47 protein-coding genes and 1 pseudogene (1 of these 48 running past the window's edge) are annotated in these 57,671 nt (G+C 42.5%); 25 read left to right on the top strand and 23 right to left on the bottom strand.

Annotated elements, in window-relative coordinates; genetic code table 11:
* The 5 genes from AC1HJP_RS17700 to AC1HJP_RS17680 form a co-directional block, all read left to right on the top strand.
* Positions 1–240, top strand: the 3' portion of a protein-coding gene (locus AC1HJP_RS17700) for a DUF6841 family protein (protein WP_480362896.1). The gene continues 261 nt to the left of window position 1, outside the view; only the last 240 of its 501 coding nucleotides appear in the window; its start codon lies beyond the left edge, outside the window; the stop codon is at positions 238–240.
* A gap of 164 nt (positions 241–404) precedes the next feature.
* Complete coding sequence (locus AC1HJP_RS17695; RefSeq protein WP_480362895.1) at positions 405–1,244, top strand: LysR family transcriptional regulator; 840 nt, start codon at positions 405–407, stop codon at positions 1,242–1,244.
* Between the two features lie 160 nt (positions 1,245–1,404).
* Positions 1,405–2,547 (top strand): alpha/beta hydrolase-fold protein, encoded by a 1,143-nt coding sequence (locus AC1HJP_RS17690; RefSeq protein WP_480362934.1) that lies wholly within the window; start codon positions 1,405–1,407, stop codon positions 2,545–2,547.
* A 75-nt stretch (positions 2,548–2,622) separates the two neighbouring features.
* Entirely contained in the window at positions 2,623–3,393 is a 771-nt protein-coding gene (locus tag AC1HJP_RS17685) for a substrate-binding periplasmic protein (RefSeq protein ID WP_480362894.1), read from the top strand.
* Between the two features lie 81 nt (positions 3,394–3,474).
* The gene (locus AC1HJP_RS17680; RefSeq protein ID WP_480362893.1) at positions 3,475–3,693 is read left to right on the top strand and encodes a TIGR02450 family Trp-rich protein; all 219 of its coding nucleotides are present in this window, start codon (positions 3,475–3,477) and stop codon (positions 3,691–3,693) included.
* 65 nt (positions 3,694–3,758) lie between these two features.
* Here AC1HJP_RS17680 and AC1HJP_RS17675 read toward each other — a convergent pair whose 3' ends face one another.
* The 3 genes from AC1HJP_RS17675 to AC1HJP_RS17665 all read right to left on the bottom strand — a co-directional run bounded on the left by AC1HJP_RS17675 (position 3,759) and on the right by AC1HJP_RS17665 (position 4,883).
* Positions 3,759–3,989: a helix-turn-helix domain-containing protein gene (locus AC1HJP_RS17675; protein ID WP_404392244.1), complete on the bottom strand. Its 231-nt coding sequence runs from the start codon at positions 3,987–3,989 to the stop codon at positions 3,759–3,761.
* A complete protein-coding gene (locus AC1HJP_RS17670; RefSeq protein ID WP_480362892.1) occupies positions 3,986–4,108 on the bottom strand; it encodes a hypothetical protein in 123 nt (40 codons plus the stop codon). Before AC1HJP_RS17670 ends, AC1HJP_RS17675 begins: the two co-directional genes overlap by 4 nt.
* Before the next feature lie 172 nt (positions 4,109–4,280).
* Positions 4,281–4,883: a PKD domain-containing protein gene (locus tag AC1HJP_RS17665; RefSeq protein WP_480362891.1), complete on the bottom strand. Its 603-nt coding sequence runs from the start codon at positions 4,881–4,883 to the stop codon at positions 4,281–4,283.
* A 184-nt stretch (positions 4,884–5,067) separates the two neighbouring features.
* On the opposite strand from AC1HJP_RS17665, the gene AC1HJP_RS17660 reads away from it, so the two are divergent.
* On the top strand, positions 5,068–7,800 hold the full coding sequence (locus AC1HJP_RS17660) for a M4 family metallopeptidase (protein ID WP_480362890.1): 2,733 nt from the start codon (positions 5,068–5,070) through the stop codon (positions 7,798–7,800).
* Between the two features lie 57 nt (positions 7,801–7,857).
* On the opposite strand, the gene AC1HJP_RS17655 is transcribed toward AC1HJP_RS17660, so the two are convergent.
* Together AC1HJP_RS17655 and AC1HJP_RS17650 are read right to left on the bottom strand one after the other, a co-directional pair.
* Positions 7,858–9,978 carry a methyl-accepting chemotaxis protein gene (locus tag AC1HJP_RS17655; protein WP_480362889.1) on the bottom strand — a complete coding sequence of 707 codons (2,121 nt, stop codon included), beginning with the start codon at positions 9,976–9,978 and terminating at the stop codon, positions 7,858–7,860.
* A gap of 140 nt (positions 9,979–10,118) precedes the next feature.
* On the bottom strand, positions 10,119–11,825 hold the full coding sequence (locus AC1HJP_RS17650; protein ID WP_480362888.1) for an alkaline phosphatase D family protein: 1,707 nt from the start codon (positions 11,823–11,825) through the stop codon (positions 10,119–10,121).
* 464 nt (positions 11,826–12,289) lie between these two features.
* Between AC1HJP_RS17650 and AC1HJP_RS17645 the strand changes: the two genes are divergently transcribed.
* A complete protein-coding gene (locus AC1HJP_RS17645) occupies positions 12,290–13,204 on the top strand; it encodes a diguanylate cyclase (RefSeq protein WP_480362887.1) in 915 nt (304 codons plus the stop codon).
* Here AC1HJP_RS17645 and AC1HJP_RS17640 read toward each other — a convergent pair.
* Entirely contained in the window at positions 13,201–13,599 is a 399-nt protein-coding gene (locus tag AC1HJP_RS17640; RefSeq protein ID WP_480362886.1) for a YbaN family protein, read from the bottom strand. The genes AC1HJP_RS17645 and AC1HJP_RS17640 overlap by 4 nt on opposite strands.
* Before the next feature lie 185 nt (positions 13,600–13,784).
* Here AC1HJP_RS17640 and AC1HJP_RS17635 point away from each other — a divergent pair, with 185 nt between their 5' ends.
* The 3 genes from AC1HJP_RS17635 (at position 13,785) to AC1HJP_RS17625 (ending at position 18,014) form a co-directional block, all read left to right on the top strand.
* A complete protein-coding gene (locus AC1HJP_RS17635) occupies positions 13,785–14,636 on the top strand; it encodes a D-hexose-6-phosphate mutarotase (protein ID WP_480362885.1) in 852 nt (283 codons plus the stop codon).
* 134 nt (positions 14,637–14,770) lie between these two features.
* On the top strand, positions 14,771–15,025 hold the full coding sequence (locus AC1HJP_RS17630) for a hypothetical protein (protein ID WP_349284882.1): 255 nt from the start codon (positions 14,771–14,773) through the stop codon (positions 15,023–15,025).
* Between the two features lie 115 nt (positions 15,026–15,140).
* Positions 15,141–18,014 carry a TolB family protein gene (locus AC1HJP_RS17625; protein ID WP_480362884.1) on the top strand — a complete coding sequence of 958 codons (2,874 nt, stop codon included), beginning with the start codon at positions 15,141–15,143 and terminating at the stop codon, positions 18,012–18,014.
* Positions 18,015–18,515: 501 nt separating this feature from the next.
* Here the strand turns inward: AC1HJP_RS17625 and AC1HJP_RS17620 are convergent.
* A complete protein-coding gene (locus AC1HJP_RS17620; RefSeq protein ID WP_480362883.1) occupies positions 18,516–19,679 on the bottom strand; it encodes a tetratricopeptide repeat protein in 1,164 nt (387 codons plus the stop codon).
* A gap of 199 nt (positions 19,680–19,878) precedes the next feature.
* Between AC1HJP_RS17620 and AC1HJP_RS17615 the strand changes: the two genes are divergently transcribed.
* A complete protein-coding gene (locus AC1HJP_RS17615; RefSeq protein ID WP_480362882.1) occupies positions 19,879–20,490 on the top strand; it encodes a hypothetical protein in 612 nt (203 codons plus the stop codon).
* Between the two features lie 310 nt (positions 20,491–20,800).
* Positions 20,801–21,088, top strand: coding sequence for a hypothetical protein (locus AC1HJP_RS17610; RefSeq protein ID WP_480362881.1), 288 nt, complete (start codon positions 20,801–20,803; stop codon positions 21,086–21,088).
* 91 nt (positions 21,089–21,179) lie between these two features.
* Here the strand turns inward: AC1HJP_RS17610 and AC1HJP_RS17605 are convergent, their stop codons facing one another.
* A complete protein-coding gene (locus AC1HJP_RS17605) occupies positions 21,180–23,696 on the bottom strand; it encodes a zinc-dependent metalloprotease (protein WP_480362880.1) in 2,517 nt (838 codons plus the stop codon).
* Positions 23,697–23,977: 281 nt separating this feature from the next.
* On the opposite strand from AC1HJP_RS17605, the gene AC1HJP_RS17600 reads away from it, so the two are divergent.
* The 5 genes from AC1HJP_RS17600 to AC1HJP_RS17580 all read left to right on the top strand — a co-directional run bounded on the left by AC1HJP_RS17600 (position 23,978) and on the right by AC1HJP_RS17580 (position 31,649).
* A complete protein-coding gene (locus AC1HJP_RS17600) occupies positions 23,978–25,138 on the top strand; it encodes an efflux RND transporter periplasmic adaptor subunit (protein ID WP_480362879.1) in 1,161 nt (386 codons plus the stop codon).
* Positions 25,139–25,148: 10 nt separating this feature from the next.
* Positions 25,149–28,298 (top strand): efflux RND transporter permease subunit, encoded by a 3,150-nt coding sequence (locus AC1HJP_RS17595; protein ID WP_480362878.1) that lies wholly within the window; start codon positions 25,149–25,151, stop codon positions 28,296–28,298.
* A 164-nt stretch (positions 28,299–28,462) separates the two neighbouring features.
* The gene (locus AC1HJP_RS17590) at positions 28,463–29,014 is read left to right on the top strand and encodes a hypothetical protein (RefSeq protein WP_480362877.1); all 552 of its coding nucleotides are present in this window, start codon (positions 28,463–28,465) and stop codon (positions 29,012–29,014) included.
* A gap of 75 nt (positions 29,015–29,089) precedes the next feature.
* Positions 29,090–31,153 carry a S9 family peptidase gene (locus AC1HJP_RS17585; RefSeq protein ID WP_480362876.1) on the top strand — a complete coding sequence of 688 codons (2,064 nt, stop codon included), beginning with the start codon at positions 29,090–29,092 and terminating at the stop codon, positions 31,151–31,153.
* Between the two features lie 70 nt (positions 31,154–31,223).
* Positions 31,224–31,649, top strand: coding sequence for a hypothetical protein (locus tag AC1HJP_RS17580; protein WP_480362875.1), 426 nt, complete (start codon positions 31,224–31,226; stop codon positions 31,647–31,649).
* On the opposite strand, the gene AC1HJP_RS17575 is transcribed toward AC1HJP_RS17580, so the two are convergent.
* Entirely contained in the window at positions 31,617–32,090 is a 474-nt protein-coding gene (locus AC1HJP_RS17575; protein WP_390446248.1) for a Dps family protein, read from the bottom strand. The two genes, AC1HJP_RS17580 and AC1HJP_RS17575, sit on opposite strands and share 33 nt — an antisense overlap.
* Positions 32,091–32,387: 297 nt before the next feature.
* Here AC1HJP_RS17575 and AC1HJP_RS17570 point away from each other — a divergent pair, with 297 nt between their 5' ends.
* Complete coding sequence (locus AC1HJP_RS17570; RefSeq protein WP_138477677.1) at positions 32,388–32,597, top strand: hypothetical protein; 210 nt, start codon at positions 32,388–32,390, stop codon at positions 32,595–32,597.
* 13 nt (positions 32,598–32,610) lie between these two features.
* Here the strand turns inward: AC1HJP_RS17570 and AC1HJP_RS17565 are convergent, their stop codons facing one another.
* Positions 32,611–33,216 carry an esterase/lipase family protein gene (locus tag AC1HJP_RS17565; protein WP_480362874.1) on the bottom strand — a complete coding sequence of 202 codons (606 nt, stop codon included), beginning with the start codon at positions 33,214–33,216 and terminating at the stop codon, positions 32,611–32,613.
* Between the two features lie 118 nt (positions 33,217–33,334).
* Positions 33,335–33,871, bottom strand: a complete 537-nt coding sequence (locus tag AC1HJP_RS17560) for a YaeQ family protein (RefSeq protein ID WP_480362873.1) — start codon at positions 33,869–33,871, stop codon at positions 33,335–33,337.
* A gap of 152 nt (positions 33,872–34,023) precedes the next feature.
* Between AC1HJP_RS17560 and ylqF the strand changes: the two genes are divergently transcribed.
* The 5 genes from ylqF (at position 34,024) to AC1HJP_RS17535 (ending at position 41,193) form a co-directional block, all read left to right on the top strand.
* Positions 34,024–34,968 carry a ribosome biogenesis GTPase YlqF gene (ylqF, locus tag AC1HJP_RS17555; RefSeq protein WP_480362872.1) on the top strand — a complete coding sequence of 315 codons (945 nt, stop codon included), beginning with the start codon at positions 34,024–34,026 and terminating at the stop codon, positions 34,966–34,968.
* Positions 34,969–36,152: 1,184 nt separating this feature from the next.
* Entirely contained in the window at positions 36,153–37,454 is a 1,302-nt protein-coding gene (locus tag AC1HJP_RS17550; protein WP_480362871.1) for a GntP family permease, read from the top strand.
* An 88-nt stretch (positions 37,455–37,542) separates the two neighbouring features.
* The gene (locus AC1HJP_RS17545) at positions 37,543–38,331 is read left to right on the top strand and encodes a TIGR00266 family protein (RefSeq protein WP_480362870.1); all 789 of its coding nucleotides are present in this window, start codon (positions 37,543–37,545) and stop codon (positions 38,329–38,331) included.
* Positions 38,332–38,524: 193 nt separating this feature from the next.
* Positions 38,525–40,612 (top strand): elongation factor G, encoded by a 2,088-nt coding sequence (gene fusA, locus AC1HJP_RS17540; RefSeq protein WP_480362869.1) that lies wholly within the window; start codon positions 38,525–38,527, stop codon positions 40,610–40,612.
* 188 nt (positions 40,613–40,800) lie between these two features.
* Positions 40,801–41,193 (top strand): hypothetical protein, encoded by a 393-nt coding sequence (locus AC1HJP_RS17535; protein ID WP_480362868.1) that lies wholly within the window; start codon positions 40,801–40,803, stop codon positions 41,191–41,193.
* Positions 41,194–41,245: 52 nt separating this feature from the next.
* Here AC1HJP_RS17535 and AC1HJP_RS17530 read toward each other — a convergent pair whose 3' ends face one another.
* The 12 genes from AC1HJP_RS17530 to AC1HJP_RS17475 form a co-directional block, all read right to left on the bottom strand.
* Positions 41,246–44,230 (bottom strand): ExeM/NucH family extracellular endonuclease, encoded by a 2,985-nt coding sequence (locus tag AC1HJP_RS17530; protein ID WP_480362867.1) that lies wholly within the window; start codon positions 44,228–44,230, stop codon positions 41,246–41,248.
* Between the two features lie 145 nt (positions 44,231–44,375).
* Positions 44,376–45,386: a porphobilinogen synthase gene (gene hemB / locus AC1HJP_RS17525; protein WP_480362866.1), complete on the bottom strand. Its 1,011-nt coding sequence runs from the start codon at positions 45,384–45,386 to the stop codon at positions 44,376–44,378.
* 9 nt (positions 45,387–45,395) lie between these two features.
* Positions 45,396–47,231 carry a sensor domain-containing diguanylate cyclase gene (locus AC1HJP_RS17520; protein ID WP_480362865.1) on the bottom strand — a complete coding sequence of 612 codons (1,836 nt, stop codon included), beginning with the start codon at positions 47,229–47,231 and terminating at the stop codon, positions 45,396–45,398.
* A gap of 1 nt (position 47,232) precedes the next feature.
* Entirely contained in the window at positions 47,233–48,021 is a 789-nt protein-coding gene (locus tag AC1HJP_RS17515) for a TatD family hydrolase (protein WP_480362864.1), read from the bottom strand.
* Complete coding sequence (locus AC1HJP_RS17510; protein WP_480362863.1) at positions 48,021–48,515, bottom strand: hypothetical protein; 495 nt, start codon at positions 48,513–48,515, stop codon at positions 48,021–48,023. Before AC1HJP_RS17510 ends, AC1HJP_RS17515 begins: the two co-directional genes overlap by 1 nt.
* Positions 48,512–49,258 (bottom strand): twin-arginine translocase subunit TatC, encoded by a 747-nt coding sequence (gene tatC / locus AC1HJP_RS17505; RefSeq protein WP_138477699.1) that lies wholly within the window; start codon positions 49,256–49,258, stop codon positions 48,512–48,514. The genes AC1HJP_RS17510 and tatC overlap by 4 nt, the downstream gene beginning before the upstream one ends.
* 12 nt (positions 49,259–49,270) lie before the next feature.
* Entirely contained in the window at positions 49,271–49,603 is a 333-nt protein-coding gene (gene tatB, locus AC1HJP_RS17500) for a Sec-independent protein translocase protein TatB (RefSeq protein ID WP_349284853.1), read from the bottom strand.
* 5 nt (positions 49,604–49,608) lie between these two features.
* Entirely contained in the window at positions 49,609–49,839 is a 231-nt protein-coding gene (tatA, locus tag AC1HJP_RS17495; protein ID WP_138477702.1) for a Sec-independent protein translocase subunit TatA, read from the bottom strand.
* A gap of 57 nt (positions 49,840–49,896) precedes the next feature.
* On the bottom strand, positions 49,897–51,498 hold the full coding sequence (gene ubiB, locus AC1HJP_RS17490; protein ID WP_480362862.1) for a ubiquinone biosynthesis regulatory protein kinase UbiB: 1,602 nt from the start codon (positions 51,496–51,498) through the stop codon (positions 49,897–49,899).
* Between the two features lie 10 nt (positions 51,499–51,508).
* Entirely contained in the window at positions 51,509–52,111 is a 603-nt protein-coding gene (locus AC1HJP_RS17485; protein WP_480362861.1) for a ubiquinone biosynthesis accessory factor UbiJ, read from the bottom strand.
* Positions 52,112–52,124: 13 nt separating this feature from the next.
* Positions 52,125–52,880 carry a bifunctional demethylmenaquinone methyltransferase/2-methoxy-6-polyprenyl-1,4-benzoquinol methylase UbiE gene (gene ubiE / locus AC1HJP_RS17480; protein ID WP_480362860.1) on the bottom strand — a complete coding sequence of 252 codons (756 nt, stop codon included), beginning with the start codon at positions 52,878–52,880 and terminating at the stop codon, positions 52,125–52,127.
* A 121-nt stretch (positions 52,881–53,001) separates the two neighbouring features.
* Positions 53,002–53,985, bottom strand: a complete 984-nt coding sequence (locus AC1HJP_RS17475) for a GGDEF domain-containing protein (RefSeq protein ID WP_480362933.1) — start codon at positions 53,983–53,985, stop codon at positions 53,002–53,004.
* A gap of 319 nt (positions 53,986–54,304) precedes the next feature.
* On the opposite strand from AC1HJP_RS17475, the gene AC1HJP_RS17470 reads away from it, so the two are divergent.
* Both AC1HJP_RS17470 and AC1HJP_RS17465 read left to right on the top strand, forming a co-directional pair.
* The gene (locus tag AC1HJP_RS17470) at positions 54,305–56,074 is read left to right on the top strand and encodes a DUF885 domain-containing protein (protein ID WP_480362859.1); all 1,770 of its coding nucleotides are present in this window, start codon (positions 54,305–54,307) and stop codon (positions 56,072–56,074) included.
* Between the two features lie 359 nt (positions 56,075–56,433).
* Positions 56,434–57,671 (top strand): annotated as a pseudogene (locus tag AC1HJP_RS17465) (S9 family peptidase); the annotation flags it as partial.

Below are 57,671 nucleotides of genomic sequence, written 5' to 3'. Positions count from 1 at the left end.
TCACTGAAAAAGCGCGGTGTAAGCAAAGTGAATTGGCAAAAAGTCGACATTCATTTATTAAGTAACAATATGGCGCTTGCCAGCAATGTGGCGATTCGGTACAACAAACAAGGTGAAGTGGTCGATAGAGTGGGCGCGAGCTATACCTTATCAAAACAAGATAAAGGGTGGCGCATTGCGGCATTTGCGGTACATCCGGTCGATAATGCTTTTGTATTTAATACCAATACTCTTAATTAAGCGAGCTATTTTGAGGCAAGGAAAACTTGTCGATAACAAGGCGGAAATTTTGCTATTTAGTTGTTCTAAAAGAGAAATTTTCAACGAAGTTAGCGTCAGTTTTAGTCCCTCAAAAAGATTGAGTATTATTGTGGATTGGTATTACCCTCTAGTGGCGAGAGAAGATGGAAAACTGGGACGATTATCGACTGCTGCTAGCGGTGCAGCAAAGCAATAGTATACGCGCTGCGGGTGAGCGTTTAGGAGTTAATCACAGCACTGTGTCTCGGCGCATGCACAGCATCAATCAAAGTCACCCATTTAAGGTGTTCGAAACAACGGTATCTGGGATAAAAATCACGGAATATGGCGCAGTTTTGCTGCAAACCGCGCATAAAATGCAGGACCTGATGGTTGAGCAGGCACGTACCTTGGCGAGCCAAGACTTTTCGCAAGGTGGCGCGGTGAGCTTGTCTTTACCACCTGCGATTTTGCAGTTTTTACTACTCGATGACCTTGCACTATTTCAGCAACAGCACCCCGATATTCGCCTTACCGTATTTACTTCTTATGACTTTGCCAACCTCGACAGTGGTGAGGCCGATGTGGTTATTCGGGTATCGAACGACCCCGGTGATGAGCTGGTAGGTCATCGGGTTTTCTCTATTCAAGTCGGTTACTTTGCGTCGCGAGAGTATTTGGCAAATACAAAGCCTGAGCAGCGGGTTTGGATCACTGGGGCGAATAGCGATTGGGTGAGCAATACACCTTTTGCTGAGTTACCCGTGCGTTATCAGGTTGAAGATTTAGTGACTCGGCACACCATGGCGGCAAAGGGCTTGGGCATGATCCGCGGGGCCTGCTATATTGCCGAGCAGTACCCAGAGCTGGTGCCTGTGACTGATGAATTTACGCCATTTCAAGATCTATGGGTGCTTACCCACCCTGAGCTACGCGATACACCACGTATTAAAACGGTGATGCAGTTTTTGTTAGGGGTTTTGCGTAAAAAAACGGTTAGATAAATACACTTTTGTATATAAAGTCTATTTTTGAGCATAAATTGTTCCTTTATTAAACCCGATATTCCTGTTAAGTTGGATTTGTAACTTACTTATTTTTAAAGGATTATTCGTGCATTTACTTAAACCTTTGGCGCTTTCTCTTAGCTTAGCCCTGTCTGCAATGGTTGTTTCTCCGCTAGCGCTTTCTCAACCATCAGCAACCGAAGAACAAGCTGATTACACCCAATTTACCCATGTGTTTAAATCGAACATTTTAAACGAAGAGCGCACAGTCGTTGTTCAATTACCAAAGAGTTATAAAGCTGAGCCTGATAAATTCTATCCGGTCATTTATCGTTTAGATGGTGCGGGTAATTTGCCATTGATCACCTCAGTGCTTGAGCGTTTACAAAACGACAATGCCGCTCCAGAAGCCATCATAGTGGCAATAGAAAATACCGACAGAATGAGAGATCTATTTCCGACCGTAAATGAAGAGCCACAAGGTCCTGTTGGGTTAGGGGGCGGAAGTAAAAAGTTTTTAGACTTTTTTGAAAAGGAGCTGATCCCGCTTATCGATGAAAAATATCGCACTCATGATTATAAAGTCATTGGTGGCGCATCGGCTGCGGGGGTATTTGCACTTTATACGATGACCGAAAAACCAACCCTGTTTCAAGCACATTTAGCTTATAGTCCGGCGGTTTGGTGGAACTATGGGGCAGCAGTGACGCGCACAAAAGAGTTTTTAAAGAAAAACAAAACCCTAGATACATATCTTTATATGAACATTGGTGAAGAAGCGGGTGTCATGCGTGAGCGTTATGACGATTTACAGCAGTTTATTCAAAACAATAAACCGTTCAAATTGTCTTACGTGAGTGATGCACTCGATGGTGTTTCTCACAATCTAACGTCTGCGGCAGGCGCCTTTAGTGCTTACCATAATTTGTTTATGGCTAAGCAAATGCCGTTGAAGAAGCTAACGTACGACATGACCTCTATTGATGCGTATTATAAAAAGCTTTCTGAGCAATGGGGTGAGCAGATAACACCACCAGAGAGTGCAGTTAGGCAGTTAGGCAATCAGCTCATCGGCATGCGCAATTATGACAAGGCCATTCAGGTCTTCGCGCACAATGCCAAGCTGCATCCCGACTCTATCAATGCGTGGTGGGGGTTGTCTTATGGCTATGAACAAAAAGAAGATAACAAAAAGGCGTTAGAGTTTTTAGAAAAGGCCGTCAAGCTCGCCGATAATTCATATCCTTATTACGATATGCTGATGGATGCACAAACTAGGCTTAAAGCAGCTAACTTTTAGCTTTGAAGGCGGTCGTAACAAAGCAAAATTTCGATTGCTGGTTATACTTAAAGGATGAAAGGGGTTAGCAAGTAAATGATGAAACTGAGTTTGTTTTTTTGTTGCTGTTTTATTGCTTTCTCGTCATGGGCCGAGCGACCTCGCTTATATGTGGTATTTGAACACAACCCACCGTTTCAAACCATTGATGCAAATAATAAAGGTGAGGGCCCTATTATTGATTTTGCGAAGTTATTAATTACTGTCGCGAAAGAAAATACAGATTTTAAAGTTGAGTTTAATGGTAAGCCTTGGGCTCGTATTATGGAAAGAGATGCTTACCATCCAAATATTCTTATTCTTTCTATTTCTAAAACCCCACAGCGAGAACCGCATTTTACTTGGTTAACGCAAGTTTATACCGGTCAACAATATATCTGGAAAGTGAAAGGACGAGTTGATCCAGAAGATAGGCAATTACAGGTTGCCGTTGAGCGAAACGCCCATAAAATGATGAGTATTAAGCATCACTTCGGTGAAGATAATATACACAAATCACTTAATTCAGCTCAAGCATTACATGCGCTGTTGAAAGGGCGTGTCGATCGCTTTGTAGGTACTGTATTCGCTGTTTCTGGTAAGTTGCAGTCGCTTGGACATAGCATGAATGAGTTACAGCGAATAGCTAAATTTGATGACTCAGGATTTGCGAGTCAGGGCTTATCGTTTGCACTCACACTCGATACAGATGAATACTTAGAATCGGCACTTCGCAAAGCGCTGAAAGACCCTAAAGTTGAGCAAGCAAGAGCCAAATTACAGCAGCAGTTTGAAGCCTCAGAGCGCCACCTAATGGCGGGATATTAAGACCTTATCGCCGCAGGCTGATCAGTTTGGTAATTTAATGCGTAAATACACTCATATTCTAGAAAAGCACACCGTAAACTTATGCAACATATGCTAACCCCGCGCAAACTATTAAACAGCAAATGGACCGCCGTTCACCCGCAATCAAAAGAAAAACACTTTATGGTGACCAGTGTTGAGTTTGATGAAGAAGGTCGCGTGATTGAATGCATTATCGAAGCTGTGATGACGAAACGCGAAATCGAGATTAATTGGCGCGATCTCAAAAATCCTGAAGTGTGGAAAATGGGTTGGCAATGAGTGAGCAAAAAAATAGCGAGTAATCGTCGACTCGCTATTTTACCTAACGTTTGGAGGAGTTAGGGTTAGACGGTTTGCTGGGCGAGCCGAGAGTCAATGCTGGCGATATTGGCCATGAGTTGCTCTTTCACCCTTTGCAGGTGTTGCTGTCGCTGTTCAGGGGCTTGTTTGGCAAAGCGAAGCGCGCTGTAAAGACTGCGTTTCGAAACTTGATACTTGTTGGCGGCTTGCGACAGGCTGGTTTCACCTATCATCACGCTTAACATGGCTTCGTGTAAATCAATTTGCTTACTCATTTCGCTTGCTCCTTGGTACTTTTCGTTGCGTGCTTTTCTTCATGAACTGGCCACACACTGACATTTGAGTACCAGTCTAAGTGCCAAATTAACTGCATGGTTTGAATCAAGTTGTGCATATGAAAACCCCTGTAATAACTGCTTTGCTCCCTATATAAAGAAAGAGTTATGCCAGACTTTCAACTTGTTGATTTATAGAGCTTTGTGTTTTTTTGTTTAGGGCGGATGCACTACTTCTGTGAAGTTAAAGATGGGTTTGCACTAAAAAGGGCCAAAGGCCCTGTAAAAAGCTCACTGTGAGTTTCTCCTTCTGAAAGCAACTAAGAACATGCTAGGTAAGAACCAAATCAACGAACCACCACCTCCCGATTGTGGCGAGTCGCTTTTGGGAGTTTCGGTGCTAGAGTCTGCACTTATCGTGTAAGAGACTTGTTCACTGATAACCTCTCGACCATCAAAAAGACCACTGACACTCAGATTAAAGGTACCGGCTTCAGTTGCTTTAAACTCATACGCTTCGCCCCTGAAATCTGTGCCATCATGAGTTTTCCAGACATAAGAAAGCTGCAGTGGTTGGGACGTTTTTAGCTGAGGTGTTAATGTGACTCGCTCTCCAACTTTCGCCTCAGTTTTACCGGATACACTGAATGACTCAATCACAGGTGAGACGGCATCGACAAGATGCTGCTTGCTATAGCTTAATTCATCATTGACGAAAGCTTTCAAAGTTACTTGATAAAAGCCCGGCTGTTTATATTCATGGTCTGGTTTGGCAGCGGTGCTACTATTGCCATCACCAAAATCCCAATGATAAGCGGTAATGTCTGAGCTATTAGCGAGCGTTGAAAAGGCAAACAGAGCTGCATACCCTAGTACCTGTTTTATGCTAAACATTCTATATTCTGTCCTTAAATTAGAGAATTCCATACACTAGAAATAACAGATTCATAATGATTATGCTAGGTGTTAACTCTCTGATTAATATATTTGTAATTTACTTTTGTGCTCATAAGGGGTAATTTGGCTTGGTGGATTATTGTCCACCAAATACTATTTTATTCTCAATAAGGACTTTGCTTTGAAGGATTATTTAAAGCCTAGCTTGTTCGCTTCTTTATTTGTACTCGCTATGCCTGCCACAGCCAATGAGGCTTCTTATCACGCGGTGCCTGCCATGATGGGTAATGCTAAAATGGGGTTGCTGTGCGCGCAGGCGCCAGAATTTGCGAGTCGTGATTGTCAAACCGCTGTGATACCCGATCATCCTCGAGCCAGAGCGCTGTTTCCCTATATTCCTGAGCAATACAACTTGCTGTATCGAGATGAGAATAGCCAGTTGTTTTCTAAATACAAAGGTTACCCGTTTGTTGTCAAGCATGAAAATGGTGTTTGCTCTTTAGAAAGCGCCGCCGTCATTACCCGCCAGAATACAGTTGATTACCCGGTTTATAGTTACGCCTGTAATGGTGAGGCGATAGAGAGTGCAAACCTTTCTGGGGTTTTATTTGACTATATAGGGCGTGGTGCTTTTCAAGCTGAAAATGATGCACATTTTTATGCGGGTATTACCATGGACATACTGCGTCAGCAATTTGCCCAAATGTACCCAGATTCAGCAGAAGCGTGTTCAGCGAGTGCTGATTATTGCCTGGAGCAACTTAGTGTAATAGTCGGGGGTGACAGGACGTATCTTACGAGTAGTTGGGATGGTAAGCATGTTTTATTGGATGATGGGCTCGCAAACGCTGGTCAGTTTTCTCACAGCACCTCATTAGATATCATCGCCCATGAAACAGGTCATGCTTTGTTGACATGGAATTCGAAAATAGTCCATAGCGCTGGTGATAGCTCGGTCATCGGAGAGGCGTTTTCCGACCTTACTGCACTGTTTGTTCGCAGTGAGTTTTATAAAAGGCTACGAGCGGGTGGCGAACAAAACTTTATAGAGTCTGATGCGCATCAACAGTTATCCTCTGATGGTAATTTTTATTATGCCGTGGCCTGGGACAAATTTGTTCATAATAGGGCGTTACGCTATTTATACTCACCGATGACAGATGGTAAGAGTATTGATGATTGGCGTGATATCGAAACGAAAACGCCTGGCCCACATTATCAAGCAGGTATTTTTAATCGTTTCTTTTATCGTTTGTCGATTTCAGATGGGTGGGGTATTGCAAAAACATTTCGCTTAACTATGAAGGCGGCGCAGACGTGTTTTGTAGAAAACACCACGATTGAACATGCGGCATTTTGTTTGATAGATGCGGCTGAAGAACAAGACAAAGCAAGGGTGTCAGTTAAGTTGCAAGAGGTCGGCTTAATTCCTACTAATAGCTTAGTGAATAACCTCGATTTTTCTATTGAACGTTTATATACCTCGATCAATTATGCCTTAGCTGAGCCTGAGCAAGCCGAGTTAAGTGCCGTGAATATAAGCCTTAATGAGCAACCTTTGTATCAGTGGCAGTCGAATTTTAATACTCAGTCACAATTTAATGCCATTAAACAAGCGCAACTTAATTTAGAATCAGGCGAACACATACTTTCTATTGAAACGACAAACACGCAAGGTGAGACCAAAACAGGCCATAGGCTTTTGAGTATTTTTGCAGACCCTTGGTGTCAGCCAGAAACGAGTAATCTATTATCGAATCAACTAAGCATAAATGGTGAAGACTTTGTTTTGGAGCAAGGTTATACGTTCTTGGTGCCACAGAACGCATGGTATCAGCAGGCATTAGGGGAATTTCAATTACACAACATGCCCACGGATAAAGTAGTATCGATATTTTATGATTTGAATAGAGATCGTCAGTTTTCAGACGATGAAAAGGTACTAAATACGACTGAGTACAATTCTGCGATTAAGTTACCCAATGTTGATGCTCTACCTGGCGATATGTTGGTGAGATTTCGCATTGATGATTTAGCAGTAAGTGCATGTACAGCAAATGAGTTAAGTCAGTCTGTTGACCTGAAAGTACATATTGAAGCAGGTACACCTAGTACGCCAATAGAGTTTAGCTACAAGCAAGTTGAGCAAACATTACATCTTGCTGTTTTGCCGGGCTATGGCGAGCAAGCTATGTTTCGTTGGATTTTACCTGAACAAATTATTGAGCAAACAGACAGTCAATTAAGGCAAGACATGAATGCACAAGGTGCATATGCTGTATCGCTTGAACATGTTGAGAATGACCGCGTACTTAGCCGAGCTGAAAAGCAGATTGAACTGATTGCCGATCCTAACTTAGTTATTGAATGTCAGGCACAAAATACTAAATGTGTACTGCTGGCAAGCCATGCAGAGTTAGCAGCTCCTTTTGAGTATCAGTGGGTAATTAACAACGAGTCATTTAAAAAGGAGAGCAATGTTCCTTTTGAATATGACTTTGCAGAATACGGCGAGTTTGACGTCTCTTTAGTAATGTCAAAAGTTGATGGTACAGCTGAGTTTTCAACAAGCAAAAAAGTTTCTTTAAGTCAGCCTTTGCCTCATGAAAATATCACAATTATGGCGCGACAACATAATGATAACGTGTCTCTTTCTATCGCTAATGTAGATCGTTTCGGTGAGGAGTATGAAATAATTTGGTGGCTCGACGGTGAAAAGTTCACCACGAGGCAGATAGAAAAACAGCTCGCTCAGTTGGGAAGTGACTACGAGGTCAAACTACAAATCAGGTTAGCAGGCAAAGTAGTAAAAGAAGTGTCACGCCGCGTTTATATGCATGCTGATATAGGTTTAGACTTCAAGTGGACTAATGACTCATCTAAGCCCTTATTATTTTCGTTTCAGAGTTTATAAAAGCAGAAATAGTAAGACTAAAGGGGCCATTCGGCCCCTTCAAAGGTGTAAATGAGCCTAGGTTCTTAATAAACCCAGTTGTGTGTTTTTGTGTTCGACCAGTTTCATCAAATCTTGTGCGGCATCTTCAATGGTGTCAGCCAATTGCGCGAGTTCGGCTGCCGCATCTGAAATCCCTGTCATATTTGCACTTAAGTCTTCAGTTACCGCACTTTGCTGCTCGGCAGCGGTCGCTATTTGGGTAACTTCATTTGAGATATCATCAAGTGCTTGCACCATTTCACTCATTTGTGCCGCGGCGCTGCCACAATGGGTCATGGCATCACTGGCTTGTACAACTGAGCGTTCAATGATGTCTTCAGACGTTTTTACCTCATTTTGAAGGTTATCAATAAGCTGGCTGATCTCATTGGTTGAGTCTTGGGTTTTTGAAGCTAAAGACCTGACTTCATCGGCAACGACGGCAAAGCCGCGACCTTGTTCACCTGCGCGTGCCGCTTCGATGGCCGCATTTAAAGCCAGTAGGTTGGTTTGCTCTGCGATTGAGCGAATTACATCAAGAATTTGTGTAATGTCGCTACTACGAATGGCAACCGCATTGATAGATTCTTTGGCACTGGCAATTTGATCAGACATCACCTGTACAGAGTCGGATGCGGCAGAAATACCACGCTCACTCTCTTTTACCTTTTCGTTGGTGGCATTGGTTGAAGCTGCGGCATTTTCTGATGAGCGAGCCACTTCGCTAGCAGTGGCACTGAGCTCATTGATGGCGGTTACCACGCTGTCGATTTCCATATGCTGCATGTTTACTTTGGCTTTAATGTCCTCTGCGGCCTGCGAGGTTTTGGTTGATTGCTGATAAGAGTTGTTGGCGAGCCCTTTTAAGTCATTGACCATATTTCGCAGTTTCTGTGTGAATAGGTTAAAGCCTGTCGCTATGGCAATGAGCTCTTCATGTTGTGTGACGTCAAGTTGTACGGTCAAATCGCCATCGTTACTTGCAAGATTCTCTACTCTGTCTTTGATGTCTGTTAGTGGGTCGATAATGGTCTTTAAAATAGCCACAGAAAGGGCCAATGCGATAACCGATGTGATCACCCCAATAAAGATCATGCTGGAGCCGACGGTCGCGGTATCTTCTGCTTGCTGCTCTGCTAACTCTTGTGCGCGCGCAAGCGCCAGATCTTTCGGTAATTCAATGACCAAGCTCCAAGTTGTATTGGCGACCTTAATTTCAATAGGCATAGTGAAAACGAGGTTACTGCCAATTTCGAGTTGAGTTTGTTGTTTACGGTTGTCCATAATGGTTTTGCCCGCGTTACCCGGCAGAGATTCTGTTAAGGGGCGCGCCAGCTTGTCGTAGTGGCTTGAGCCGACGATTAACCCTATATCGCTGAGAATACTGACTTTGGCTTGACCGTTATAAAGCGATTTCGATACTTCTTCGGTGAGGGTCTGAAAACGTGGCAGATTTATATCAACCCCGACCAAACCAATAAAGCGACCATTGGCAATCACAGGTACGGTGAGAGAGGTCATTAACTCAGAATTACCGGGTGTGATTTCATACAAGTACGGCTCCATAATGCAGGGCTTAAGGTTATCTTTGGCGCACAGATACCATTCACTTTCTCTAAAGCCAAACTCATTGCGGGCATTAAGGTATTTTTCGCCCGGATCTTCTATTTGGTGTTGCGTGAATTTACCCGGTGCATCACGGGTAATATACACCTCTAAGGAGCCCGCTCCAGGGACTGAGTGGGTTTGGCCAGAATTGCTAAATTGACTGTCTTTACCATCATAGCCGTTGGCTTCGAATTGTGCATAGATTGACGACACCCCTTGGTTTTTTTCGAGTGCACCCAACACCATTAAATATAGGCTTTGTCTTGAAATCGGGCTTTGTTCTGCTGTTTTAGCAATACCGCCAGATAGGCTATAAGGAATTTGATACTCCTTGTTGATATAACCGCTGACTTGCTCGGCATACAGCTTTGCTTTTGCGGTTAACCGAGCATTAATTTCATCTAACACAACACTTTGTACACGCTCACTTTGCACCTGATTATTATTGTTGAGCTGAACCCAACTTATCGTGACTAGTGAGGCGACAAGCAACACGAGTGTGATGGAAATAAAAGCGATTAGCTTAATCTTAATAGAGAGCTGATTCATATTCCTACCGTTTAATTATGAGATATTCGCTGCAATTACGAGGTATAACTAAATATAGACAATTTATGACTTTTTGCTGGCAGGAGTGAGCCAACTGAAGGAGGAAGATTAGCTAAGTGCCTAATCTTCCTTGTTGAGAGTTATAGCGTCTTCTGGATTAGGTTTTTATTCTCAACCCCGAATACTTGGCTATGTACGTCGCTGATGAAGTGCCATTGACTGTCAACATTATCAGGTGTAAATGTCAGTGTCATAAAGCCGCGCTGGTGGATGTTGGCAAATTCTAGGTCATCAACAAGTAACTCGAGTACTTTTGCAAATTCGCTGGCTTGCGATTCAGGTAGTTGTAAATAGTACTCTAGCCCCGGAGAGCTCACCGAAGGCGTAGCAAACTCATAACCACATACATCGCCTTGTGCGGTACATAACTTACCAGACCACGCATTGTGGGTGTCACCGGCAATGGTGACGAGGTTTTTGTTTGCAGTTTTAGCTGTTTGTAACAACATTTCACGTTCAACAGGGTAGCCATCCCAAGCGTCTAAGTTATAGGGGGCGGTAAATCCAATGCGCATCTTGTCTTGTTCTGTTAGCGTTGGATCAGATGCCTGAGCGCGTGCCTTTAACTGCGCTAATTCAGTCATTTGTGAAGCAATTGCTGCACTTGGGTTAGCCATAGCAACCAGTAGTTCTGCAGGTAACATCATTTTGGTCATTAGCACTTGTTGGCCAAGTACTTGCCATTTGGCATCTGAGGTTTTGATATTGTCAGTCAGCCAAGTTAGCTGCTGAGTTCCAATTAGTTGTTGATCGGGAGAAACCAGATCTGCTTGGAAACTTGCAGTATCTAACTGACCAGATGTTGGGTCAAAGTAGTTCTGATAATCAAGCGGCTTAACGCGTGCTTCATGACGTGTGTCGAGCATGTAAAGGGACACCAAAGAGCCAAAATCAAATTTTCGATATAGGCTTTCGGTTTGACCTGTAACATATGGTCGAATAGGCATCCATTCATAATAGGCCTTTAGCGCGGCCATTTTTCGGTCGGCAAACATGCCTTCATCGTCATTATGGTTCTCAGCCCCATCTAGATAGGCGTCGTTACAAACTTCGTGGTCGTCCCATACTGCAATGAACGGCGCTTTTGCATGCAAGGCTTGCAGGCCAGTATCTGTTCTGTAAAGCGCATAACGTTTTCGGTAATCAGTCAGAGAGATGAGTTCGCCTTGGTTATCTTCAGGTAGCATTCGGCCAAGTTCCGTCGCTTTGTCAGTGGCGTATCCGCCCATGCCATATTCATAAATATAGTCGCCCAAATGTAGCACAGCATCTAGGTCTTGCATTTTTGCTGCTTCAGCATAGGCGTGAAAATAACCCGCAGGGTAATTTGCGCATGACATAACCGCCAATTTCACTTGCGAGACATCTGTTTCAGGTAAAGTTTTAGTTTCGCCCATAGGTGACGGGCTCTCGTTGGCTTTGAAACGGTAATAGTAGCGGGTATTGGCTTTCAGCCCTGTCAGATCGACTTTTACTGTGTAATCGTTTTTCGCTAATGCAGAAAGTGATTCTGTAAATTCTATGTTTTCAAATGTCTTCTCTAGAGAGACTTCTAAGCTGACATTGACAGTATTAGGTGTACCTTCAGGGGTAACTCGGGTCCACAAGATAACTCTATCAGTTAAAGGGTCGCCACTTGCCACACCATGATTAAACGCAACGGCAAAGTCGTTATAAGATGGACTTGAGTCATTGTGCCCACATCCAGTTAAAGATAAAGATACCGTGGCAGCGCCGACACCAGCTAATGCACTTTTAATAAAATTGCGACGTGAAAGCCCTTTCATGAGTTGTACCTCTTTATTGTTCTATTTAAGAAAAGAGGCGATGTTAGAGAAGAGTTATGACATTTTTACGACTGGTCTTACCTTGTAATAAGTTATTCATGCTAGTGTCATATTTTCTCAGCCTATAATTATTAATATATTGATTTATATGATTTTAAATCAGCGATTTTAAGGGCTTGGTTGGGCAAAAGCTGTCAGGAAGAATCAGTATAAATCATCCTAGCCGAGCAAAAATAGTTTCCTGAACTAGTATAGTTAGGCTTTGTGTCTGATTTTAGATGTTTAAGTTGTTGTAATCTTGGTCGATAAAGGTATTTAATGGTGACACGCTAAGTTGTTATATCTATCACTGTTAATTAAGTAATTTATTTTGAGAATTGGTATTCGTATCAGCACTTGTTCAGATCGATTAAGTTAAAAGCTGCAAGGTATACTCCCAGAATTATAAATGGAAAAGTTGAGTTATGTTTAAAGATGTCAGTGACCTTGCAAGTTGCGAAGTGCTTATTGTTGATGATTCTGAATTAATGCGCCGATTGTTGGTGGGGTGTTTGAAGGACACTTGCAAAGTAGTCACCGTTGAATCTGCAGAGCAGGCCATTGCTTATTGCCAAGAAGAAACCCCCGATTTGGTGTTGATGGATTGGGTATTAGAGGGCATGTCGGGTCTCGAAGCTTGCCAAACCATGCAGGCAACACCGGCACTATCTGAGATCCCAATTATTTTTGTAACCTCTAACGCCAATGAAGAGAGTCAGTTACAGTGTTGGGAAGCGGGCGCTGTAGACTTTGTGCCTAAACCTATCGTACCGAAAACGCTGCAAAACCGTGTAAAGACGCACCTTAAATATAAACTTCAAGCAGATATTTTACGTAACTATTCTTTTATTGATGGCTTAACAGGTATTTATAACCGCCGTTTCTTTGATACCGAAGTAGAAAGATTACTAAAGCAGCGTCATCGTGCAGCTCACTCACTTTCTATGATCATGATCGACATCGATTTCTTCAAAAAATATAACGACCATTATGGGCATTTGGCGGGTGACGATGTACTTAAACAAGTGGCTGATAAGCTAAAAGAAATCGTTAGAAGACCGCTTGATTCTGTGTGTCGTTATGGCGGCGAAGAGTTCGTGGTGCTGTTGCCTGACACCCCTTTACAAGGTGCGAAGATAATAGCCAAAACCTTGGTACGTGCAATTGCTGGTATGGAACTAGAACATTGTCAATCTGAGCATAGCGTTGTGACCATTAGTGCGGGCGTTGCATCTGCCACCAAAGCATGTGCCTCTGTTGAGTCATTGATGCAAACTGCAGATGAGGCGCTATATCAAGCAAAAGACGCTGGGCGCAATACCTATAAGTGCGCTGACTAAATACTGACAGGCGGTGCAGATGGTTTAGACAGAATATAAACCATCACCGCCACTTCAATACTTGCAACCAGTATTAACACCCATAGTGCGGGTTGGCTATACAGCAAAATCATATACCCAAGTAGCATCCCCAAACCTGCTCCCCATTTTCCTTTGATAGGAATAACTTGATGATCATGCCAAAGTCTTAACGGCTCACCAAATTTAGGGTGCGAGAGTAGCCAGTTGGCGAATTTAGGTGATGAGCGGGTAAAACAGGCGAGGGCGAGAATAAAAAAGATGGTGGTTGGCATCACAGGTAAGGCCATACCCACAAAGCCAAGACCGACAAAAATGATCCCAGCGGCATGTAGCCAAAAGCATTTATTAAAGAGTTTAAGACTACTTTTGCTCATTAATTAATCTCGCCAACATGTAATATTTTAAGCTTATCACAGAGTTATTAGTTTGCGAGTTTTTCAGCAACATTGATGTATGACGTTTGAGTGAAGATGCTTCATTTGGACGTTTATATGTTTACTCTGAGTAGGGTTATTCGGTAATGTAGTCGAGATATCAAAATTTTGAAGTTAGGTGAATTATGGAACTTTCAGCATCAGTTTCTATCCAGCGCACGGAGTCTGGACTCGAGTATTTAAATGTCGACGGTCCGCGTTGTAGTGCCAAAATCTTTTTACAAGGTGCACAACTGACAGAGTTCACGCCTGTTGGCAGAGGCAATTTAATCTGGGTGTCAGAAGATGAAGACTATCTAGAGGGCAAAGCCGTTCGTGGTGGTATTCCTATTTGCTGGCCATGGTTTGGTGTGCACAGCGACCCTGATTGGCCAATTCATGGTGTGGCACGAAAATTAATGTGGCGTGCTGAAGAAGTACATGAAAGCGATGAAGCCATTGTGATTAAGCTTTCATTACCTATGACTTTGGTTGATGAAACCTACTGGCCGCATAAATCTAAGCTTGAAGTTGAATTTCATTTAACAGAACAGTTAAAAGTGAGCCTCACTAATATTAACCTGGGTGATACTGCATTTACTTTAACTCAAGCACTTCATACTTATTTCCCGACACCAAATATTGAAGCGACGACTGTGGATGGCTTACAGGGCTCAAAGTTTATTGAATTTGGTGAAGGCCCATTTGATCAAAATGAAGTTGTTGGTTTCGCTCGTGAAACAGACATGGTGTATACCCAAGCAGCACCAGTGCAAATTATTCGAACGCCAGACGGAAACATTGAAGTGGGTCGTGAAAGCTCTACTTCTTGCGTGCTTTGGAACCCGTGGATTGAAAAGTCTAAGCGTTTAAGCAACTTTAGAGATGACGAATATAAAACCATGCTGTGTCTAGAAGCGGCAAATGTAATGGATGACGCTGCTACCGTTGAACCGGGGCAAAGTCATACGCTGACAACGACATTGCGCTGGGTATAAAGCCTTTTCATTCATTTTAAAAAGCTGCATTGCATGATGTGGCTTTTTTTACAAATCAAACTTGATAATGATTCTTATTTGCATATAATCGGTTTTAAGGATGGTGTCTGACACAGTAAAAATAAGGAAGGGTAATGATCTTTGTTTTAAGTTTAGCTGTTGTTGTATTAATGATAATGGCTTTGGTCAATATTAGAGCGTACACACCGCTATTTAAATATCTGCATCATATTGCGACTTGGTTAGCTGCGGCAATCATTGCCAGTGCTATGTTTTATATGGGACTAAGTATGCTGTTGGCGGTGACTATGTTTGTGGTAGCTGGTGGTATTTTGGCGTTATTTATCACTTTGGCAAAGCCTGAGCAGGGCGAGAATAGCTTCTTCTGAATCAGCTAAGCTTTTGGCTACATAACACCATGTTACAATTTCATACGGCTTGCCTACATTCTTAACAATGTGATTCCCTTATGCTTTACGCATATTTGAGAAAGGATCACGTAACATGCATTCAGTTATGAAAAAAGTCGCCCTTGGCTCACTCATGTCTTTGTCGAGTATGAGTTATGCCGCGCCGATGTGGCAAACCATAGAAACCGAACACTTCAATGTGCATTACACGCAAGGACATAAGCGCTGGGCAGAATCTGCCGCACACGAGCTTGAGTTAGTTCGCAATAAAGTACTTGAGCAGCAAAATCGCAGCCTAGGAACCAAAGCCGATGTAGTGGTCTTTGACCCTTACCATGGTGCAAACGGCTTCGCGATACCAAGTACTGATCAACCTCTAATGGCGTTATTTACCACGCCACCGCAATCAGACACCGTGATCTCTAACAGCAGTGGTTGGCAGCAACTATTGATTTTGCATGAGTACATTCATTTGGTGCATTTATCTCAACCTAATCGCAGTACATGGCGACAAACACTTCGCGATGTATGGGATCCATACGATATCGCGCTTGCGATCATGCCGCGTTGGGTGGCAGAAGGATATGCCACCTTGATGGAGTCGAAAATGACAGGCCGAGGTCGTTTATTTGATAACTACACTGAAGCCCTCCTCACAGAATTCGCTCGCCAAGGCGCATTATTACCTTATTCTGCGCTCAATAATGGTAACGATAGTTATTTGAGTGGTTCGATGGCATATTTAATCGGTGTGCGATACTTGGCATGGCTTGAAAAGAACTATGGTGAGCAGACTTTAGACGCTGTTTGGACTCGTATGCAAGCAGTGGAGTCTCGTGATTTTGACGAGGCGTTTAAGGGCGTATTTGGCGATCATCCTGCAAAATTATATAAGCGCTTTGTCGCGGAATACACTTATCTGAGCATGGCTTCTGCGCAAGATTTGCCCGAGTTGGATACTAAGTTATGGCATGACTTTAAGTTTGACGCTAAAAACCTGCGTTTATCACCGAGCGGTGAATTCATTGCCGTGACTGAGCGTGATAGCAAAGGTCGTACTGAGCTTAATATCTATGCGACCAAAGACAATGAAAAGGCTGAAAAAGACTTTAATGAAAAGCAAAAAGCCTTACTCGCGGCAGATCCTAAAGATGTAGCTGATAATGCCCCAGAGACCTTTGGCAGAATAAAAAAGCACACCCTGACGCCAAGTAACTTTTCAGGCATTCGCTATGCGCGTTGGAAAGATGAAAATACCTTGTATTTCGTGGCATCGATGCAAAAACCAAATGATCAGCATGCGGTGCAAGGTGAGCTATTTCAGTGGACACTCGATGATAACCAAGTCACACAGTTAACTGATGATGCGGGCATTCGCCGTTTTGCGATAGATAAAAACAACAATGCGATTGTGGCTGAGAAAGTACGCTATGGTTATTCACACTTAGTGAATTTAGAGCTTGGTAATGGGTCTGAAACCATACTCTCAAGCAATCAACTGGGCGATACATATGACTATCCTGAGATCTCTGAAAACGGTAATAAACTGGCCTACTTAAAATCAGGGCTGAATCAAAACTGGCAGCTGTATGTGCGAGATATGCAAACACAAAACAGCTTTCAAGTACCTACTCCTAAAGGTTATCAATTCTTAACTCAGCCCAGTTGGTCCAAAGACGGCAATACCTTGTTCTACGTAGCCGGTGTAGAGGGGGCGATTAATCTATATGCTTATGACTTTAGCACGCAGCAGTTGTTGCAGTTAAGCCAAGGCCAGCATGTGGTGAGTTTTCCACAGCAGTTAAACGACAGTGAAATGCTGTATCTAGGTGTTTCGTCAGAAGGCCCTGATGCTTACACACTGGACATGAATAATACTGCCAGCTTGGTCACTGATTTGAGTGACACTAAGCAAGCCCCTAAACTTTCAAATGCAGCTGTGCAACTTGATGATGCCCAAATTTATCAGCAGCCATTGCAAAGTAAACCCTATGATAAATGGGATCATAGTGCATCCATGACCTTGGGCTCGCAGTATTACAGTGCCAGTACGGAAGTGTTGCATCTGGGAGTAAAAGGGTCTGATTTCTTGGAAGAAGTAAGCTGGTATGTTGGGCTAAGCAAAAGCTTGGGCGACAGCACCCTAGTTGGTGGTTTTGCCGATGTAAAAATGCAACAAGGCAACACCGAGTGGCAGGCAAAGGCGTTTTCATTTGAACTAGATACTGCAGCGCAAAGTCGTGGGGCAGAGATCGCTACAATGGCACCGCATACACTGCAACAAACAGGGCTTAGCGCACAGGTTAGCCATAGCTATCGCCAAAATATGCTGTCATTGACAGGCCACGCTGCCGTACATGCGAGTGAACTAGACACAGGCTTAGGAAACCAAGACGAACGCTGGTTGCGCCTTGGACTAGAGCAAAGTTGGCAATATGACAAACAGGCATTTGCGATTGGCCAGCAAATTAAAGCCCAGTGGCTAGACGGCAAATCAGGTGAGACGGACTGGCAGGGCTATAACCTTGCTGCGACGATATTTGGTAAAGCGTTCCATATGCCTTTGTATATACAAGTAGAGCAAGCGAAGCGAGAAGATACGTTGTTGAATTTAGGTGGCTTTAGAACGAGCCTCATAGATCAAAACGTCATGGCAAATACTATCTATAAACCAGATTTACCTTTCTTTGCCGGCGTTGCTGAGCGTTATCAAGGTTATGGTGGTGGTGTGGCAATGTCAGAAGATGCGCCTTGGCTTTACTACCAACAGCACCAATTAGATAACCAGGTATTTGGGCAAAGCTATGGAGTCAAATGGACCACCTGGTTTAATGGTCGTGATTGGAGTGCAAAATTCGCCCCAGCGGGGATCAGTGATCTACGTATCGACATAGGCTTAAGCCGCGTTGAAAGTGAGCGTTTTGAAAACGAAAACCGTGCATGGCTTGGGCTGTGGTTTGACTTGTAACTAACCAAGGCTCAGTTTAATTAATTTCGTAAGTAGGTCTATTTATTTTTTGCATAAATAGACCTACTTATTACGCTAACTTTTTAGTAAAGCTTAATTCTTAAACCAATAATGCAAAATATTACCGACGGCGGCTGTCATAACCCCTAGTAAAATTTTTAGTTCGTCCATCAAAGAATTTTCACCTTTAAGCATATTCATACTATCACTTACCTCTAACCAAAATATATCGCCTTAAATTGCGAAATAATAAAGTAAGAAAAGTAACGTGATGATAATTCTCACATACAGAAATTTTGATTCAGCGTGTTCAGGTGGCGCTGCTTTTGTATTTGGGTTGCTGGCAAAGGCACTTGTTGTAGAGAATTCATTTTTTGTTCTTAAATGTTTATTGTAAATATATAGTTAGACCCGATTAGTGAAAAGGTCGGAAGGGAAGTTTTGGCCTAATTACATCAGACTTGGTAAGTTGCCCTGTGAAGAACAGGGCTATGAGGTTTTTTATAGGGTGAGCTCAAGAGACTTAAGCTTCGCTTCATACATGCCGGTTTTTTCTTGAGAATCAGACATTTTGATGGCTTCTTCTAATGCGATTTTGGCTAAGTCATGACGGTTCTGTAAGTAGTGAACTTTAGCTAATTCAAAGTGCGGTTCTGGCAGGTAAGGATAGTGTTTAATGACAGCGTTGAGGAGCCGTTTCGCCTTGCTAAATTGCGCCTTATTTGTTGCTTTTATCGCGATTTGTAAAAAATCAAATGGGGTTTTTGCGGTTTTTTCTAGCTCAGCTTCAAGCTTATCTACCAAGACAGCATCGCCAAGCTGGTTGGCTAAAAAGCGATAAGAAGCAATAAGGTTACTGCTTGCCAGTTTATGTTCTATAGCAAATTCAAATAGTTTCTTCGCCGTATCTGTATCTCCAGCACGGCGATGCAGAATGGCTAGCAGATTAATTAGCTCCGGGTTATGAGGGGTAAACGTAAAAGCTTCACTAGCAAGAGAGTAACTTAAATCAAAGTTGCCTTTTATTAGTGCTTCAGAAGCTAAGTTTGCATAAAATTTTGCAACAAGGCTCGGGTACTTTGCATTACCTACGTAAAAAGTGTTTTGCTGTGGAAAGTAATCAACAACGGTGCCAGCCCTTATAATTTCAATCCAACTCTCATCTTTTGGCTCTCCTTTGGGCGCGAATAATTTGGTGTTGAAGTGTGAGGATACCAGCAATAAATCTTGTTCTTTTTTAAAGATAGGATAAGTCGAAACCTCACGAAAGCTTGTTTCTATACCTGCTAAATTAGCATAGGCTTGAGTTAAAATAGCGAGACTGACACAGTTTCCTGTTTGTTTACTTAAAGCACCTGCCGCGGTAAGCGTTTCACCGTCGTAAGTGAACCCGTCAATAGAGCTTTCTAAATACTGTGAAATGGCAGTATCTGCTCTGACCCCTTTGAGTATTAGCTGATTATATTTTTCTAAAAACTTCGCTTGCTCAGCTTTTGGTAAAGAGAAGATTTCTTTCTCATTGGGAACGGGCTCTAACTTAAATAAGGCGTGATTTGCTAATGAAATAGGTGAAGGAATGACAGCTTTTTCTTCTGGTTTAGACTGTGTCGAATTACAACCAGTCAGTAAAAAAGTGATGAAAAGAAACATAATTAAATAACGCAAAATACAGCTCCTTGTTATCTGTCAATCTAGCTTTGCACTGCTCAATTTCTATTCTTACCTTGTATGCTTGTATTTGTAAAGTTATTCACTACAATGCGCGCCTTCTTTCAATTATCTATAAAAATCAGTGTTTTACATCGTGTTTTATTGATGGTTACGCCTTTTTTACTTGTTCACAATATCGTTACAGGAGCCTGTGTTGTTCGACTACTTGCCGATCGTCTCATCCATTATTTTAGTCTTTAGCTTTTGGCCTTTAATTAATAAAGTGCGCCGTAATCGCAGTGTATCAGGGCTGTCACTGATGATGATGAGCTTTGGTGTGGCACAGAGTAGTTACTTTATTGCTTACAATTTGTTTTTTGATCGCTTATTTATGGTGTTGCCATTTGTGGTGACCGGCGCCTTGAGTGCGCTGATCTTATATTACTTTGTGCGTTATAACTCAGATGAAAAGCAACGTAGGCAGTTGGCGATAATGCTACTGTGCTCGGTACTGCCTTTTGGGCTGTTATTATTACCAAATACCGATGCGGCAAGTTTGTTAAATGGCCTAACCTATGTGGGTTTAGTGATGAGCTCAGTCAGAGTTATGCCACAAACTTATAAAACGATTAAAAGTGGGGATGTGTCGAACTTGAGTGCCCGTTACTTTTCGCTGCAATTTATTGCTGGTTTAACCGGATTGAGTGCAGAGTTACATATGACGCAAGTAAGTGTGGCGCACGTACTCACGTTTGTGATGATTTTGCTCACCAATGCTGCACAGCTGGCGTGTATTCATTACTACCGCCGTCCGGCACTGGCCTAAACTTGCGTACAATAAAGGTCAAAGTGGCAAGCATTGTCACTTTTGCACCGTCTTGGTGGTTATTCAAAGTGGGTTTGTTAAAAAGCTAAGATGCAAGAGTAATAAAGCTTTAATTTCTTATTTTACCTCTTCATGGCTGAGTTCAGTGCGGCAACGAATAGCAAGGCCTATTTAAATGCATAAAACCTTTTGATAATGATTCATATAGTCATACCTTGTTGCATTTTTTTACGATTTTAATTTTCTAAAATTGGGACTGATGGGTATATTGCATAATAGACAAAGGTGACTAAGGCTGAAGGAAATGTTTGTGTTGATTAAGACCTTACTTTTTAAATTGTTTAAACAGCAGGCCAGCAAAAAAGTGGCGGGCATTGTAGTTGAAAAAGCGATGCAACAAGGCATGGCATATATGGCGAAACGCGGCGAGCAGACAGAAGATGACACCATTTTACTTGCTGCGGCGTTAAACAGTTTGGCCAACAAAGGGCTAGAAGACGGCGTTTATCCACTTGAGTGTGGGCAAAAGCATTTTAATGTGACCATTCGAAATCAAGGTATTGTGGCCATTCAGCCGATCGAAGCCAGTAAAATGTAGTTGATCAAGTTTCATCTTAATTAGAACAGATAAATAAAAAGGCCAGCATAAACTTCGCTGGCCTTTTAACATCACAATGCAAACTGGATGATTAAGCGTCTAATGCTTTCTCGATTAGGCGCTTAATGTAAGCATGATGTGCTTTAGTCGCTGTGTCAGCGCCCCAAGGTGCACTCATGTCATTAATTTGTTGTAACTGGTATAACGCTGCTGCTTTAGCAAGATTGTCATATCGGCTTGGTTTACCAAGGCCTGCAGCTTTGATTAAGCGATTTACATATTCAACCTGTAGGTTTTGGCTGAATGTGCTTACTTCTTTGCTCTTCACAAAAATGCCAGCGGTTAAATCAGTCATAAAGTCGTTTAACGCGTACTCATTACCGTATAGTGCCGTATCAGATAAACGCTGTAACACATTTGGGTGTAACAGTTGGTTCAGCACTGACTTCTGCATGCCTAATACCATTTTGTGCGCTTTCGGATCTTCGTTCTTACCATAGTGGTTGAAGCCACGACGCTGTTGCTGCATGTAGTTATACAGAGGCTGCATATTCGCTAGTACGTTTGGTGCAAACACTTTATCAGCAAGTGCTTGCATCGCTTCTTTTTGGCGCGCTAGAGGTACCGGTGTGAATGGTTTTACATCATCAGCTGTGCCTACTACGTTACGTTCTACATATACGCCACCAATTTGACGAGAGATCACGTCAGCTTGGCGCTTATATTGGCCGAATAGTACATTTGCAGAAGTTAACAGTTGCTGGTGTGATTCACCTTGAACGCGAGCAGTATCAGTTAGCTTGCCTAGGAGACTGTCGATAAGCTCCATGCGGTCAACACCGTAGGCTACTGGGTTCGACGATAAATCACCGATCATCACACGAGGGTCAATATGACGACCTGGTGCACGCATATCGTCTGCATCATTACCGAATGTTAGTTTTGGATCGTTTGAGCGAGATAGAATTGCTTCAAGGCGTTTTTCTTCTGCATCAGTTGTGCTTGCTGCAACGCTGTAGCCGTATTCAATTGCCCAATCATCGTAAGGACCCGGACGAGTTTGGAAGATATCACCTTGTTTTTTACCAAGTGGCGCAATGTTCGCAGGTGCATAATCCATCACTGAACCGGTCACGATACCTTGTGTTAGGTTCTTATCGTGTACTTCGTTTTCATCCCAGATGATAGACGACTTCATGTTGTGGTTAAGACCTAGTGTGTGACCTACTTCGTGTAAGATAAGTTGCACAAGGGCTTGGCGAAGCATTTCTTTACGTTCGATGTCGCTGCCTGTTGATAGGCTGGCAGTCATCATTTCGCCTTGTAGCTCATGACCTAATGAACAGTTCATCGCATCATGTTCACCTAAATCGGCATTGCTGTGGCTCATTGCACCTTGGCTGTAAAGTGTGTCGTAGATCCAACGGTTCTTCATAAACACATACTCAAGCATGATGTCTGAACCTAAAATCTCACCCGTTAATGGGTGCGCAAGTGCAGGACCGTAACCGCCGAAAGGAGGGCGAGGTGACGATGTCCAACGTAGCACGTTGTAGTTAATGTCGCCTGCATCCCACTCTGCATCATCAGGTTGTACTTTTACAACCAATGCGTTTTTGAAACCGATTTTCTCGAATGCACTGTTCCAAGCCAATACGCCGTCACGCACTGTGTCACGCCATTCAACAGGCGTGGTGTTTTCAATCCACCATACAATTGGCTCTACAGGCTCAGATAAATCAGCACTTGGATCTTTTTTCACTAAGTCCCAACGCTTGATTACGTCATTGTAAGGTGTCCAATCAGGTGATGTCATCACGTCGAATTGGTTTGTGAAGTAACCAATGCGCGCGTCGTCTTTACGAGGCTGGTAATCGTTTTTAGGTAGTGCCACAAAACTGTGCTGAACTTTGACTGACACAGAGCGTGGATCTGTTACTGCGGCAGAACCACGCACACTTGGGTTCGGGTTACTAAATACATAATCAACAACAATGTCTAAGTTGTTTGAATATGGGCGCTGTTTGATGATGCGAGATTTCTTGCTATCAAGCTTGCCCACGTTGAAGCGTTTGCTGGCATTTTTGTCACCAGCGCGCTTCCAAGGTGATACTTTATGTAGTGATTCACTTAAGAAGATTTTGTCAGCTTTAAAAGCAATTTTACCATCTTCTTGTTTTTCAATTTTTACACTCGCCAGTACCGCTTCACTGATGTTTGCTTCGCTTGCACGTGCTAGTGCAGTGTTTTCTTCAAACTGGTAGCGTGGTGTTTTGCTGATGATATCGATGCGGTTGAAATGCTGTCTAAATTCAATCAGTTTAGTTTCGCGGTAGCTACCACGAACATGACCAGCATCAGTTACACCGTCAACGGTATGTGCAAAATACACAAAAGGGGTGTTTAATTGGCTTTCTTCTAAAACCAATAAGTGCTCACCTGTTTTCTTATCTTGGTAAAGCTCAAATACGCCTTTGAATGCGGTTTTGTTTTCAATCAGACTGGCAATGGTCTTTTCTTTTTTATCTTCTTTTTTCTTATCGGCAGCAATGGCTGCTTGGCTAGCAAAAGTCAGTGCTAGCGCAATTGAAAGGGCAGTTTTTTTCATAAGTACGCTTGTTAATTTTTCTTTGGATTTTTTAGTGTACCGAATATGACTTATAAAGCCATATTGATGCGATTGATGACATAGTTGGGTCAGTTTGAATGTTGTTAAGGTTATGATTTTTATGGCTTTTGATTTTGTAACATTGTATGTAAAACCAAACGCCTGCTATTCATCGTATTAGCTGTAACAGATTCTTACAAATGTCACATTTTTCTTGGTATTAATCTTGTTAGTATAGAAAGTAGAGAAGGCTAGAAAATTTTTTAATAGGTGAAATCGTTATGCAAACGAAGGTACTAAAATGGATATTCCCTGTCGCAGCTATTGTTGTTGGGATGATGGGCGCACAGGGCATCAATGCTTTGGCAAATGAGCCGGATGCAAAGGAGCAGGTAGATACTAGACCTGTTGTTGCTGTAGAAGCGGTTTCAGCACTTGACCATCAAGTTGTCATTAACAGCTATGGTGAAGTTCAACCTTTTGAAAGTACTAGGCTTTCAGCTCAGGTTTCAGGCGAAGTAGTCGCTTGGCACGACAACTTCGTAACCGGTGGCATTGTCGCCAAAGACGAAGTGTTACTGAGTATTGAAAAAGACAATTATGAAGCGGCTGTCTTACAAGCAGAGGCAGAAGTAACACGCGCAGAAGCTAAACTGATTGAAGAACAAGCGCTTGCAGATGTGGCAGCCGATGAAGCAAAACGTTTCCCAAGTAAAAAACACACCGACTTATTCCTTCGTAAACCGCAGCTTCTAAGTGCCCAAGCCGCTTTAAAGTCAGCTAAAGCAGCACTTAAACGTGCACAACGAGATTTAGACAACTGTGATGTAGTTGCGCCGTACGATGCGTTAATTGTTTCTCGTGATGTGGGTTTAGGTCAGTTTGTCAGCATGGGTAGCAGTATCGCGCAGCTAAATAATATTGAGCATGCGGAAGTGATCATTCCGGTTGCAGGGTTTGATAGTGCCTTTTTACCAGAGCGTATTGAGGGCTTAGATGCAACTATCACTCAGACGGGCTTAAACGGTTTTACCCGCTCTGCAAAAATTCACCGTGATTTAGGTGTGGTTGATAAAGCAACGCGCATGGTAAATCTGGTTGTTAGAATTGCAGATCCATATGGGTTACAGACGCAGCAGCCACAAGTGAAATTTGGCTCATACGTACAAGTAAACTTCTCTGGCAAAACGTTAAATAGCATCTATCGCTTGCCGCAAGATTTGGTCAATAACAACACGGTATGGTTGTTAAATAGCGAAGGCCAACTTGAGTCTCGCAAGGTGCAGGTGATCCGTGAAGAAGGTGAATACTTCTACGTGAGCACAGGTCTAAAAGACAACGAAAAACTGGTAACTACTTTGCCTGAATACCCGCAAACAGGGATGTCAGTAAAAGTTGCTGGTTCAGATTCATCTAAAGCTGAAACCACAGACAAGCTTTAAGGAGTAGCAGATGAGTCAAACTGAACTTGAAAAGCAAACCGGTTTAATTGCTTGGTTTGCGAAAAACTCGGTGGCGGCCAACTTATTGATGGTTTTCATCATCATTATTGGTTTGTACACCTATAACACCATTCAAAGGCAGATGTTTCCTAATGTAGAGATTAACTACATTACGGTTGCGGCAAACTACCCGGGTGCTTCACCGCAGGAAATCGAAGAAAGTATTCTGATGAAGATTGAAGAGGCATTGAAAGATGTCACTGAAATCAAAGAAGGTGTGTACCGCGCAAACCGAAATGGCGGTAGCGCGACATTAGAAATCGATCCAGACGTTGAACTAACTGACGTGTTAGACAAGGTAAAATTGCGTGTCGATGGCATTGCGACTTTCCCAGCAGCGATGGAACCGGTCACCATTAATCAGATTGAATTCCAGCAGCAAGTCATAGAAATGACCTTGTCAGCAGATTTACCACTGACCGAATTAAAACCGATGGCAAAGCGCATTGAGGATGAGTTATTGCAACTCAACAATGTGTCATTGGTGGACGTGAGTGTCCCTTTAGATGAAATCGCCATTGAGATTAAACCGGATATGCTGCGCCAATATGGTTTAACTATTAACGACGTGGCAAGCACCATTCGCAACTACTCTGCTAACTTCTCTGCAGGTCAGCTACGTACTGACTCTGGCATCATCTCGGTGCGTATTGAAAACCAGTCTTATAATGGTGACGAGTTCCGTCAGCTACCGGTAAAAGTAGGTGCGCATGGCGGTAAAGTACTACTACGAGATATTGCAGAAATCAAAGATGAATTCACTGAAGGTGAGCGTTACTTCAAGCTTAATGGTAAGAACGCAGTATTTATTTCTGTAAAGGCAACCAAAGAGCAAAACATGGTGCCGGTTGCTGAGTCGGTTAAGAAATTCATTGAGTTGAAGAATCAAGAGCTACCAGCGGGAGTTGAGCTTAAATCATTGGTTGATATGACTTATTACTTAAATGGTCGTTTAACCATGATGAAGAGCAACTTATTACAAGGTATGTTCTTAGTGGCCTTAATGCTGTTCTTGTTTTTACGATTCAAGCTAGCAATGTGGGTAACCATCGGTATTCCAGTATGTTTCTTGGGTGCGGTAATGTTAATGCCAGTACTGGGTATTACCATTAATGTGACCTCATTGTTTGCCTTTATCATGGTACTGGGTATCGTCGTTGACGATGCGATTGTAATCGGTGAGAGCGCCTACACTGAGGTAGAGAAAAAAGGCCCAGGTGTGCATAACGTGATTGTAGGTGCAAAACGTGTTGCTACGCCAGCAACCTTTGGTGTACTGACAACTATGGCTGTATTTGCGCCACTCATGTTCTCGACAGGTCCTGAGAGTGCCAACTTCATTAATATCGCTGGTGTAGTATTACTATGTCTTTTCTTCAGCTTGATTGAATCTAAACTGATCTTGCCAGCGCATATCGCTGCGATTAAGTTTAAGCCACTAAAAGAAGACAGCTGGCGTCATAAGTTTAATACTAAGTTCTTTGGTTTTGTGAATGGGCCTTATCGTCGTTTTGTGAAACTCTGTGTAGAGTGGCGCTGGACTGTGTTATGTGCTTTTGTTGGTATGTTCATCGCGAGTATTGCTTTGAGCAGCAGTGGTATGTTGCGTACCTTGTTCTTACCAAAGATCCCACATGACTTCCCAAGTATTAATATCACCATGAATGACAATGTGTCTGATGAACAGACAATTGAGGCGATTAGAAAACTTGAGGCTGTAGTGCTGAATGTAGATAAGCAAATTCAGCAAGAGTATGGCGCAACTATGTTACGTGATGTCATGGTATTTAACCAAGGTCGTACTGAAGGCCGTCTACTAGCACCACTCGTTGATGAAGAAGACCGTCCGTTTAATACATTTGAGTTAACGCGTCGTTGGCGTGAACAACTTCCTGAAATTGCAGGCATGAAGTCAATCCAAATTGACGATGAAGTGATAAACATGGGTGGTAATGGTGACTTCGGTTACTTATTGTTTGGCTCTGACATAGATACGCTGAATGCAGCCGGTCGCCAATTGATCAGTATGCTACAAACTGAAAAAGGCATCTTTGATGTGAGTTCAACCATTGACCCTGCAAGTAAAGAGATCCAGCTAGCGCTGAAACCTGTTGCTTATGAGTTGGGCCTAACTTTACGAGATATTGGTTCTCAAGTAGGTGCAAGCTTCTACGGTGGTGAAGCACAGCGTGTGATCCGTAACGGTGAAGAAGTACGTGTTATGGTGCGCTATCCAAAGCTGACTCGTGAAGCGTATTCTTCATTAAAACACACCGTGATCAAAACGCCGCAAGGTCGAGAGGTGATGCTAGGTGATGTGGTTGAGATCTCTGAAAAACCGGGTATCAGTTATATTCGTCGTGAAGACGGTTACCGCACTGTGTATGTGTACGGTAATATCGATGAAGAGGTTGTAGAACCTAATGCTGTTACTAAACGCATTGATGATGAAATATTACCTGAGCTTATTAAGGCGTTCCCATCTGTTAAAACTAAGCTAGGTGGTGCGATTGAAGAGCAGCAAGCGCAAACGAATGAGCAAATCGTATTCTTCATTATTGGTATGCTATTAGTGTATATCTTATTGGCAATTCCGCTTAAGAGTTACTCTCAGCCACTGATTGTTATGTCAGTTATTCCGTTTAGCTTGGTCGGTGCGTTATGGGGTCACTTAGCATTTGGCTTAGATTTAAGTCTGATGTCACTTTACGGGATCATTGCCGCAGCGGGGGTTGTTATCAATGACTCGCTGGTAATGACGGATTTTGTAAACCAATCTCGTAAAGCGGGTCATTCATTAAAAGAAGCGGTGATTGAAGCTGGTTGTGCAAGATTCCGTGCGATCACGCTTACATCAATTACAACCTTTGTGGGCGTATTGCCGATCATGTTTGAAACCAGCTTACAGGCAATGTTTGTAATTCCAATGGCCGTGTCTCTGGGCTTTGCCGTTGTATTTGCGACCTTAATCACACTATTACTGGTACCGTGTTTGTACATCATATTGACTGATATTGGTAATATATTCGGTAAGGGTGGAAGCTTGATTAAGCGCGCTGGTAATGCGATTAAGCCTAAAGGTAAAGTACAAAATGTCTAATACCTTATTTTAGAGAATATCTAGGCCAGCATATGCTGGCCTTTTTTATGTAGAACATGAATAAAAATACAAAAGTAGTAATTAATATTTTTTTTATAGTAAAAAGGTTGAGATTGAGGTGTCTCTCGTTATAATTTAACTTCGTTCTTTATTTTGAGATAGTTATGCTTAGGCGCCCATTGATACTTGATGAATGGCAACAGATATCAGTATTAAAACAGAATCGTCACCTGTATGTCGGTGATGCTGTCACTGCGCATTTTTTCACGGCAAAAGGTGAAGTAGAAGCGTTGCAGCTCACTTTAAACATTGCTTATAACGCAATGCAAACATCACAATATTGGACGCGTGAACTGGCAAATCTCATTAACTTTCATCTGCCTCTCGTGAAGGTGGGAAAAAAAGCTTTATTGGGCTGGGAAGTGGGCTACGGAGAGTTACCTGTCTTTAGCCACCCAAGTAGTGGCATTACTCAGTTCGAACTCAGCTATCAATGTACGGCTAAGCCGAAAGTGCGAAGTGATGAAGCGCACGCTCAAAATATCTACCCTCAGCAACCGCAAAACTATCAGCCAGGTACCAAAGTTTGGCACCAAGGTACGGGACGTTATTATAAGTGCAAAGCTTGGCCATTTAGTGAATATTGTCGTGATACCAGCGGTGACTTTGAACCTGGAATTGGTGCTTTGTGGGAAATGGCTTGGGAGGTGTGCTGAGCTATATGGTATTCCCTTTTCAGGTCGTTTGACTATGGTACACTGCTGCTAATTAACTTATTTAAGGAAAGGCAAGTGAGTCAGTCTATTTCAGCCCCAATCGCAAAAAAAATCCCCCATGTTTTAGAGACGCATGCAGAGCAACGCGTCGATAACTACTATTGGATGCGTGATGATAATCGCCAAGACCCAGAAATACTGGCGCATTTAGAGGCTGAAAACGACTATCTAAAAGCGGTCATGGCCCCCCACGATGCTCTAAAAGATCAACTGTTTGAAGAAATGAAAGGGCGTATTGTAAAAGACGACAGTTCAGTGCCAGTAAAAGATGGTAAATACTGGTATATGAGTGAAGTGGCGGGTGACAACGAATACGCGTTTCACTACCGAGCAGATAATGCTGAAATGCAAAACAAGCAACTGCTACTGGATGTCAATGAACTTGCCGCACCTTACGAGTATTATGATATTGGCGACATGGCGGTCAGCCAAAACGATGAGCTGATGGCCTATAGCGAAGATACTGATGGCCGACGTATTTACAAAGTAAAGTTTATCAATCTAGAAAGCGGCGAATATTTATCTGATGAGTTAGAAAATACCGAAGGCCAAGTAGTATGGGCCAATGACAATCGTACGGTTTTTTATGTAAAAAAAGACCTACAAACTCTACTTGGTTTTCAAGTGTTCAGACATGTACTGGGCACTCCTCAATCAGATGACGTAATGGTTTATGAAGAGCAAGATCGTCAGTTTTATATGGGCTTAGGAAAAAGTCGTGATGATAGCCAGATCTATATTTATCTAGCTGCAACCGAAACATCAGAACAATGGGCGCTCGATGCTAATAATCCTGAGCAGGCATTTGAGTTATTGTGCCCGCGTTTAGAAGGCCATGAGTTTGGTATTGATAAGTTTGCAGAGCAGTACTTCATTGTCTCTAACTACCAAGCAAAAAACTTTAAGCTCTGTACAGCAAAGCTAGAAGATATCGCTGATATTGCAAAGTGGCAGACACAGATTGCACACAGAGAAGACGTACTGATTGAAGGGTTAGAGCTTTTCAATAGCCATTATATTGTGACTGAACGTTGTTTAGGACAAACACGTTTTGTCGTACATGACTATCAGGGCGGTAGCCATACATTGGCATTTAATGATGTGTGTTATAGCGCGCATATGGGCAATAATCCTGAGCCAGAATCAACTGCCGTGCGCATTCATTATTCAAGTCTGACTACGCCGAGTAGCGTGTATGAATGCGACCTAGCCACAGGTGAAAAGCAGTGCTTAAAGCAGCAGCAAGTACTCGGAGGTTTTTCAGCGGATGACTATGCCTCTGAGCGCCTACACATTACGGCGCGAGATGGCGTAAAAGTGCCTGTTTCTTTGGTATATAAAAAGTCATTATTCAATAAAGATGGCTCTAATCCTATGCTGCAGTATGGCTATGGCGCTTATGGCATCACCATAGATCCAAACTTCTCGAGTAATACTCTGAGTTTATTAGACAGAGGGTTTGTTTATGCCATAGCGCATATTCGCGGCTCTGAAATGTTAGGTCGAGAATGGTATGAGCAAGGCAAAAAAGCCCATAAGCAGAACTCATTTAATGACTTTGAAGATGTGACCCGTAGCCTTGTTGAACAAGGTTATGCCGATCTGCATAAAGTCTTTGCTTCTGGTGGTAGTGCGGGAGGCCTACTAATGGGGGCAGTGGTAAACCAAGCGCCACAATTGTATTTAGGGGTGGGATGTCATGTGCCATTTTTAGACGTTCTGACAACCATGCTTGATGAGTCAATCCCGCTGACAACGAATGAGTATGACGAGTGGGGTAATCCAAATAACGAAGCTGATTATCAAACCATAAAAGCATATTCGCCTTATGACAATTTGCTGCCACAAGCTTATCCACATATTTTGGTTACGACAGGTCTGCATGATTCACAAGTGCAGTATTGGGAGCCGATGAAGTGGGTGGCGAAATTACGTGAAACTAAAACAACAGACTCTTTATTGTTATTCAGAACGGATATGGGGGCGGGTCATGGCGGCGCAAGCGGTCGTTTTAAGCGCCTTGAGGAAATTGCCCTAGAGCAGGCATTTTTTATTAGCCTGCTTGAACAGGCGTCTTGATAAGACGCTATACTTTTAAATGTCTAAGACGGGCTGTGACTTTAACAGTCCTGTTTTAATAGGGGTAAAGATGAAGTTTAAAGCACACGGTTTATGGCGTGTTCATATTGAAAATGCGACGATTTATATTGCGTTGAAAGGCGGGTTCAATCGCGAAGGGGTGATTGATTTTCAAAATGATATGATTAAGCGTGTTATGTCAGAGCCAATACCTTGTGACAGTGCTGTACTGAATTTATCTGAATTTGAAATGAGTACCTCGGATAGCTTAGAGGCAACTAAAGAATATTTCGAAGGGGTAAAGCAACGAGGATATAAATGGGTCGATTATATTGGTGTGAATCCAATCGCTGAGCATTTATTGAAGCAGTTGTGGCAAGGGGCAAAAACAGAGATCTGTTTTTACCCCGATGAGAAGGCTTATATGAGTGCTAAGCCTGAGCATATTAAGCCTTTATCAGAACTATCCCAAATAAGCTTTGAGCATCCACACTAGCTTTTCTTGTTCTTTAATATAGTCGCTCATTAAAGCGGCTGTACCCTCATCTTCAGCGTCACTTGCCACACCTAAAATTTCGCGTTGCTGTTTTAGTAATAGCGTGAAACCATTCAGTAGTGTTGTCACCGCTTCATTACCCTCTGTGATGTTTTTCGCTTCTTGAATTTCAGCACGCTCAAGATAATCGCTAAATGCATGCAGTGGCTGGCCACCTATGGTTAAGATACGTTCCGCTAGCTCATCTACTTTTAACAATAATTGGTCATAAATCTCTTCAAACTTTAGGTGCAGTTCAAAAAAGTTTTTGCCTTTGATATTCCAATGAAAACCACGCGCATTCATGTATTGAATTTGATAATTACTTAATAAGCCATTTAGTTTTACTGCTAGGTCTTCACTTGCTTGTGTTGATAAACCGATATCGCTGAACTGTGTCATGTTATTTACTCCCGTTGTTTGCATGGGAGTAAGTATGGGGTATGTGCTTTGATTGGTCTAACGGGATAAAACAATAACTGCAATTCAAAAAAGCGATTGATTAGGTGTTATTAATCTATGGAATAAAGCTTGCCAACATTAGCTGGTTTGTTTGCTTTTTGACCTGAAAATTGATCTATAACAAGTTGGTGATAGGGGGTATAAATACCAGAAATAGAACTTGATTTAGGTCAATAGTTGCACAGGCATGACGCGCATAATGACTCTGTAAACAGACAAAAATCAATGGGTGTCATCATGGAACTAAAAACACAATCTCAACATAAAGCAGAAATCACCGTTGTCGTTATCGCGCTACTGGCATTTGTCGTCGGTCTTGTTGGTCATTTAGCAGGTGCGAGTTTCGCAAACTCAGATGCATTTGGGTATATTGCAGCACCAATCCCACTGATCACAGGTATTATCGCATTTGTGGCTTATAAAATTGCAGAAAAAGGCGATCACTAAGCAAGTACTTAAGTCATTCAGAATCAGTTAGAAGTGACAGTACATAGTCGGTGACTTTGCGTGAATAAATCATACTGGTATGGCTAACATGAAATACTTTGTGTTCTGCCATACCCTGTAGTTTTGTTTCTTCCAATAATACTGTGCCATCAGAGCTACTGCCTTTTTGTAAGATAGGCATCAGTCCCAAAGGTAAATCACCAGCAATGCTGTAAAGCCTTGCCTTGTAAGGCCAATCTTCGTTGTCTGAGACCAAAAACTCCACACTGTTTTTTAAAAAAACATCGAGCCCTTTTTCATGCATCTGTTTGGCAAACATGCTGCCTTTGTGGGGGGTGCCTAACGTGATGACTTTCTCAACCTGCTCACTGGTTGCTGAGTGGTTATCTAAATAGGCGCGCGCGATTAATCCGCCCATTGAGTGGCAAACTAGCGCAGCGCTATCATTGCCAATAAAGTCATCGATTTGAGAGAAGATCTCTGATTTATCAGGGCTTAGGGTATTGTAAGTAAGATTTAAAATTTCAAATTGGTGTTTCTTAAGCTTATTGCACAATGGCTGCATCACGAAGCCAGACATATAAAGCCCATGCAAAACGATGATTTTATGTATTGCCATTGTGCCTCCAATTTAAGCCTTCCCTGTTTCGTTGAGATTACTCTAACAAGTGAAACTGAGCCAGCGCTTAATTAATCGTTGAAAACCAATAAAGTTTAAGTTTTACCAATGATGATCACTATTTCCAGATGGTAGGGATAATGTGCACACTTTGTTCTTCATCGCTTACCCAAATTTCACCATCTTGCACTGTCACGGTCAAATTCATGCCACGTTTTGCCATCGTCGCAAGTTGTGAGGTTGCTTCATACGGTAAACTGATAACCGATAAATTATCGTGGCCATATAGCTTAGGCTGACTCTTTTGCCACCAAATCTCTTGGTTGTTTTCGCCATAACAATATAGCACCACATCTTTTGCACGATTACAGGCTTTCTTAACGCGCTTTTCATCTGGTAGACCTAGCTCTATCCAAAGCTCAATCTCTTCATTATAGTTTTTTAACCAAACTTCAGGCTCATCATCAGCACATAGACCTTTGGTGAATTCCAAGCGTTCTTGGTAATGAAGCGCAAATGCCAAAATGCGGATCATCAAGCGCTGTTCATTTTCAGATGGGTGTTGCGCCACCGTTAGAGAGAGAGTTTCGTATACGTGTTTATCCATATCGCTCAAAGCGAGTTGCGCTTTGATGATGGTCGATTTTAAAGCCATTATCTTCGTTCATGCTAATAAGAATGGCAGCAGTATACATGAGCAAGTGCGTTTAAATACGATTTTATCAACGAGGTTGTTTAGTGTTTTTGCTGATTTTTGCGTAAAATAGCGCAATCAATTTTTGTCGAACACAATTTAGGAGCGCAAGTATGGCCATTCAGTGGTTTCCTGGGCATATGAACAAGGCTCGCAATGAGATTAAAGAGATCATGCCGCAGATGGATGTGATTATCGAAGTTTTAGATGCGAGGATCCCGTATAGCAGTGAAAACCCAATGGTGTCTGCGCTTCGAGGTGATAAGCCGGTCATCAAAATTATGAACAAAGCAGACTTGGCTGACCCTGAGCTTACCAAGCAATGGATGGACTATTTTGAACAAGAAAGTGGTGTAAAAGCCATTGCGTTTGGTCATGATAAAGGTGCCGAAGTTGCTAAGGTAAACGAACTTTGTAAAAAGCTTGCCCCACATAAAGTGGGTTCAGATAAGCAGTTAAAAGCCATGATCATGGGTATCCCTAATGTAGGCAAGTCAACTTTAATTAACCACCTTGCGGGTCGTATCGTGGCGAAAACTGGTAATGAACCTGCGGTGACCAAATCTCAACAGCGTATTCGTCTAGAAGATGGCATCATGCTGTATGACACACCTGGCATGCTATGGCCGAAAGTTGAAAATGAAAATTCGGGTTATCGTCTAGCGGCGACTGGTGCAGTAAAAGACACGGCGATGAACTACGAAGAAGTCGCCAGCTTTACCGCTGAATACTTGTTAACTGCTTACCCTGAGTTATTAAAGTCACGTTATAAAATTGATGAATTACCCGAGCAAGATTGGGAGTTCGTCGAAATGGCGGGCCGTAAGCGTGGTTGTATCCGCGGTGGCAACCAAGTTGATACCCATAAGATGTCTGAAATCTTAATCAATGAATTGCGCGATGCCATTATTGGTCGCATCACCATGGAAACACCTGCGATGCGTGATGAAGAAGAAATCATGGTTGCTGAGCTGCGCGCTGCAGCGGAAGCGAAAAAAGCCGCAAAAGAAGAAGAGAAAAAACTACGCAGAGCAAGAGCGCGTAAGAACCGTCGCTAAAGTCCCTTCATATATTGCAGACATAAAAAAAGCCCGTTCTGGGCTTTTTGTGTTTCATATCTACCGTCACCGATATGAGCAATGTAGCAAGTAAAATGTGCTTGGTGAAAAGTGAAGATATCGCGAGGGGCGTTGCGATATCTCACTCCCTACCATGGCTTTAACGTGGCAACACGTGTTTCGGGTCGAGAAACAAATTAGAGTAAAGTTCACCAATCTTAATAAATGCTCGATCATTCTTGCGAGCTAAATACTGTTCTAACTTCGTCGAAAACTTTTTATATAGAATAACTATATTGCAAATTTTTCTTCTTGTTATTACAGCATTCCCCAAAAATGGTTAGCAAGCGCAATAACCGCTCTGGCATTTATGCGATTGGTTTAACAAAGTAAGCCGTCAATCTCGCTTTGTTGAGATTGATTATCAGTTAGATTTGCAGGTGTGTCAATAGTCTTTTTGAAAATAGTTCTCATTTATTTTTGGGTGGCTAAATTCGGGAATTGCAGGCATAAAAAAAGCCCAGTTAAGGGCTTTTTGACTTTTCATATCTACCGTCACCGATATGAGCAATGTAGCAAGTAAAATGGGTTTGGCCGCCAACACTGGATAACAAGGGGCGCGTTAAAAAGTGTTATTGGCCAATGCTGTTAACGTGTGTGCATCACGAATTCTGGGTCGAGAAACAAGATTCAGTAGCGTGTCTTGTTGAGATTGATTATTAGTTAGATTTATACGTGTGTCAATAATTATTTGAAAATAATTCTCATTTAGATCTTATCTAATGGAAACATAAAATTTAGGCATAAAAAAAGCCCTATTAAGGGCTTTTTGACTTTTCATATCTACCGTCACCGATATGAGCAATGTAGCAAGTAAAATAAGTTTGGCCGCCAACTCAGCAAAAACAGGGGCGTGTTAATTTGAGTTCTTGGCCTGCAATTTTAGCGTGTATGCATCACGTATTCTGGGTCGAGAAACAAGATTGTGTAGCGTGCTGTCGTCTTGTTGAGATTGATTATCAGTTAGATTTAAAAAAGAGTCAATGTTTATTTGAAAATAATTCTCATTTAGTTTTGTGCGAGATTGAGAATACGCTTCACTTACTGTGTTGTGTACTTTTTCGACTAAATCTCCTAACTTGTAGTTATCTGTAGAATAAAAATAAAAATGAACAGGTGACACTATGTTGAGTTCAATGGGTCTAGCACTTGCCCTTATTACTTTAATTGTATTGACGCTCAGGGGCGTTAACTTATTTATTTCTGCCCCTTTGTGCGCTGTGGTTGTGGCGCTCTCGAGCGGCATACCTTTATTCCAAATAGGTGATCAGGCAAGCTTTGTATCGGGCTACATGAGTGGTTTTGCAGGCTTTGTACAAGCTTGGTTTTTGATGTTCTTGCTGGGCTCTTTGTTTGGTAAATTGATGGAAGACAGTGGCGCGGCAGATGCCGTTGCTCGCTATATTGTTAACAAGCTAGGTATGAAGTATGCGGTGCTGGCCGTTGTACTTGCTTGTGCTTTGCTCACGTATGGTGGAGTGAGTGTTTTCATTGTGGCATTTTCGGTTTACCCCATGGCACTCAGCCTATTTAAAGATGCAAACTTGCCACGTCGCTTTATTCCTGCAGCATTGGCGTTTGGCTCAGTTACTTTTACCATGACATCGGCAGGTTCTCCTGAGATTCAAAATTGGATCCCGATTAAATATCTAGGCACTTCTCCTTACGCAGCGTGGCAAGAGAGTTTGATCATTGCCATATTCATGGCTGGGCTCGGGTATGTATTACTGCAGTATATGATTAAACGTGCCGTGACAAACGGGGAACAGTTTGAAGCGCGAGAGAATGACCCTGAAGCAACACGGTGTAAGTTGCCAAGCCCAATCACTGGCGTGATCCCTTTGTTGGTCGTTCTGGCGCTGTCTTTTACCTTACATGAAACACTACAGCAAAATGCCTTAATTGTGGCTTTACTTGGTGGGGTGATCAGCCTGCTTATTATTAACTTTAAATACTTTATTAATATTGAAGCTGCGGTGAATCAAGCAACAACAGGCGCTTTAGTTGCAATAGGTAATACGGCAGCTGTTGTTGGCTTTGGCGCAGTGGCTAAGCTGACTCCTGCATTTCAAGATGCTGTGGTTATGATGACCCAGATCCCTGGGCATGAACTGATTGGTGCTGCGATTGCGGTGAGTGTGATTGCGGGTTTAACCGGCTCTGCATCTGGTGGGCAGGCCATCGCTTTACCTTTGGTGGCACCGCATTATATGGACTTAGGGGTAGAAGCTGACGAATTACACCGAGTAGTGGCAATAAGCTCAGGTGCCATAGATACCTTGCCACACAATGGCTATGTGGTGACAACCATACGTGCGATTTGTGGAGAAAAGCACCAAGACGCTTACTGGCCTTTAGCTATGCTTACTGTGGTTGTGCCGTTAATTGGCTTGGCGTTGATCTTAGGGTTATTCATTGTTTTTTAACTTTGCTTACAATTTTAGACTGTTAAAAGCGATCTCTTTAGGCGCAAGATAACAGTCACAATCATGTTCAATATAGAAGGATTACATAATGCGATGTCATGAAATTGATTATGAAATAATCGGCGAGTCAATGCAGATGGTCGAAGTCGAATTAGACCCAAATGAGACTGTGATTGCCGAAGCCGGCGCAATGAATTATATGGAAAGCGACATTGAGTTTGAAGCCAAAATGGGAGACGGCTCAGAGCCAGAACAGGGTTTTATGAGTAAGCTATTCAGTGCTGGTAAGCGGATGATCAGTGGTGAATCTCTGTTTATGACGCACTTTACGAATAGTGGACATGGCAAAAAGCGTGTCGCATTTGCAGCGCCTTTCCCAGGTTCCATCATACCTTTAGATATGGCTGAGCTTGGCGGCTCTGTTTATTTGCAAAAAGACTCTTTTCTGTGTGCAGCTTTAGGCACCAAAGTCGACATCGCATTTCAACGTAAACTTGGCGCAGGTTTTTTTGGTGGCGAAGGCTTCATTCTTGAGCATTTACAAGGTGATGGCATGGCATTCGCGCATGCAGGCGGTACGGTCATCAAAAAACAACTTAATAATGACACATTGAAATTAGATACAGGTTGTGTGGTCGGTTTTAGTGAAGGGATTGAGTTTGATATTGAGCGCGTCAGTGGTCTAAAAAGTATGTTCTTTGGTGGTGAAGGGCTATTTTTAGCCACTTTATCGGGCACTGGCACCGTCTGGATCCAGAGTTTACCTTTCTCTAGATTGGCTGACAGAGTGATCCAACATGCACCAAGCCAAGGTGGTAGCCGTCAAGGTGAAGGCTCAGTACTTGGTTCAATTGGCGACATAATTGATGGCGACTAACCTTAGAAACCCTTTTATTTAAGCGCTTTTCGGCCTCATTCGATTTAAATGTATTGAGTGAGGCATAATTCTTTTCAAGAAAAATCAATTTTTAGCAAATTGTCTGCATTTTAGACGATATCTAGGATGATGTTCACCGAAAGAGGTGATATACTCCCGCCGAATAATTTTCTACTTTAAATAGAGTAAAACAATGGCAGATTTATCGAAATACAGAAACATTGGTATTTTCGCGCACGTTGATGCGGGTAAAACTACCACCACTGAGCGTATCCTAAAGCTTACTGGTAAAATTCACAAAACTGGTGAGGTTCACGACGGTGAGTCAACTACTGACTTCATGGAACAGGAAGCTGAGCGTGGTATTACAATCCAATCAGCAGCTGTAACTTGTGAGTGGAAAGGCCACCGTTTAAACGTTATCGATACTCCTGGACACGTTGACTTCACAGTTGAAGTATACCGTTCACTTAAAGTACTTGATGGCGGTATCGGTGTATTCTGTGGTTCTGGTGGTGTTGAGCCACAGTCAGAAACTAACTGGCGTTATGCGAACGAATCAGAAGTTGCACGTTGTATCTTCGTAAACAAACTAGACCGTATGGGTGCTGACTTCTACCGCGTAGTAGGTCAGGTTGAGAAAGTACTTGGTGCTAACCCACTAGTTATGACTCTTCCAATCGGTATCGAAGACCAGTTCACTGGTGTTGTAGATGTACTTACTAAGAAAGCATACATCTGGGACGAGACAGGCCTTCCTGAAAACTACGAAATCACTGATGTTCCAGCTGATATGGTAGACAAAGTTGAAGAATACCATGAGATGCTAGTTGAGTCTGCAGTTGAGCAAGACGACGACCTAATGGAAGCGTACATGGAAGGTGAAGAGCCTTCACTAGAGCAAATCAAAGCTTGTATCCGTAAAGGTACACGTGACCTTGCTTTCTTCCCAACTTTCTGTGGCTCTGCATTCAAAAACAAAGGTATGCAGCTAGTACTAGACGCAGTTGTTGACTACTTACCGTCTCCAACTGAAGTTGATCCACAGCCTCTAACTGACAAAGACACAGGTGAGCCTACTGGTGAAGTAGCAACTGTTTCTGCAGAAGAGCCACTAAAAGCGCTTGCGTTCAAAATCATGGACGACCGTTTCGGTGCACTTACGTTCATCCGTATCTACTCTGGTCGTATGAAGAAAGGTGACACTATCCTTAACTCTGCAACTGGTAAAACAGAGCGTATCGGCCGTATGGTTGAAATGCAAGCAGACGAGCGTAACGAACTGACTGAAGCACAAGCGGGTGACATCATCGCGGTTGTTGGTATGAAGAACGTTCAAACTGGTCACACGCTTTGTGATCCTAAGCACGAATGTACACTTGAAGCGATGATCTTCCCTGATCCGGTAATCTCTATCGCTGTTGCACCTAAAGATAAAGGTGGTAACGAGAAGATGGGTATCGCGATCGGTAAGATGGTTGCAGAAGATCCGTCATTCCAGGTTGAGACTGACGAAGATTCAGGTGAAACTATCCTTAAAGGTATGGGTGAATTACACCTAGACATCAAGGTAGACATCCTTAAGCGTACTTACGGCGTTGAGCTAGTTGTTGGTCAGCCTCAGGTTGCTTACCGTGAAACTATCACGCAAGAAATCGAAGACAGCTACACGCACAAGAAGCAGTCTGGTGGTTCTGGTCAGTTCGGTAAGATCGATTACCGCATCAAGCCAGGCGAGCCTAACTCAGGCTTCACGTTCTCTTCATCAGTTGTTGGTGGTAACGTTCCTAAAGAATTCTGGCCTGCAGTTGAGAAAGGCTTTGCATCAATGATGCAAGAAGGTGTTCTAGCGGGCTTCCCAGTACTAGACGTTGAAGTTGAGCTATTCGACGGTGCTTTCCACGCAGTTGACTCATCAGCAATCGCGTTCGAAATCGCAGCTAAAGGCGCATTCCGTCAGTCTATCCCTAAAGCGGGTGCACAACTTCTTGAGCCTATCATGAAAGTTGACGTATTCACGCCAGATGACAACGTAGGTGACGTAATCGGTGACCTTAACCGTCGTCGTGGTATGATCAAAGACCAAGAAGCTGGCGCAATGGGCGTTCGTATCAAGGGTGAAGTACCTCTATCTGAAATGTTCGGATACATTGGTCACCTACGTACTATCACGTCTGGTCGTGGTCAGTTCTCAATGGAATTCTCTCACTACGCACCATGTCCGCAAAACGTTGCTGACACTGTAATCGCAGCTGAGAAAGAGAAAAAAGCAGCTAAGTAATTAGCCCTTTTTATCTGATTTTAAAAACCGCTTGTTTTACAAGCGGTTTTTTTATGCCCGCAATATCTCATTCTATTTTCGTATAAAACATAGTTGAAAAAGGGACATCGGCTAAGTATTATGCCGATTCTTCAAATAGTGTAACTATTTTAGTACCAGCTTTGTGATACGTATAATGGAGTCGTGTTGTGCACACTGTGGATTTAAATTCGAATAAAATATTGCTTCTAATTAGCTTCTCGTTAGGTCTTTCTTGTTTAGTACTTGTCAATTTTGAGCTAGTGACATTGCAACTACTCAATTGGTTGGGTTTAGTTTTGGTTTCATGTAGTGTCATCGTGGCAACGCTTCAGCAAAAAAATAAGCTGTTTGTGCACATTGATAAAGCGGGTATCAGTTATGGTATTGGTTTTACAGTGAAATATATTCACCAAGAGTCTATTGAATCAATTTCATCTCACACAAGCTTATTTGGGGATGTGTTGAAGGTAAGAACTCGAGATAATCGTGTGGTCCGTTTTTACGCTTGGCAGGTCAGTGAGGCTGAGTTGTCAAAAGCAGAGCGTTTACTGGCTTTATAGTTTTTATAAAAAATGCGCCCTAAGGCGCATTTTTTTATGTTGTTAATACCTACTATTTACGGCGACGACGTAAGAAAGCGAACGGTGTCGCAAGTAAGCTTAACCAGGCTAAGCTACCGCTGTCGTCTTCATCAATATCAACGACATTAACCGTCACTTCGACTGCTTCTGATTGGTTACCAGCAGCATCTTCAGCTTGTACTGTGAATGTGATTGCACTATTCGTTTCAAAATCAAGCTCACCCGCGACCATTAATTTACCTTGTTCGTCGATCTTCACAAGCTCAGTGCCTTCAATCATCAGCTTAGTTACCGCAGTGTTATCACTGAACTCTAACATACCAATCTCTGTATCCATCTCTGCGTTTTCTTCGATTTGGAAAGTTTGATTAGCAGCAATGACTGGGCTGGTATCATCAATATCAAGGATGTTCAGTGTCACCTCAACCTTGTCAGATACATTACCCGCTGAGTCTTCTGCTTGTACTGTGAATGTGATTACGCTATTCGCTTCGTAATCTAGTTCACCTGCAACCATTAACTTACCTTGCTCGTTGATCTTCACAAGCTCAGTACCTTCAATCATGAACTTGGTAACTGGTGATAGATCAGCATCGGCATCAGTAAATTCTAATGTGCCAATTTCCTTATCCATTTCAGCATTTTCTTCGATTTGGAAAGTTTGACCAGTAGTAATGACAGGGCGGGCATCAACCGTCTTGATTTCGATAACAACAGGGTCGTGATCTGATGAGCGGTATGCATGATCAGCATAGTAATTTGCTAGCTGGGTGTCAGACTTATACTCAGTGTTATAGTCAAATACCGCTGGCTCATCAGCATTAATATGCCAATCAGTTGCGTCTGTTACTTTCTTTAGAAGGCTAGCAGATGCTACAGCATGGTCTAGGCTACCTAGGCGGCCAGAGAAAGTATAAGAGTATCCGAAGTTATCGCCGTCAACGTGGTTCATTACATTTGCTAGGCCTTTGTCTGCAAATGCTTTAATTGGATCTTCCATCGCATACGCATTCATGTCACCAACAAGAATGATATCTGCATCATCATTGCCTGTTGGATAAGTCATTAACCAGTCAGCGAACTTATTCGCACCTTCGGTACGGATTGCGTTCCAACAGCCTTGACCATCGGCTAAATCAGCATTGTCGCCTTCGGCACTACGGCAGCCGCCTTTAGATTTTAAGTGTGCTACTGCAACTGTGAACTCTTCATTCGTATCCAGCTTTCTGAAGCTCTGTGCAATTGGTGGGCGGTTGCTATAATCAAATGGTGCTTCAGTCGTAAAGCTTGCCGTACCAGCTTCTTCAACAACGTCTTTACGATAAATGATCGCTGTTGTGATGTCGTCTGTACCAATCTTTTCTGCATTGAAGTTAACGAACGCATAGTCACTGTCTGATTCTGCATTAATTGCTGCGACCAGATCGTCAATTGCACTCAGTTCACCAAAACCATCGTTCTCTACTTCCATTAAACCGATAACATCAGCGTTTAATGCTGTGATAGCAGAAACAAGTTTAGCTTGTTGGCGAATTAATTCATCTTCGTTATCTGCACCTCGAGGGGTAGGGAAGCCAGCGCCTTCACCATCACCATTGAAGTAGTTTAATACGTTGAAGCTGGCAATACGTAGATCACCTTCACCTTTTAACTCAGGTGCTTCAGTACGCTCATTACTGTTTACAAACTCAAGATCAACGGTTGGATGAATACGATACTTGTTGAAGCTGTAGCCGACAACACCGGTTACGCTATTTACAGTGTCGCCTAAACGTAAGCTGTTGTATGCACTTAAACCATTTTGCGGGTATTTAGGATCAAGATTTTGCTTTGTAGAGCCATCATCTAGAAGAATTTCTTTTAACTTATTTTGTGCTTCTACTGCATTAGCTGCATCACCAGGAAGAGCAACTTGCGTACCTTGATAAAGACGCTCTGTACCAAGCGCAACTTCACCATAGCGGCCTAAACCGTATGTGTTATTTACGTACAGCTGTTGGTCAATACTAACTAGCATGCCTTCAAAGGCTTCTAAATCATCTAAAGCGGCTACAGGCAGAGTAAGTGCTGCTGCTGAGATATCAGCTGTACCACAGCTTTCTGCACGAGTGACATTGCCAATCTGCGTCGCACTGTAATACTCTTGCACAGTACCTTCTAAGCGCACAATGTCACCAACTTTTACATCTAACTCTGAGTAGTAAACAAAAATACCTTCAGAGGTCTTTGCGTCTGTATCAACATCTTTTGCTAATGACTGAACAAAGAAGCCTTTTAGTTGGTCGTCAGTTTGTAGGTCAGCTGTTACGACCGCTTCAATAATAACCACTTGGTCTTTAAGTGGGCTTTCGTCAGCATTGCCTTGGATCGCATTAATCGTAGTGTATGCGTCGTTACATACTAGCGGCTTAATTGGCTCAGGTGTATCACCATCGTCACCACCATCTGTAGCACCATGGGCACCTATACCAGAGAAGTCATTTTGGTCGAATTGCTCCCACTGCTCACTTGGGTTGAAAGCAGACGTCGCATCTGTGCGGCCTGAAGTGATGCTTGCTTTACGGCGCAGAGTTTTGTTGGCTGTGGTTACACCGCCCTCATCCCATGCTGAACCAGGGTCAACGCCCAACTGACCAAAGCTATCAACAATTGAACCGTCTTTAGTAAGTACTAATGCATCATCACCGTTGAAAAAAGTAATGGTTGATTCTGTATTGGCTTTTGCTTTTAATTCATCAACTGCTCTGCTATTTACAATAACGTAGGTTGCGTTTGCCGCGAGTGTGCCGGTTAAAGCTAAGGTGTTATTAGGTGAAGCTAGATCACCGTTACCATTTGAGTATAGAGAGATAGTGTAACCGTCAAGAGAGAGTTCAGCACCAGAAGTGTTGTATAACTCTACAGCTTTATTGCTTGAACTGCCTTCTACATATTCAGAGATAATAAGATTTGCTTGCGCAGGAGCTGTTGCGGCAGCCACTAATAGAGCAAGGGGTTTTAAGCTTGTTTTAATCATTTTGTTCCCGTGTATATTTTGATTATTAGCTAAATGGGGACATTAGCCTACGCGGGGTATGTTACATAAAAATGACAAAATGTTAATATTTGAGGTAAATAAAGAGCGAAAACTCTATGCTTTCGCTCTTTATTACATGTGGTTTTTACTGCTCTTTTAACCAGATAGCTGCTTGCTTGGCAAAGTAAGTCAGAATGCCATCAGCGCCGGCACGCTTAAATGCTAGTAACGATTCCATAATACATGGTTTTTCAGCAAGCCAGCCGTTATCAATCGCTGCTTTATGCATGGCGTATTCACCACTTACTTGATAAGCGAAAGTTGGTACACCAAACTCGTCTTTTACGCGACGTACCACATCTAAGTAAGGCATGCCTGGTTTAACCATCACCATGTCGGCACCTTCTTGCAGGTCTAGTGCAACTTCACGAATGGCTTCGTCTGAGTTAGCAGGGTCCATTTGGTAGTTCTTTTTATCAGCGCCTTTTAAGTTGCCTGCAGAACCGACTGCATCACGGAACGGACCATAGTAGCTTGACGCATATTTTGCAGAATACGCCATGATGCGTGTATGGATGTGACCTTCAGCTTCAAGCGCTTCACGAATGGCACCGATGCGGCCATCCATCATATCCGAAGGTGCTACCACGTCGGCACCCGCTTCAGCATGTGATATTGCTTGTTTGACCAAGATCTCAGTGGTGATGTCGTTCATCACATAGCCTGTTTCATCAATGATGCCGTCTTGACCATGCGTCGTGAATGGGTCAAGTGCCACATCGGTGATCACGCCAAGGCTTGGACACTCAGCTTTTAAGGCGCGCACTGTTCGCTGTGCTAATCCTTCAGGGTTGTAGGCTTCTTCTGCATGGAGTGACTTCTTATCAGCAGGTGTTACTGGGAAGATTGCAATTGCAGGTACGCCTAGCTCTACTAACTCTTTTGCTTCTTCTACGAGCAAGTCAATAGATAGCCTTTCAATGCCAGGCATAGATTCAATGGCCTCACGGCGGTTTTTCCCTTCAAGTACAAAAACTGGATAAATCAGGTCATTCACGGTTAATTGATTTTCACTCATCAGGCGACGAGAGAAGTCATCACGACGCATGCGACGCATACGAGTATAAGGAAATAAATCTAATCCTGATTGAGCCATTCTATTCTCCTAAGGCTGATAGATTCTAACTTGGTTGCGGCCTTGCTTTTTAGCTTCATAGAGGGCTTTGTCAGCAAAGTCGGTATAAAGATGTGGTGATTTAGGGTCGATAGCAACCGCACTATAAACCCCAGCGCTGAGCGTCAGATTGACGATTGCTTTATCGAGTTTTAATTGGAATTCGTCAACGGTACTGCGGATCTGCTCGGCAATTTGTTGTGCACCTGCAAGCTCTGTGTTCGGTAGTAACATGACAAATTCTTCGCCGCCATAACGAAAGACTTCATCTGAAGGGCGCTGTAAGTGCGATTTGATGATATCTGCAACGGCGCAAATGGCTTTATCGCCACTTAAGTGGCCATAGGTATCGTTAATATTTTTGAAGTGATCTATGTCTAACATCACGACGCTTAATGTACTTTGTTCACGCCTTGAGCGTCTTACTTCCATTTGTAGGCGTTTATCGAAATAACGACGATTTTTAATTTTAGTGAGTGGATCTTCGATGTTGATTTGTTCAAGCTCACGGTTCTTATCTTCAAGCTCTCGCAAAGTTACCTGTAATTCGAACGTGCGTTCATCAACGAGTGCTTCTAAGTCAGCTTGTGTTTGTTCTTGTAGTTTAAGTTTTTCATTAAGCAGAACATCTTGGGCTTGGCTATGGGCCAATTTAGCTTGTTGGGCTTCGACCTCAAGGTCTCGTTCAGAAATAAACTGTCTTACCAGGGCAAAACTAAGAATTAAGCTCACAATGAAGTAGCAAAAATAGCTGACAGGGGTACTCAATTGCGGCCCTGAAAGAAAGCCTAATTCAAAACTGACTTGATGCACTAATGCAAAAAGCATGAAAGCAAACATGGCAATAAAACAAGGAGCATGCTGTTTGTAAATCACCCATTGGCTAATAAATACCAGCATAAGTGCTGTAATCACAACAAAGCTGAGGGTATAACTTGATGCCAAGGCAACATCAATTGGCAATAGACCCAGAGTAAGTGTGAGTATTGCAATCACAATATATGTATAGCGCTTAGGTAACGAAAGTACTTTTTTGAGCTTTGGTATCTTTATGTAAGGTTTCAATAAAGGAATTAAGGCACTGCTCGACAGTAAGATCAGCAAAGGCTGTGCGTATTGTTGTAGCCACTGCCAATTGCCATACAAATAGCGATAGCTAAAGCCATAGAGGTGAATGTTGAGTAACCAAAGTAAACTCACAAATGCTGTCGCATAAAGAAAGTAAGGCTTTTTGGTAAATGAGAACAGCGCCAAATGCATCAGTGCAAGGGCGATAATAAAGCCGGCAAAAATACCGTAAATCAGATTGAATTTGCTTTTGTATTTTATATATTCAATAGGGTGCCACAGACTCAAAGGTACATTGATGGCACCCGAGTGTTCTATATTGAGATATAAAATAGCATGTTGTTGCGCTAGAAGTTTGATGGGTACTAGCTGTGCCTCATGCTTTATCGGCCTTTTTACAAGCGGCAGTGCATCGCCTAAAGCGAGCGTGATAATTGAGTTGTCTTGCGTGGCAATATAGGCGGTGACTTTATCGAGTAAGATATTATCAACACTTAATAATAAGTCGATATCACTGACAGAGAGATTCTTTAGAGAGATTTTAAGCCATAGTGGCTGAGTGGTTTTACCTAAATTAAGTGGCTCTGTTGCTTCATCTGTCCAGCTAATGTTTTTTTCAATCAGTTGTTTTAGGTTTTTGCTGTCGTCCAACGTATAAGCGTATGGCAATTGTTTTTGATAGCGAAAGTCATTGCCTACCTCTAATGCCGAGCTAAAAAATGAGCTGAAGAATAATAAAAATAACAGCAAGATACGCATATTACTTGTCCCTATCAGACAAAAATAAACGTTGAAAGTTATTGCGTGTGACCTCTGAAATATGCTCGATTGTTTGCCCTCTCAGTTCAGCAGCGACTTTTGCAATTTCTTGCAAAAAAGCAGGTTCGTTTCGACGAGATTTTGGCTTAGGCTTTAAGCTACGAGGTAACAGATAAGGGGCATCGGTCTCGAGTAAGAGCCTGTCATCTGGGATCAAAGGCAGTAGTTTTTGCAATTGTTCGCCACGGCGCTCATCACATAACCAGCCAGTAATTCCAATCATTAAACCGTAGTCTAAATAGTACTCTAGCGCGTTTTGTTCTCCGGTAAAGCAATGCAGCACGCCCTTGACGGAAGTGCGCTCTAACTGTGCACGCATATTATCAAAGGCATCTCTTTCATGAAGGTATACAGGCATATCAAGCTGCTGAGCGAGCAGTAGGTGTTGCTCTAAAACTGCATTTTGGCTATCGCGAGGAGAAAAATCACGATTGAAATCGAGACCACACTCTCCAATTGCAACCACTTCACGATATTCGGCTAAGGCGCGGATCTGCGCCACAAAATCTGTTGGTGCATCTTTCGCATCATGAGGGTGGATCCCTGCTGTGCTCACGAAACCATGCTGTTTGGCAAGCGACAAGCTTTCATGACTAGATTGAAGACAGCAACCAATCAACAGCATATTGTCTATGCCGGCATCACCGGCACGTAAAAGCATCTCTGCCCTGTCTTTATCGAACTGACTGCTGGTTAAATTGATACCCGCATCGATGAAACGATTATGCATTACTGAATACGTTTAACTTGTATGAGACGGTTGGTATTTGCTTTTTTCATTCTAAAAGAATCAAAAACACCACGGATGATAATGACTTCATCTCCCTCTTTGGCCGTAAATCGGTCTGAACCCTTCTGCTTCCATATTTGGTCATTGCTCAAAGTGAAAGTACGTTGTCCTCTCGGGTTCTTTGTTATTTTTATAACCGTAGAGCGGATCTCATCTAGCTTTTTAGCCGCGGCTTGTTTGCTTTTCTCTAGCCCAAATTCATTGGCTTTGCTCTGAGGTTTTTCAGCCATTTTAGGTGTTTTAGCGGGTTTATTCTCTTCGGTTTTCATTACTGATTGAGAAATTTTCTTGCCGGCGATGACTTTGTCATAACACATTAAGCGCTTTAAATCGTTCTCTACTAGGCTGCAAGCCTCTAGGGCTTGCACATTAATCTGAGAGGCATAACCAGACGCAGAGAGTAATAAAATCGTTGTCATTAGTATTTTTTTCATAGCTCTTCTTCCTGTTGTTCAGTTGTTTTTTTTGTATAAAAAGCCGCTAATATAAGACCTAACTCAAATAACAATAGCATAGGTAATGCGAGTAAAGTTTGCGATAGAACATCTGGCGGTGTTAAAAACATCGCAACAACAAAAGCACCGACAGCAATATAAGGACGCTTTTCTCGCAAGCTTTGTGTTGTTGTTGCACCACTCCAGCATAACAACATGATGGCAACAGGGATCTCAAATGCGACACCAAAGGCAAAAAATAATTTTAAGATAAAACTTAAGTAGCTGCTGATATCGGGAGAAAGCGTCATCATCTCAGGGCCGACACTCGTAAAGAAGCCCAGGATGATTGGCATGACAACGAAATAACAAAAAGCAATACCTGAGTAAAACAGCACAATACTCGACACCAAAATGGGGATCAGCATGCGCTTTTCATGTTGGTAAAGACCGGGGGCGATAAAACTCCACACCTGATGCAAAATGAAAGGGATGGCAGCAAACAAGGATATAAACAAGGTTAACTTAAACGGCGCGAAGAAAGGGGCCGTCACATCAGTTGCAATCATGGTGCTGTTTTCAGGCAAGCTCTGTACAAGCGGATCAGCGACAAAAGCATATATGTCGTTAGCAAAGTAAACTAAGGCAATAAATATCAATAAAATACTGAGTAACGCTTTCATTAAGCGATTACGCAACTCAATTAAATGGCCAATAAACCCGCTTTGAAGCGATTCGGACATAGTGGGTGCTCGTTATTTCTGATTATCGTTTTTCTGCTCAACGGGGGTGTGTTGAACGGGTTGTTTATAGCTGTGTTGTACTGACTCAGCGGCCTTTTTAAGCTCTTCAACTGACTCTTTTAGTGCTGGTGCTAAATCTTCCATATTTTGTTGCTCAGCCTTTTTAAGGTTGTTGTGCAACTCATGAATTCGCAGCTCCTCATTGACTTCAGCTTTAACAGAATTAGCCACTGATTTAATGGTTTTAATCCAGCGGCTGACAGTTCTAATTGCGACGGGCAGTCGTTCAGGGCCCAACACAACGAGGCCGACGATTAAGACGACCACTAATTCCCACATACCCATAAGGGTTAAACCTTATCTTTTTGCTTTTCTTCAGCTGCTTGGGTTTGCTGTTGACTGTTGTCTTTGAGTTGCTCAGGTTTGCTGTTTTGGTCTTCATCAGAAACGGCTTTTTTAAAGCCTTTTACTGCATTACCTAAATCGCCACCAATGCCGCGTAGTTTTTTAGTACCAAACAAAAGCACAATGATCGCTAAAACAATCAGAAGTTGCCAAATACTAATTCCACCTACACCCATAATGACTCCGTATGAAAGATTAAATAAAAGTTGATTATACGCTCAGTGAGCAAAATATCACCCTGTTTTACGCCACGCCGCTAGAAATGCGCCGATTGATGCAATTAGGGTAATGGTGCTCAAGGTTGTCTGCGCTGCTAAAAAGCTGAGGCCAGAGACAATTAACAAGCTAGAGGCCAGCATTCCCAATAAAATAGGCTTTTGAGAGCTTACTACAGGCTGCACGGTATGCTGCTTTTTTTGTTTCAGATTTTGATAGATTAAATCTGGTAGTTCAGGCATCTTTTCTGCCCAAAATGGCAAGTTAGCATACATTTGTTTCAATACTGAGACAGGGCCTACTTGTTCTTTGACCCAATTTTCTAAGAAAGGTTTCGCCGTTTGCCAAAGATCGAGCTGTGGATAGAGCTGTCGACCTAACCCTTCAACATACAATAAGGTTTTTTGCAGCAATACCAGTTGTGGTTGTACTTCCATATTAAAGCGACGTGCTGTGTTAAACAGGTTAACTAACACATGGCCAAATGAAATCTCAGCAAGCGGTTTATTGAAAATGGGCTCGCACACTGTACGAATGGCAAACTCAAACTCCTCAACGCAAGTATCGGCGGGCACCCAGCCCGAATCAACATGCAATTGCGCGACTTGGCGATAATCGCGGTTAAAGAAGGCAATAAAGTTTTCTGCTAAATAGCGTTTATCTTCTTTATTTAGGGTGCCGACGATGCCGCAGTCGATACCAATATATTTCGGATTATCAGGGTGTTCACGAGAGACAAAGATATTGCCAGGGTGCATATCGGCATGGAAAAAACTGTCTCTGAATACTTGGGTGAAAAAGACTTCAACACCACGCTCAGCAAGTAATTTTAAATTGGTATTTTGAGCTTCAAGGGCATCAATATCTGATACAGGAATACCATATATACGTTCCATCACCAACACATTCTTGCGTGAGTAATCGCTGAATACCTCAGGAATATATAGTGCGTCAGAGTCTAAAAAGTTGCGTCTTAGTTGCAGGGCATTTGCCCCTTCACGTTGCAGGTCGAGTTCATCTAATAAAGTTTTCTTGTATTCTTTTACTACTTCTACGGGACGAAGACGGCGTGATTCACCAATAAACTTGACGATGACTTTGGCAACTTGCCCCATTAAAGATAAGTCGGCATGAATTTGTTTTTCGATATCAGGGCGAATGACTTTAATGACGACGTCCTGAGTACCGGACTCAAGTTCTAGGGTTGCGGTGTGTACTTGGGCAATAGACGCAGACGCCAACGGGGTTTGCTCAAAGTTAGCAAAAAGCGCATCGATGCTATTAATTTCTAGCGCTTGTTCGATGAGTTCTTGTGCCTTGTGGCCTTCAAACGGCTCTACTTTGTCTTGCAGTAGGGCAAGCTCGCGAGCGATATCATCAGGCAGTAAGTCACGGCGAGTAGACAGCATTTGTCCAAACTTGATCCAAACTGGGCCAAGAGATTGCAGGGCTAAGCGAAGGCGATACCCCAGAGGTTTATCTTTATGCTGATTTTGCAGCCAAAATAAGCTATTTCTGGCGGCTTTTGCAAACCAAGGGAATTTGTCTTTCGGTATGAGGTCGTCAAGGCCGTATTGCAGTAGGGTTTTTGTAATATGATACAAACGCGATGCAGACAAAATAGCTCCCTCAGCGATTTAAAAGTTGTTCAATACGTTGTTCGAGTTGCGCAGTGTGTTGTTTAATGGCGCGTGTATGCTGTTTAAACTGTTGCAATTCTAATGGATGAATCGCAACTTTCAGCTCATCTTGCATAAGTTGTGTGAAAGTGCCCGCAAAGGTTGTGGCAGTGTGACTTAAACACGCTTTGGTTTGTTGGCCTTTTTCAAAGATGAGTTGCGCTGGTGCATCACCGATATAAGCAGATAGATGCTCAGCCCAATCAATGTCTAACTTGGCAAAAGCGCCACTATAGGCCTGTGCTAGGTGCAAGTCACCTTCTAAGTCAAGTTTGTCCTGACGAATTAGCTGTGTCATGACACTGGGATCTTTGAGTTCTGGCAGGGTCTCTAAATGTGCGCTGATCTTACACTCTGCTTGCTCTTGGTAGTTGTTGAACAGCATAAACTGTCTGCCAGTGAAAGTGAGTGCATAAGTTGTATGCCAGTCCCGAATTTCAACGGCCAAGGTTTTATGCTTAACCTGATCAAGTGCTAGCTTTAAGCTAGGCTCTTTGTCTAACAGCAGATTAAGCGCATTCTCAATGGCTGCGCAGGCAAGCGTCGTCAACATAGTTGATTTGATCCTAGTACTTGAAGCCTCGGTGCAACGCAACGATGCCACCTGTCATATTTTGGTATGTTGCTTGTTCGAAGCCTGCGTTTTCCATCATACCTTTCAGTGTCTCTTGGTCAGGGTGCATACGAATAGACTCTGCAAGGTAGCGATAAGATTCGCTGTCATTGGCAACCAATTTGCCCATGTTTGGCAAAATATTGAAAGAATAGAAATCATATAGCTTTGAAAGCGCTTCATTATCTGTTTTAGAAAATTCTAATACCAGTAAACGACCACCTGGCTTAAGAATACGGTACATAGAGCGAAGAGCAGCATCTTTATCTGTAACGTTACGTAAACCAAATGCAATAGTGATCACATCAACACTGTTATCTGGGAATGGCAGCGCCTCGGCATTCATTTGCACATATTCAATGTTGCTCACTAAGCCTAAATCACGCAGTTTGTCACGGCCCACTTTTAGCATAGAGTCGTTAATGTCGCCTAAGATAACTTGACCAGTGTCACCAACCAACTGGCTGAACTTTGCAGTTAAGTCACCAGTACCACCTGCTAGGTCTAAAACGCGATGGCCTTTACGTACACCTGCGCAAGCAATGGCTTGGCGTTTCCAAAGGCGGTGAATACCAAACGACATAAGATCGTTCATGATGTCATATTTGGCCGCAACGGAATGGAATACATCGGCAACCATAGAGGCTTTTACTTCGCGATCAACGGTTTTGTAACCAAAGTCAGTGGTATTGTGCTGCGACTCTTTCATCTTTGCTTCTCTAATTGTTTGGCATTGAATTTTCAAGCTATAGTGTACTTGATTGCGGCTAAGAGGTGCAATTTATAACAGATGAATTTGCGTTTGTTTGCGAAAATTTAGACTTTGTTTGTTAAAGGGCAATAAAGGCGGATTGCTGTAGAGAATGTGCTTTATGTGCTGCATGTGTTGCTTTACGTGCTAGCGCGTTAAAATTCTCTTCGTCATTGCGTTTAGCAATACCAAAAGATAAGTCGACCTTGGGTAGGTTTTTGTCACTTTTTGAGCTGACAAATTTAAGCTTTTCTACACCAACGCGGATCTTTTCTGCGATGATATTAGCGGTTTCCGGTTCAATATCAGACATCAATACGACAAACTCATCTTTCGCAGTGCGACCAGGTAAGCCACTTTCAAACACATACTTTTGGATCTTTTTCGCTACACGATTAAGTACGACTTCACTAACTAGGTCACCAAAGTCTTCAGAAAACTCATGCAGGTTATTGATCTGAATGGAGATAGCACACAGAGGTTTATCTTGTGTGATCCACAGTTGTGCTTGTTGATTTAAGTAATGACGTTTATACAAACCTGTTTGCACATCAATCAGCTGCTCTTTACGCAGCTTCGTAAGTTGTTGCCTCGCCTCGCGGTGCATTAAGCGGGTTTTCTGAAGTGTTTCTTTGAACTTTTTATGCTGCTGAAGAATAACATCAGTATGTTTGGCCAACTGACTCAGTGCATGTTTGGTCTTTGCGATATTGTGTTCATCTAAGCTGTTGACGCAAACGCTTACTTGCTCTGCAAAATTGGTAATACTACGCTGAGATTGTTGTGCTGAATTAGCAAGGCTAGTTACCACACCATCGACGTTTCTCAGCATTGTTGCTTCCATGTCATGGTTGCGGTTCAGGTGTTCAAAGTACAGCTGCTCGATAAAGATGCTGTCAATGTTGTGACCTTGCCTGATGGCATAGTCTAAGGTTTGGTTGAGTTCGTTATGAGACTTGCTAATGTATGTGTAAGCGACTTGGTAATTGAGCGGAGTTGGAGGTAAATGATGCTGCTCTAAGAACACGCAGACCTTAGTCATTTTCTCTTGAGCTACTACCATTGGATCATGAAACATGATGTTACTACCGCATACTAAATCAAACAAAATATTAGCAACCTCCCTATGAAACTCTGTGATCCATCACAACCGTCCCAGACTACTTTTTTTCTGGTTTTTTGCAAAGGAAAAAATGCGTCAAAGCAGTAAATATAAAGATAAGAGGGATTTTTTGATTGAAATGCGAGCAAAAAGTATGAGTTTCAAACTTGAGAACAAAGTGAGGACCGAACTTGCTGTTTGTTTAAGCTGGTCGCAATTTATTGCATCCGTGCTTTTAGAGTCGATAAGGTAGTGATAAATCAGTTACAGGATAAAAAAAGTGAAAAATGTTCGACCAACTCGCTTGTTAAGTGCCTGTGTCCTTTCGGTCACTTTAGCGCTATCGGGCTGTCAACTTACTAGTCAGTCTTTAGACACTGAGTTCACACAATTAACTCAGCAAATAGAAACATATCGCGGCGAAATTAGCCCTTATTCTCGCAAAGATTTAAATGCAGAGTATTTATTGCCAAACTTATCAGCGGCGGCGTTGGCAGAGCAAAATAGACAACGAGTCAACTTTTTAGCGCAGTTAGACCGCATTGATGTGTCGCGATTAAGCGGTGAAAACCAAATCAACCACACCATTATTCGTGCGCAGGTGCAGAATAAGGTTGACGAATACCAGTTTAACGCACATTACATGCCGTTGACCTCTGAATATGGTTTTCATTCAAGTTTATCATTTATGGTTCGAGGGCATGACTTCAGTAAAAAAGCAGGCTTTGAGTTATATCTAAAACGTCTTTCACAAGTCCCTCGATTTTTTCAGCAAAATATTGCGTGGATGAAAGAAGGTATGAAAGTGGGTTTAACTCAGCCACAGGCCGTGCTTGTTGGCTACGAAGAATCTATTTCTGCCTATATCCCTAAAAACATTGAAGACTCTGAGTTTTTTGCGCCGTTTAAGGCAAATACCGCCAAATTAAGTGACAATGAATGGCAGGCTTTACAGGCGCAGGCGAAGCAAGTGTTGTCAGAGTCGGTTATTCCTGCGTATCAGGACTACTTCACATTCTTCACAACAGAATATCGTCCAGCAGCGCGTGAAGAGATTGGTATTAGCAGTACACCTAATGGCAAAGCCTTCTATGCTAATCGCGCTAAGCATTACACCACTACGGATATGACCCCTGAAGCAATCCATGAGCTAGGTTTACAAGAGGTTGCCAGAATTCGTGCGGAAATGGAGCAAATTATCGAGCAAGTTGGCTTTGAAGGTAGCTTTGCTGAGTTTGTGCACTTCTTACGTACCGACCCGCAATTTTACGCTACAACGCCAGAACAGCTGTTAAAAGAAGCCTCTTTCATTGCTAAAAAAATGGATGCACAACTGCCTAAGCTGTTCCATACATTACCTCGTCGTCCATACGGTGTTGCCCCAGTACCAGCAAGCATTGCGCCTAAATACACAACAGGCCGTTATTCAGGTGCACGCAAAGACGATGAAGCAGGCTTTTATTGGGTAAATACCTATGCGCTTGATAAGCGCCCACTGTATGTTTTAGAAGCGTTAACGCTGCATGAAGCAGTACCAGGCCATCACTTACAAATCGCTTTAAACGCAGAGCTAGATTATTTACCAAGTTACCGCCGTAATGCTTATATCTCAGCATTTGGTGAAGGTTGGGGCCTATATTCAGAGTATTTAGGGCTAGAAGCGGGCTTCTACCAAGACCCATACAGCAACTTTGGCCGTTTAACTTACGAAATGTGGCGCGCAGCGCGCTTAGTGGTTGATACCGGTATGCATATGTTTGGTTGGAGCCGAGATAGAGCAATGAAGTTTATGCAAGATAATACGGCTTTATCGTTACATAACGTAAAAACCGAAACCGATCGCTACATTTCATGGCCAGGACAAGCATTATCGTACAAAATTGGTGAGTTGACGATTAAGCGTTTGCGCAAAGAAGCAGAAACACGTTTAGGTGATAAGTTTGATATTCGTGAATTCCACCACCAGATCTTACGCCACGGTTCAGTGCCACTGTTTGTGTTAGAAGAGCAAGTGGATCAATATATAAACGATACATTAGCTCAATCTTAGTTATCCACCTGCATATGAAGGCCCTATATTTCTACTAGGGCCTTTTTAATGATGACTTTGTTTTCACTCAGCATAGAGTACTTACCTTAATGACTAGTCAGTCCAAAACCTAGTAACTGACAAAGCAATTTAATCTCTTCTAACACCACTAAATTTTAGTTTTTAATCCCTCAAAATGATTGAGCGTTAGTATTAAACATGAGTGCTTTTCAGGCTTAGCCTAAATGAAGTTTGCTGATGATTAAGAATAAGTGGTGCTTCACTTCGAAAAAATGAAATTAATAATGACATGTTTGTTTACAATTTAAAGACAAAAACTTTAGTGTTAGACTGATATTTTTAAAAGGAATGAATACTAAATGAAAAAAGTAATTTATGGGGCATTGATATTATTATTGCTTTTTGGGCAGACAGTCGCTGCAAAGCAAATACCAATAGAGGCGTTTAGTGCTGGCTCAAAGTACTCCCAAGTTAAACTCTCTCCTACAGGGGAATATTTAAGCTTTACTTCTGAAGTAGAAGGCCGAGATAGCCTTGTGGTTTTAGAGTTGGCAACTAATAAAATCATTAACGTTGTTAGGTTTAGTGGCAACTCTGAAGTCGGCTACTATGAATGGGTTAATGAGGAGCGATTAGCACTCCAGAAATTATACTTAAAAGGTTGGACTGATCACCCCTTATATTACGGCGAGATTTTTGGCATTGATGCTGATGGCTCGGGTGGAAAATACTTGGTTGGCTATCAAGGTGAGATTCAAACAGGCTCTCGTTTGAAGAAAGCGACGCCTTTATATGGCACTTCATATATTTTGGATCCATTAGTCAATGACGAAAAATATATGCTTGTTTACACTATTCCATGGAATGCAAGTAAAGAACCAACAACTATCGTATACCGAGTGAACGTAAAAACGGGTGTGCGAAAAAGAATTACACGCTCTCCTTCAAGAATGGCAGCCTTCTTAACTGACAATCAAGGACATGTGAGAGTGTCGTTGTCGACAGATGATTATATAAACCAAACTATCCACATTAGAGATAACAATAAAGATGACTGGAGAGAGTTTAAGCTCAATGCAAATCTTACAGATATTAGTCTGCATGCATTTGATGGTAGTGGTAAAAAGATCTACATCACAGCGTCTGAATCTGGAGAAGCAGAAGGAGTTTTTGAATTAAACCTAGGGTCTGGCAAGGTCAAAAAATTACTTCAAGACCAAGAAGTTTCACCTAAAAAGTTATGGGTTGATAATGTTAATCATGAGCTATTTGCTGTAGAGCTAGAGCCAGGATACCCAACTTATGCCTTTGTTGATAACACGGCAAAAATGACTCAACGTTTAAAAGACTTAATACAGTCTTTGCCTGGTGAACAAATTCACCTGGTGAGTACAACGGTTGATGCGAATAAGTCTATTGTTCTTGCTCGCAGTGATATTAATCCGGGTACTTACTACTTGTATCATGCGGATAAAAATCAGTTACAGTTTTTATTTAATACAAAGGAAGGTATTGACCATCGTTTGATGGCAGAAACTAAGCCTGTTTCATTTAAAGCGAGAGACGGCCTTGAAATTCATGGTTATCTTACTTTGCC

The sequence above is a fragment of the Pseudoalteromonas sp. NFXS53 genome, from assembly GCF_056629255.1.
This window is presented reverse-complemented; position numbering and strand designations above follow the sequence as displayed.

What these genes read in the sequence shown, in the direction of transcription:
- AC1HJP_RS17640 (WP_480362886.1), bottom strand. Translation starts at nt 13,599, where the DNA reads ATGAGCAAAAGTAGTCTTAAACTCTTTAATAAATGCTTTTGGCTACAT.
- AC1HJP_RS17680 (WP_480362893.1), top strand. Translation starts at nt 3,475, where the DNA reads ATGCAACATATGCTAACCCCGCGCAAACTATTAAACAGCAAATGGACC.
- tatC (WP_138477699.1), bottom strand. Translation starts at nt 49,258, where the DNA reads ATGTCCGAATCGCTTCAAAGCGGGTTTATTGGCCATTTAATTGAGTTG.
- AC1HJP_RS17600 (WP_480362879.1), top strand. Translation starts at nt 23,978, where the DNA reads ATGCAAACGAAGGTACTAAAATGGATATTCCCTGTCGCAGCTATTGTT.
- AC1HJP_RS17665 (WP_480362891.1), bottom strand. Translation starts at nt 4,883, where the DNA reads ATGTTTAGCATAAAACAGGTACTAGGGTATGCAGCTCTGTTTGCCTTT.
- AC1HJP_RS17645 (WP_480362887.1), top strand. Translation starts at nt 12,290, where the DNA reads ATGTTTAAAGATGTCAGTGACCTTGCAAGTTGCGAAGTGCTTATTGTT.
- AC1HJP_RS17575 (WP_390446248.1), bottom strand. Translation starts at nt 32,090, where the DNA reads ATGACACAGTTCAGCGATATCGGTTTATCAACACAAGCAAGTGAAGAC.
- AC1HJP_RS17570 (WP_138477677.1), top strand. Translation starts at nt 32,388, where the DNA reads ATGGAACTAAAAACACAATCTCAACATAAAGCAGAAATCACCGTTGTC.
- AC1HJP_RS17580 (WP_480362875.1), top strand. Translation starts at nt 31,224, where the DNA reads ATGAAGTTTAAAGCACACGGTTTATGGCGTGTTCATATTGAAAATGCG.
- tatB (WP_349284853.1), bottom strand. Translation starts at nt 49,603, where the DNA reads ATGGGTATGTGGGAATTAGTGGTCGTCTTAATCGTCGGCCTCGTTGTG.
- AC1HJP_RS17510 (WP_480362863.1), bottom strand. Translation starts at nt 48,515, where the DNA reads ATGAAAAAAATACTAATGACAACGATTTTATTACTCTCTGCGTCTGGT.
- AC1HJP_RS17670 (WP_480362892.1), bottom strand. Translation starts at nt 4,108, where the DNA reads ATGCACAACTTGATTCAAACCATGCAGTTAATTTGGCACTTAGACTGG.
- AC1HJP_RS17635 (WP_480362885.1), top strand. Translation starts at nt 13,785, where the DNA reads ATGGAACTTTCAGCATCAGTTTCTATCCAGCGCACGGAGTCTGGACTC.
- ubiE (WP_480362860.1), bottom strand. Translation starts at nt 52,880, where the DNA reads ATGAAAGAGTCGCAGCACAATACCACTGACTTTGGTTACAAAACCGTT.
- AC1HJP_RS17545 (WP_480362870.1), top strand. Translation starts at nt 37,543, where the DNA reads ATGCGATGTCATGAAATTGATTATGAAATAATCGGCGAGTCAATGCAG.
- fusA (WP_480362869.1), top strand. Translation starts at nt 38,525, where the DNA reads ATGGCAGATTTATCGAAATACAGAAACATTGGTATTTTCGCGCACGTT.
- AC1HJP_RS17690 (WP_480362934.1), top strand. Translation starts at nt 1,405, where the DNA reads ATGGTTGTTTCTCCGCTAGCGCTTTCTCAACCATCAGCAACCGAAGAA.
- AC1HJP_RS17655 (WP_480362889.1), bottom strand. Translation starts at nt 9,978, where the DNA reads ATGAATCAGCTCTCTATTAAGATTAAGCTAATCGCTTTTATTTCCATC.
- AC1HJP_RS17695 (WP_480362895.1), top strand. Translation starts at nt 405, where the DNA reads ATGGAAAACTGGGACGATTATCGACTGCTGCTAGCGGTGCAGCAAAGC.
- ylqF (WP_480362872.1), top strand. Translation starts at nt 34,024, where the DNA reads ATGGCCATTCAGTGGTTTCCTGGGCATATGAACAAGGCTCGCAATGAG.
- AC1HJP_RS17515 (WP_480362864.1), bottom strand. Translation starts at nt 48,021, where the DNA reads ATGCATAATCGTTTCATCGATGCGGGTATCAATTTAACCAGCAGTCAG.
- AC1HJP_RS17595 (WP_480362878.1), top strand. Translation starts at nt 25,149, where the DNA reads ATGAGTCAAACTGAACTTGAAAAGCAAACCGGTTTAATTGCTTGGTTT.
- AC1HJP_RS17550 (WP_480362871.1), top strand. Translation starts at nt 36,153, where the DNA reads ATGTTGAGTTCAATGGGTCTAGCACTTGCCCTTATTACTTTAATTGTA.
- AC1HJP_RS17485 (WP_480362861.1), bottom strand. Translation starts at nt 52,111, where the DNA reads ATGTTGACGACGCTTGCCTGCGCAGCCATTGAGAATGCGCTTAATCTG.
- AC1HJP_RS17560 (WP_480362873.1), bottom strand. Translation starts at nt 33,871, where the DNA reads ATGGCTTTAAAATCGACCATCATCAAAGCGCAACTCGCTTTGAGCGAT.
- AC1HJP_RS17630 (WP_349284882.1), top strand. Translation starts at nt 14,771, where the DNA reads ATGATCTTTGTTTTAAGTTTAGCTGTTGTTGTATTAATGATAATGGCT.
- AC1HJP_RS17625 (WP_480362884.1), top strand. Translation starts at nt 15,141, where the DNA reads ATGCATTCAGTTATGAAAAAAGTCGCCCTTGGCTCACTCATGTCTTTG.
- AC1HJP_RS17650 (WP_480362888.1), bottom strand. Translation starts at nt 11,825, where the DNA reads ATGAAAGGGCTTTCACGTCGCAATTTTATTAAAAGTGCATTAGCTGGT.
- AC1HJP_RS17675 (WP_404392244.1), bottom strand. Translation starts at nt 3,989, where the DNA reads ATGAGTAAGCAAATTGATTTACACGAAGCCATGTTAAGCGTGATGATA.
- AC1HJP_RS17530 (WP_480362867.1), bottom strand. Translation starts at nt 44,230, where the DNA reads ATGATTAAAACAAGCTTAAAACCCCTTGCTCTATTAGTGGCTGCCGCA.
- AC1HJP_RS17475 (WP_480362933.1), bottom strand. Translation starts at nt 53,985, where the DNA reads ATGGTAGTAGCTCAAGAGAAAATGACTAAGGTCTGCGTGTTCTTAGAG.
- AC1HJP_RS17590 (WP_480362877.1), top strand. Translation starts at nt 28,463, where the DNA reads ATGCTTAGGCGCCCATTGATACTTGATGAATGGCAACAGATATCAGTA.
- tatA (WP_138477702.1), bottom strand. Translation starts at nt 49,839, where the DNA reads ATGGGTGTAGGTGGAATTAGTATTTGGCAACTTCTGATTGTTTTAGCG.
- AC1HJP_RS17685 (WP_480362894.1), top strand. Translation starts at nt 2,623, where the DNA reads ATGATGAAACTGAGTTTGTTTTTTTGTTGCTGTTTTATTGCTTTCTCG.
- AC1HJP_RS17520 (WP_480362865.1), bottom strand. Translation starts at nt 47,231, where the DNA reads ATGCGTATCTTGCTGTTATTTTTATTATTCTTCAGCTCATTTTTTAGC.
- hemB (WP_480362866.1), bottom strand. Translation starts at nt 45,386, where the DNA reads ATGGCTCAATCAGGATTAGATTTATTTCCTTATACTCGTATGCGTCGC.
- AC1HJP_RS17565 (WP_480362874.1), bottom strand. Translation starts at nt 33,216, where the DNA reads ATGGCAATACATAAAATCATCGTTTTGCATGGGCTTTATATGTCTGGC.
- AC1HJP_RS17605 (WP_480362880.1), bottom strand. Translation starts at nt 23,696, where the DNA reads ATGAAAAAAACTGCCCTTTCAATTGCGCTAGCACTGACTTTTGCTAGC.